At 43.0% G+C, this 57,671-nt stretch carries 42 protein-coding genes and 2 pseudogenes; 27 read left to right on the plus strand and 17 right to left on the minus strand.

The annotated features are described in order from the left end of the window. Positions 1–25 precede the first annotated feature (25 nt). From ACWA2B_RS08600 to aiiA, 5 genes are all read right to left on the minus strand, one after another. A complete protein-coding gene (locus ACWA2B_RS08600) occupies positions 26–637 on the minus strand; it encodes a TetR/AcrR family transcriptional regulator (protein WP_069010905.1) in 612 nt (203 codons plus the stop codon). A gap of 158 nt (positions 638–795) precedes the next feature. Next, complete coding sequence (locus ACWA2B_RS08605; RefSeq protein ID WP_069010906.1) at positions 796–987, minus strand: hypothetical protein; 192 nt, start codon at positions 985–987, stop codon at positions 796–798. A gap of 29 nt (positions 988–1,016) precedes the next feature. Continuing rightward, on the minus strand, positions 1,017–2,405 hold the full coding sequence (locus ACWA2B_RS08610) for an Asp-tRNA(Asn)/Glu-tRNA(Gln) amidotransferase GatCAB subunit A (RefSeq protein ID WP_069010907.1): 1,389 nt from the start codon (positions 2,403–2,405) through the stop codon (positions 1,017–1,019). A gap of 45 nt (positions 2,406–2,450) precedes the next feature. Beyond that, entirely contained in the window at positions 2,451–3,773 is a 1,323-nt protein-coding gene (locus ACWA2B_RS08615) for an MFS transporter (protein ID WP_449291931.1), read from the minus strand. Between the two features lie 14 nt (positions 3,774–3,787). Then, positions 3,788–4,546 carry a quorum-quenching N-acyl homoserine lactonase AiiA gene (aiiA, locus tag ACWA2B_RS08620; RefSeq protein WP_318627612.1) on the minus strand — a complete coding sequence of 253 codons (759 nt, stop codon included), beginning with the start codon at positions 4,544–4,546 and terminating at the stop codon, positions 3,788–3,790. Between the two features lie 1,093 nt (positions 4,547–5,639). Between aiiA and ACWA2B_RS08625 the strand changes: the two genes are divergently transcribed. The 4 genes from ACWA2B_RS08625 (at position 5,640) to ACWA2B_RS08640 (ending at position 8,997) form a co-directional block, all read left to right on the plus strand. Then, positions 5,640–6,797, plus strand: coding sequence for a serine hydrolase domain-containing protein (locus tag ACWA2B_RS08625; protein ID WP_069010911.1), 1,158 nt, complete (start codon positions 5,640–5,642; stop codon positions 6,795–6,797). 81 nt (positions 6,798–6,878) lie between these two features. Continuing rightward, positions 6,879–8,213: an erythromycin esterase family protein gene (locus ACWA2B_RS08630; RefSeq protein ID WP_069010912.1), complete on the plus strand. Its 1,335-nt coding sequence runs from the start codon at positions 6,879–6,881 to the stop codon at positions 8,211–8,213. Positions 8,214–8,538: 325 nt separating this feature from the next. After that, on the plus strand, positions 8,539–8,817 hold the full coding sequence (locus tag ACWA2B_RS08635; RefSeq protein WP_080658578.1) for a 3'-5' exonuclease: 279 nt from the start codon (positions 8,539–8,541) through the stop codon (positions 8,815–8,817). 6 nt (positions 8,818–8,823) lie between these two features. Then, positions 8,824–8,997: a DUF3970 family protein gene (locus ACWA2B_RS08640; protein WP_080658577.1), complete on the plus strand. Its 174-nt coding sequence runs from the start codon at positions 8,824–8,826 to the stop codon at positions 8,995–8,997. A gap of 235 nt (positions 8,998–9,232) precedes the next feature. On the opposite strand, the gene ACWA2B_RS08645 is transcribed toward ACWA2B_RS08640, so the two are convergent. Both ACWA2B_RS08645 and ACWA2B_RS08650 read right to left on the minus strand, forming a co-directional pair. Continuing rightward, a complete protein-coding gene (locus ACWA2B_RS08645) occupies positions 9,233–9,805 on the minus strand; it encodes a DinB family protein (RefSeq protein WP_449291932.1) in 573 nt (190 codons plus the stop codon). Positions 9,806–10,251: 446 nt separating this feature from the next. Then, the gene (locus ACWA2B_RS08650; RefSeq protein WP_161626974.1) at positions 10,252–10,413 is read right to left on the minus strand and encodes a hypothetical protein; all 162 of its coding nucleotides are present in this window, start codon (positions 10,411–10,413) and stop codon (positions 10,252–10,254) included. Positions 10,414–10,542: 129 nt separating this feature from the next. Between ACWA2B_RS08650 and ACWA2B_RS08655 the strand changes: the two genes are divergently transcribed. The 4 genes from ACWA2B_RS08655 to ACWA2B_RS08670 all read left to right on the plus strand — a co-directional run bounded on the left by ACWA2B_RS08655 (position 10,543) and on the right by ACWA2B_RS08670 (position 15,531). Beyond that, entirely contained in the window at positions 10,543–11,526 is a 984-nt protein-coding gene (locus ACWA2B_RS08655) for a LacI family DNA-binding transcriptional regulator (RefSeq protein ID WP_029515909.1), read from the plus strand. Between the two features lie 198 nt (positions 11,527–11,724). Then, positions 11,725–12,960 carry an MFS transporter gene (locus ACWA2B_RS08660; RefSeq protein WP_039270452.1) on the plus strand — a complete coding sequence of 412 codons (1,236 nt, stop codon included), beginning with the start codon at positions 11,725–11,727 and terminating at the stop codon, positions 12,958–12,960. Positions 12,961–12,971: 11 nt separating this feature from the next. Continuing rightward, positions 12,972–14,453, plus strand: coding sequence for a glycoside hydrolase family 32 protein (locus ACWA2B_RS08665; protein WP_029515907.1), 1,482 nt, complete (start codon positions 12,972–12,974; stop codon positions 14,451–14,453). 652 nt (positions 14,454–15,105) lie between these two features. Beyond that, complete coding sequence (locus tag ACWA2B_RS08670) at positions 15,106–15,531, plus strand: MarR family winged helix-turn-helix transcriptional regulator (protein ID WP_025719952.1); 426 nt, start codon at positions 15,106–15,108, stop codon at positions 15,529–15,531. A gap of 271 nt (positions 15,532–15,802) precedes the next feature. Here the strand turns inward: ACWA2B_RS08670 and ACWA2B_RS08675 are convergent, their stop codons facing one another. Both ACWA2B_RS08675 and ACWA2B_RS08680 read right to left on the minus strand, forming a co-directional pair. After that, positions 15,803–16,777, minus strand: coding sequence for a bile acid:sodium symporter family protein (locus tag ACWA2B_RS08675; protein ID WP_449291933.1), 975 nt, complete (start codon positions 16,775–16,777; stop codon positions 15,803–15,805). 115 nt (positions 16,778–16,892) lie between these two features. Next, positions 16,893–17,774 carry an AraC family transcriptional regulator gene (locus tag ACWA2B_RS08680; RefSeq protein WP_165148193.1) on the minus strand — a complete coding sequence of 294 codons (882 nt, stop codon included), beginning with the start codon at positions 17,772–17,774 and terminating at the stop codon, positions 16,893–16,895. A 136-nt stretch (positions 17,775–17,910) separates the two neighbouring features. Between ACWA2B_RS08680 and ACWA2B_RS08685 the strand changes: the two genes are divergently transcribed. From ACWA2B_RS08685 to ACWA2B_RS08695, 3 genes are read left to right on the plus strand one after another with little or no spacing between them, the layout of a single operon-like run. Next, the gene (locus tag ACWA2B_RS08685; RefSeq protein ID WP_449291934.1) at positions 17,911–21,267 is read left to right on the plus strand and encodes a DUF5107 domain-containing protein; all 3,357 of its coding nucleotides are present in this window, start codon (positions 17,911–17,913) and stop codon (positions 21,265–21,267) included. Then, positions 21,260–22,546 carry a cellulase-like family protein gene (locus tag ACWA2B_RS08690; RefSeq protein ID WP_029515902.1) on the plus strand — a complete coding sequence of 429 codons (1,287 nt, stop codon included), beginning with the start codon at positions 21,260–21,262 and terminating at the stop codon, positions 22,544–22,546. Before ACWA2B_RS08685 ends, ACWA2B_RS08690 begins: the two co-directional genes overlap by 8 nt. Positions 22,547–22,567: 21 nt before the next feature. Beyond that, complete coding sequence (locus ACWA2B_RS08695) at positions 22,568–24,925, plus strand: beta-galactosidase (protein ID WP_241113468.1); 2,358 nt, start codon at positions 22,568–22,570, stop codon at positions 24,923–24,925. A 110-nt stretch (positions 24,926–25,035) separates the two neighbouring features. On the opposite strand, the gene ACWA2B_RS08700 is transcribed toward ACWA2B_RS08695, so the two are convergent. Further along, positions 25,036–26,019 (minus strand): glycoside hydrolase family 5 protein, encoded by a 984-nt coding sequence (locus tag ACWA2B_RS08700; RefSeq protein ID WP_029515900.1) that lies wholly within the window; start codon positions 26,017–26,019, stop codon positions 25,036–25,038. Positions 26,020–26,493: 474 nt separating this feature from the next. Here ACWA2B_RS08700 and ACWA2B_RS08705 point away from each other — a divergent pair, with 474 nt between their 5' ends. The 7 genes and pseudogenes from ACWA2B_RS08705 (at position 26,494) to ACWA2B_RS08735 (ending at position 33,639) form a co-directional block, all read left to right on the plus strand. Beyond that, positions 26,494–27,060 carry a 5' nucleotidase, NT5C type gene (locus ACWA2B_RS08705; RefSeq protein ID WP_029515899.1) on the plus strand — a complete coding sequence of 189 codons (567 nt, stop codon included), beginning with the start codon at positions 26,494–26,496 and terminating at the stop codon, positions 27,058–27,060. A gap of 121 nt (positions 27,061–27,181) precedes the next feature. Continuing rightward, positions 27,182–27,976, plus strand: a complete 795-nt coding sequence (locus ACWA2B_RS08710; RefSeq protein WP_029515898.1) for a Nif3-like dinuclear metal center hexameric protein — start codon at positions 27,182–27,184, stop codon at positions 27,974–27,976. A 79-nt stretch (positions 27,977–28,055) separates the two neighbouring features. Continuing rightward, positions 28,056–30,410, plus strand: coding sequence for a glycoside hydrolase family 2 TIM barrel-domain containing protein (locus tag ACWA2B_RS08715; protein ID WP_029515897.1), 2,355 nt, complete (start codon positions 28,056–28,058; stop codon positions 30,408–30,410). A gap of 193 nt (positions 30,411–30,603) precedes the next feature. Beyond that, a complete protein-coding gene (locus ACWA2B_RS08720) occupies positions 30,604–31,260 on the plus strand; it encodes an ArsR/SmtB family transcription factor (RefSeq protein WP_029515896.1) in 657 nt (218 codons plus the stop codon). Between the two features lie 5 nt (positions 31,261–31,265). Next, positions 31,266–32,549 carry an MFS transporter gene (locus tag ACWA2B_RS08725; RefSeq protein WP_069010922.1) on the plus strand — a complete coding sequence of 428 codons (1,284 nt, stop codon included), beginning with the start codon at positions 31,266–31,268 and terminating at the stop codon, positions 32,547–32,549. Positions 32,550–32,733: 184 nt separating this feature from the next. Continuing rightward, a pseudogene (locus ACWA2B_RS08730) lies at positions 32,734–32,886 on the plus strand (MFS transporter); the annotation flags it as partial. Positions 32,887–33,069: 183 nt separating this feature from the next. Further along, entirely contained in the window at positions 33,070–33,639 is a 570-nt protein-coding gene (locus tag ACWA2B_RS08735; RefSeq protein ID WP_029515893.1) for a sugar O-acetyltransferase, read from the plus strand. Positions 33,640–33,755: 116 nt separating this feature from the next. Here ACWA2B_RS08735 and ACWA2B_RS08740 read toward each other — a convergent pair whose 3' ends face one another. Then, complete coding sequence (locus tag ACWA2B_RS08740; RefSeq protein ID WP_449291935.1) at positions 33,756–34,307, minus strand: helix-turn-helix domain-containing protein; 552 nt, start codon at positions 34,305–34,307, stop codon at positions 33,756–33,758. Between the two features lie 114 nt (positions 34,308–34,421). On the opposite strand from ACWA2B_RS08740, the gene ACWA2B_RS08745 reads away from it, so the two are divergent. From ACWA2B_RS08745 to ACWA2B_RS08775, 7 genes are all read left to right on the plus strand, one after another. Beyond that, the gene (locus tag ACWA2B_RS08745) at positions 34,422–35,003 is read left to right on the plus strand and encodes a LysE family transporter (protein ID WP_449291936.1); all 582 of its coding nucleotides are present in this window, start codon (positions 34,422–34,424) and stop codon (positions 35,001–35,003) included. Positions 35,004–35,277: 274 nt separating this feature from the next. After that, positions 35,278–37,017 (plus strand): alpha,alpha-phosphotrehalase, encoded by a 1,740-nt coding sequence (treC, locus tag ACWA2B_RS08750; protein WP_165148214.1) that lies wholly within the window; start codon positions 35,278–35,280, stop codon positions 37,015–37,017. 90 nt (positions 37,018–37,107) lie between these two features. Further along, positions 37,108–39,072 (plus strand): PTS system trehalose-specific EIIBC component, encoded by a 1,965-nt coding sequence (gene treP, locus ACWA2B_RS08755; RefSeq protein WP_449291937.1) that lies wholly within the window; start codon positions 37,108–37,110, stop codon positions 39,070–39,072. Positions 39,073–39,148: 76 nt separating this feature from the next. Then, the gene (gene treR, locus ACWA2B_RS08760; RefSeq protein WP_069010927.1) at positions 39,149–39,898 is read left to right on the plus strand and encodes a trehalose operon repressor; all 750 of its coding nucleotides are present in this window, start codon (positions 39,149–39,151) and stop codon (positions 39,896–39,898) included. 210 nt (positions 39,899–40,108) lie between these two features. After that, on the plus strand, positions 40,109–40,849 hold the full coding sequence (locus ACWA2B_RS08765) for a LytR/AlgR family response regulator transcription factor (protein WP_069291031.1): 741 nt from the start codon (positions 40,109–40,111) through the stop codon (positions 40,847–40,849). 1 nt (position 40,850) lies between these two features. Beyond that, positions 40,851–42,152 carry a GHKL domain-containing protein gene (locus ACWA2B_RS08770; RefSeq protein WP_449291938.1) on the plus strand — a complete coding sequence of 434 codons (1,302 nt, stop codon included), beginning with the start codon at positions 40,851–40,853 and terminating at the stop codon, positions 42,150–42,152. 123 nt (positions 42,153–42,275) lie between these two features. After that, positions 42,276–44,318, plus strand: a complete 2,043-nt coding sequence (locus tag ACWA2B_RS08775; RefSeq protein WP_449291939.1) for a serine hydrolase domain-containing protein — start codon at positions 42,276–42,278, stop codon at positions 44,316–44,318. Between the two features lie 37 nt (positions 44,319–44,355). On the opposite strand, the gene ACWA2B_RS08780 is transcribed toward ACWA2B_RS08775, so the two are convergent. The 3 genes from ACWA2B_RS08780 to ACWA2B_RS08790 are packed head-to-tail and all read right to left on the minus strand — an operon-like array spanning position 44,356 to position 48,355. Then, the gene (locus ACWA2B_RS08780; RefSeq protein ID WP_340931284.1) at positions 44,356–45,555 is read right to left on the minus strand and encodes a Ger(x)C family spore germination protein; all 1,200 of its coding nucleotides are present in this window, start codon (positions 45,553–45,555) and stop codon (positions 44,356–44,358) included. After that, the gene (locus tag ACWA2B_RS08785; RefSeq protein WP_069010932.1) at positions 45,548–46,651 is read right to left on the minus strand and encodes a GerAB/ArcD/ProY family transporter; all 1,104 of its coding nucleotides are present in this window, start codon (positions 46,649–46,651) and stop codon (positions 45,548–45,550) included. Before ACWA2B_RS08785 ends, ACWA2B_RS08780 begins: the two co-directional genes overlap by 8 nt. A gap of 24 nt (positions 46,652–46,675) precedes the next feature. Further along, a complete protein-coding gene (locus tag ACWA2B_RS08790) occupies positions 46,676–48,355 on the minus strand; it encodes a spore germination protein (protein WP_449291940.1) in 1,680 nt (559 codons plus the stop codon). A gap of 406 nt (positions 48,356–48,761) precedes the next feature. On the opposite strand from ACWA2B_RS08790, the gene nirB reads away from it, so the two are divergent. Next, positions 48,762–51,191, plus strand: a complete 2,430-nt coding sequence (gene nirB, locus ACWA2B_RS08795; protein WP_029515881.1) for a nitrite reductase large subunit NirB — start codon at positions 48,762–48,764, stop codon at positions 51,189–51,191. Between the two features lie 39 nt (positions 51,192–51,230). After that, positions 51,231–51,560: a nitrite reductase small subunit NirD gene (gene nirD / locus ACWA2B_RS08800; RefSeq protein ID WP_029515880.1), complete on the plus strand. Its 330-nt coding sequence runs from the start codon at positions 51,231–51,233 to the stop codon at positions 51,558–51,560. A 68-nt stretch (positions 51,561–51,628) separates the two neighbouring features. Here the strand turns inward: nirD and ACWA2B_RS08805 are convergent. The 3 genes and pseudogenes from ACWA2B_RS08805 to ACWA2B_RS08815 all read right to left on the minus strand — a co-directional run bounded on the left by ACWA2B_RS08805 (position 51,629) and on the right by ACWA2B_RS08815 (position 57,486). Then, positions 51,629–52,965: pseudogene (locus ACWA2B_RS08805) on the minus strand (exosporium glycoprotein BclB-related protein). A 234-nt stretch (positions 52,966–53,199) separates the two neighbouring features. Next, complete coding sequence (locus tag ACWA2B_RS08810) at positions 53,200–57,096, minus strand: immunoglobulin-like domain-containing protein (RefSeq protein WP_449291941.1); 3,897 nt, start codon at positions 57,094–57,096, stop codon at positions 53,200–53,202. Positions 57,097–57,144: 48 nt separating this feature from the next. Then, positions 57,145–57,486 carry a phage tail protein gene (locus ACWA2B_RS08815; RefSeq protein ID WP_209949403.1) on the minus strand — a complete coding sequence of 114 codons (342 nt, stop codon included), beginning with the start codon at positions 57,484–57,486 and terminating at the stop codon, positions 57,145–57,147. Positions 57,487–57,671: the final 185 nt, after the last annotated feature.

A 57,671-nucleotide genomic window follows, 5' to 3' on the forward strand; every position in this document is an offset into this window, starting at 1 on the left:
TGTGGCTTTGTGGCCAGCCCCTCAATTAATGTCTATTAGCTCTTAAACCTTCAATAAATATGCGGTGTAATCCATCAAGAACTCGTTGGCTTGTAAAGCCCTCATCTTGGAGATGGTAATCGATATTGTGAAGCACGGCCAGCAGGGCTTCAATAGTATATGAAATGTCCACCCCGGATACGTCTCCCTGTTCAACGGCCTCATTTAGCAGATTTCTGCTTATATTGCGCATCCATTGACATAACGGGGATTGTAACGGACGATGCCCGGTTGAGGCCCGGCTGACCTCACAGAGCCAAGGAACTTTCGCCTCTAAAAAAGAGACATATCTTACGATTACATGGTAAAGCCGGTCCAAGGCAGCGGTTTCTGGGGATTGATCAAGAAATGCTTGAACTTCATCAAACAAAGGTTGGTATTCTTCATACGCGATCTCCTGACATATGTCGCCCTTATCCGAGTAGCGGCGGTATAGGCTTGCTTGTCCTACTCCAGCAGTCTTCGCAATCTGATGCATATTGACATTGTCAACGCCTTTTTTGATGAAAAGTTCTCTAGCCGCCGCCAAAATTCGTCTTCGGTTTAACTCCTCTCTGGGAATTTTCAGAGAGACAGATTGCGATTCTGAATTCACCATAAACATCTCCCTTCATCATTAATTTAACTGTTATTTAACACGAAAAACGGACAATATGTCCGTTTTTCGTGTATAGGACATGTTGTCCGTCTTCATAATTATAATACATTTCGTGAAAAATTAAAAATACATTCATTTGGGTGACCGATGAGCTTTTTTTATCTCTTGGTATAGTGCTTTTTGTAAATTGGAGGCAAATGCGGTTCAATGCCCGATAGGTCCAGTTCCTTTAAACTTGCGATCGTATGAATAAACTGCTCGTATGCTTTTTTCTTGTCGCTCGTCGTATCTGTTCCGGTTTCGGTTGATGCTCTCCTGCTAACTTCAGAGTTAAGTTGCTTTTGATCCATAGATTACCCTCCATCAAATATAGTCAGGCTTACAAATCCGGATGTCTCTTGTGCCAGTCTGTATTCATTTCATAAGTATTGCCGATACCTAGTACTGTCGCTTCTTCGAAGGGGCGGCCAATCAATTGCATATTAATCGGCAGACCGGAAGGTGAGAAGCCGCAAGGCATGCTCAAGCTAGGCAAGCCAGTCAAATTGGTCGGAACCGTAAATGAGTTCAATCTGAATACACTAGCTTCATCATCTGCACGCGGCGCAGTGATCGGTGTTGCCGGCGTCAACAAGATGTCGATTCCGGACAATGCATTCAAAAAATCATTGACAATTAGTTGCCGGGCCCGCTGAGACTGAAGGTAAATGGAAGCCGGAATATCTCTACTGCTTTCAAGAAACATTCGGACGTCCGGTCCATACTGTTCCAATTCTGTCTCAAGCCACTTCTCGTGGTACGAGTACATTTCCGTCATCATAATGGCCATCGTCGCACTTCTAACATGTTTGATCAGGGGCAGGCTAACTTCGATGATTTCTGCTCCCAGTTCTCGGAATTTATTGATAGCGGCCTTCATCGCAGCTTCCACTTCTGGCATCAAATCCTCGTAATAGTAGCTTGTCGGCAATCCGATACGCACACCCCTGAGACCATTCGGATACATCTTGATACCTGGCGCAGGCAGATCGACAGTCGATTCATCCTTTGGATCGAAGCCAGACATCACATCCAAGCACAGGGACGCATCCATGACACAGCGGGTCAACGGACCCGAGTGGTCCAATGACCAGGCCATTGGAATGATACCATACCGACTGACCCGACCGTACGTCGGCTTCATCCCTACGACACCGCACAAAGCAGCGGGTATGCGGATCGAACCTCCGGTATCCGAGCCTGTGCCCAGATAAGTAAGTCCAGCCGCTAAGGCAGAAGCCGAGCCGCCGCTTGAACCTCCCGTTACAAGTTCAGTGTTCCACGGATTGAGACAAGGACCGAAGTGTGGGCTAGTTGTTGTCAATCCCGCAGCGAACTCGTGAGTCTGTACTTTGCCTAGCAGAACTGTTCCAGCCTCATGTAGCTTAGCTGCAACCGTCGAATCGTAATCGGGGACGAAGCTGTTCAATATTTTTGAACCGGCAGTTGTTCGGATCCCTTTAGTGTAATATAGATCCTTATGAACGATGGGAATCCCGTGAAGGGGCCCTTTGTACCGACCATGCATAATATCGCGTTCCGATTGCTTCGCTTGTTCAAACGCCAGTTCGGACGTTTGGGTAACGAAAACGTTCAGTTTCGGATTCAAACGTTCGATGCGGTGAAGCGCATGTTCTGTAATCTCTACCGGGGATATTTTCCTTGTACGGATCCTCTCGGCCAGCTCATGAATAGCAGCAAAGGACAGTTGGAAATTTAATTTACTCATCTATTCATCCTCCGTATCTTTCGGACATGTCGTAAGTCTACTAAACTAATTACCATAGCTTCCGCTAGGATTTGCTTTTCTTGCGAATAAGTATGTCAGGATTGCCAACAGGGAAATGGTAAAATAAACAACAGAAAAAGGCATCTTTAGATCAATCAGTCGGCCGACCAGCGCAGGGCCGAATGCTCCGCCTAGGAGATAGGCCAGTGTGAAAATACCCATCCCCACACCCAGCTCAGCCGAACGGAGTGTCGTCGAAACTAAATTGCTGCTAGAGGTGAGGACACCGTTGAATCCAATCATAAGGATAATGATCAATAAAGCGTCGATCCATGGCGGCAAATGTACGGATACCCCCAGTAGTATAAATCCGCTGATGACGAGACTTTGCGATATGACAAGCACACGGGAGCTTCCGAAACGATCTGTCCAACTTCCGATCCGGGATCCGAGCAAGGCTGCACAGGCGGCACCGGGAAGCATCAGCAGACCGATTTTACTAGTTGGTAAATGAAAGGAATTCTTCATCATGACAGGAAGAGTAAAGGTTAACCCCGTGTTGCATACGAAGGTAAGGAATCCAATCCCTAGAATTCGTCGGTAAGGAGCATTTTTCATGAAAGATGCATCGATAAATGGATGTTCTTTTTTCTGAATATGAGTACCGAACCATAGAAGAACTGCTGCTCCTGCAATGAGCATAAACCAATAGTTCGTAACCCCTAGCAATACCAACGCCAGTCCCGCGGAGAACAAAACAGCTCCGAGAAAATCGAATGAACCGCGGTCGTGTTTCTTGTCAGGAACATACTTGAATATCAAAGGGATAACAAATAGGCTCAGACTGGACACGATGAACAAAGCACGCCAGCCAAAGTATTGCTCTACGAAACCGCCGAACACAGGCCCGAAGCCGGAAGCAAAGGCAATTGTGGCGGATAAGGTTCCCAGCACCCGTCCCTTGACTGTAGGCTTAAAATACAGGGTTACTGCCGCATAAGACAGGGGAGAGATGGATGAGGCCCCTGCTGCCTGCAGTAGTCTTCCAATGATGACTTGCAAGTATGAAGCTGCAAAAAAGCCGATCATAGAGCCGAAAGCTAAAAGGATTAAACCAATGACATACAGCTGGCGAAAGGAAAAGGACTCCGTTAACCTGCCGTAAGTACCGGCGCCGATAGCCATCAAAATGCTGTAACCGACCATAACCCAGCTCACCTGCGAGGAGGTCAGGGCAAAGTCAGCGGAAATCGAAGGTATAGACAAATTAAACATGGTCATATTGATGTTTCCGAAAATAATGAGCAAGCAAAGTGTCCCCATTAATTTTCGCTCATTGCCGGATAAAGCCATTGATTGAGTATCCATAGCCTGTCTCTCCATTACAGGAAGTCAGGAAAGGTGCGGCATTTTTGCGCCTGATCTCTATCGTGTCCCAAGAAAACATAGGACGGCCGAACATCCTGAATTAACTCCTGCATGCGAGTAATCGATTTGGCAGCCATCTCTTGATCGAATGTCAAGAACGGTACGCTATTCTCGAAGTTCTCCCGAGTATAAGCAACATCAATTGTCAGTAGCACTGGACCCGACTTTTCCGTTGTGACAAGGACTGATTGATGGCCAGGGGAATGACCCGGAGTGAATAAAATTTGAACCCCCGGAATCAATTCATGGTCACCCTCAATGATTTGATATTGTAAATCGGGCAGCCTGCACTCTAATGGAGAGTAATCCTCATTGTTTATGGCCGCATCATACTCTGCCCTTTGAATAAGGATCGGCGTATTGCGGAAATGCCCGTTTCCCCCAGAATGATCCAAGTGTAAATGGGAGCTAATGACCATTTGAATATCGTCAGGTCGATAACCGACACGCTTTAACACATTTACGATCGAGTCGTCGTCAGACATGTTGGGGACGACGCGCCCTTCACGTCTAGTCCCCTTGTAGTAATCGGGATTGTTGATAAAAGCGTCGGGCATTCCCGTATCGATGAGTATCGGCCCGCTGGTCGTTTCCAATAGAAAAGACCACACAGGCATTCCGACTAATTTCCCGGGGGCAAGGGTTCGATTAACTGCCGATTGATCTAGGAAACATTCACCTACAGATAAAAAATACAATTTTTTGATATGCATCCCAGTTTCACCCTTCGTATTATAAATTCGGACAGTTTGTCCGTTTTGTTTTGATTATATCGGACAAATTGTCCGATGTCAATTTGTCATCGGCGGTTGGGCATCGGCAAAAGCCTTACACCTGCAACAATACGCCAAGCTAAAGAATGTCGCCTAGGTGGAGTGCAAAGAAACAACGGGGCTGCGTTTGTACCAAATGCTAACGAGAGCACGACAGGAGATTACTGTTGTAATCTATAAAAACAAGGATATGCTGAATGCCTGTTTGAAGATAATGGGCTTAAAATGATTGATTGTAGTCAGGAGATAACAATGTTTCGGTTCAGCCATCAATCCGGCGGTAGAGGAGAACATCCGGTTTGAAGTGTTGAGAAATGAATCGGGATTTGAAATTAAGGTTTTTGATCGATTGGTAAAGTTAGATAAGGAACCTTTTTCGACTGTAGATCAAGGGGACTGACCCCATAACGTGAGACAAATCAAAACACCTTCAAGAGAATCAAGCCATGTCGTAAGATATGGAGATAACCTTGGAGGTGTTTTTACGTTGGCAACGAGAGTGAGTTACCCCCTAGAAAAATGCAAGCGATTGTGAGATTGGCAAGAGTTCCGGTAAGAGAGGTTATGGAGCAACTGGGAATACGAATAAGACACAGCCAAATCACCAGCTTCACTGACAGCGACATCTGGATTGAGATATTCACTCCGAATAATATTAGGATTTTTAATAGTGTGACATTTTGACACTACTGTATGTGACAGAAAAATACTTAGAATCATAGAGGCAGTTTAACACATTAACAATAAACGAGGAGGGGAGATTTTCATTGTGTATGATAAAAAAATAAAGAGGCGTGAAAGGGGAAACAGGTATGACCTATTTATGAAAAACAAACCAGTAACAAGAGTGTTTTAAGGAAAAGAAGTAATTTCTAGGGTTAACATACATGTGAAAAAAAAGGAATTTACCGTTTGTTAGGACACAATAGCGTTTGTGAAAATAATAATGAGTAAAGATAATTGCAAATCCACTCTTGCCCTAAAACAGCAAATAACTGCCGATACAATATGAATAGAGGAGAAGAATATCTTTATGAAAAAGCATTGTCAAATTGCATCTACAGGTTTAGTCCTTTTAATGGCTGGAAGTTCTCTGTTATACACAACACCAACCTCAATTGTAAAAGCGGAGTCCATTCAAAATGTATCTAGTCCGTTACAAACAAGCACTCAAAGTGAACGTAATTCCGTCAAAGAAGCAATGCGGGATACATTGCAACTTGGATATCCTGGGATACTTGCTAAAACTTCTGAGGGTGGAAAAACATGGAGTTATGCCGCTGGGTTAGCGGACCTGAGCACCAAGAAACCAATGAAAACAGATTTTCGCTTTCGCATTGGTAGTGTAACGAAGACATTCATTGCAACAGTTCTACTTCAATTATCTGAAGAGAACCGCTTGAATCTAGACGACTCCATTGAAAAATGGTTGCCTGGTGTCATTCAAGGAAACGGATATGATGGTAACCAAATTACTATCCGGCAGATATTGAATCATACAAGTGGTATCGCTGACTATGTAAATTCAAAAGACTTTGATTATACGGATACAAAAAAATCGTATACGGCTGAAGAATTCGTAAAGATGGGGATTTCTCTTCCCCCAGACTTTGCCCCAGGAAAGGGTTGGTCTTATTCAAACACAGGATACGTAATACTGGGGATCCTTATTGAAAAAGTAACTGGAAACAGCTATGCGGAAGAGGTTGAAAATCGGATTATTGAACCGCTTGATTTGTCAAATACATTCCTACCTGGCAATTCAAGCGTGATTCCAGGCACCAAGCATGCCCGTGGCTATTTCCAACTAGACGGAGCAAGTGAGCTAAAAGACGTTACTTATATTAACCCAGGTAGCTCGGATGGAGATATGATTTCTACTGCTGACGATTTAAACAAATTCTTCTCTTACTTACTCAGTGGTAAATTACTGAAGGAACAGCAACTAAAACAAATGCTTACTACAGTTCCTACAGATAGAGAAGGAACCGGATATGGTCTTGGGATCTTTGAAACTAAGCTTCCAAACGGTGTCTCGATATGGGGACACAAAGGTAGAGTTCTAGGGTTTACCACTTTTGCTGGTGGCACACTTGGAGGCAAGCATACATTGGTCGTCAATTTGAACAGCTTTAAAGCTGATAGTCCTGATCCATTTAAAAATATTTTACTTGCTGAATTTAGCAAGTAGGAAAAAAGGAAAAAAATGGTTTAAAATGGGCTCCTTAGAGCATGTCAAAAAACTAACAAGTAAGTATTTTAGGAGGGTATTATGAAAAAGAAAATGATTATTGCACTTGGTGTTTTTGCTATAATACTGACTAATTTTGTAGGAAGTACTTATGCAGACTCGAAAACAGGAGTTTCTGTTACAGCTCCCTACAATACAAATCAAATAACGGAATGGTTAGAAATGCATGCAAAGCCTTTAAAAACAACTAATCCAACTGCATCTTTTAATGATTTAAAACCACTTAAGAATATGGTAGGTTCAGCTTCAATTGTAGGTTTAGGTGAAGCTACGCATGGGGCTCATGAAGTTTTTACAATGAAACAACGCATTGTTAATTATTTAGTATCTGAAAAGGGATTCATCAACTTAGTTTTAGAAGAGGGATGGGACAGAGCTCTGGAGCTTGATCGATATGTTCTTACTGGTAAGGGAAACCCAAGCCAACATCTATCACCTGTATTTAACACAAAAGAAATGTTAGATCTACTTAGTTGGATTCGACAATATAATGCTAATCCAGAACATAAATCTAAAGTGCGTATCATTGGGATGGACATTCAATCAGTAAACGAGAATGTTTATAATAATATAATAGAATATATAAAAAGAAACAATTCAGATCTTGTGCCTAGAGTAGAAGAGAAGATAAAAGGTCTCATTCCTGTAACAAAGGATATGACTACTTTTGAGGGCCTTACAAAAGAAGAAAAAGAAAAGTATATTTCAGATGCTAAACAAATCAGTGCTTTATTAGAACAAAATAAAAGTTATCTGAACGGAAAATCCAAAGAGTTCGCATGGATAAAACAAAATGCTCGTATTATTGAACAGTTTACTACAATGTTAGGAGGAACATCCCCTGATAAACCATCGGATTTTTATTTGAAACATGATATTGCAATGTATGAAAATGCGAAGTGGACTGAAGAACATTTAGGGAAAACCATAGTTTGGGGACATAATGGACACGTTTCGAAAACAAATATGATTCCATTTATATACCCTAAAGTAGCTGGGCAGCATTTAGCAGAATATTATGGAAAACGGTATGTATCTATTGGAACATCAGTTTATAAAGGACAATATAATGTTTATAATAATGATGGTGAATTTGGCCCATATGGAATATTAAAATCAGATGATCCAAACAGTTATAATTACATTTTTGGACAGGTCAAAAAAGATCAATTTTTTATTGATTTACGTAAGGCGAACGGAGTGACAAAAACTTGGTTAAACGAACAACATCAAATTTTCGCTGGAATAACTAAAGAAGGCCCTGCTATACCAAAAACTGTTGATATATCATTAGGTAAAACGTTTGATATACTTGTTCAAATTCAAAAAGTGAGTCCATCTCAACTACATCAATAAATTTGTAATAATGTGGCTTAACGAAGTGTTGTATTGATGATAGTGTTAAGTGTCAATAGAGGTGTTTAAAAAATGTCAGCTAGGTTATTCCATTAAAAGATCATTAGATGGAATAAATGTTTTCGAATTAGAGACGATGTTGGGTAGAAGCACATTATTATCAAGTTAACAAAATAAATCCGAATTGAAACAGCCTCTATCCTGCAGGTTCAATCTGACTGAGCACAACTTGCACGAGTCTGTTCATTTGTATCGGGTCTGCCCAAGGGCAGACTCTTTTTTGTACAAGAAAAAGTCCATCTTATAATCGTCAGCTTGGTTTTTTGTGAAAATAAGAGAAACAACTAGCAGCAATACAAAAAGCTCGAACCGTTCAGTTAGCCAAAGAAAATCAGAATATATCATTTTAGATGTGAAAACCACCGGTTTAGATGGCGACTCTGAGATCGTAGAGATTGCAATTATTGATCTTGACGAAAATCCTCTTTTTGAAACGTTAATCAAGCCGGTATCCCTCATTCCAGAAGAAGCGACCGCCATCCACGGAATCACAAACGAAATGGTTGAAAATGCTCCAAGCTCATCGCTAAAAGAAGAGTTGTAAAAGAGGATGCTAAAAATACGGGTTGAAGGAATACCTGAAGAGATTGATCAGTTTTTGGAGCACTTCGAGGACTACTACAGAGTGCTGAAGCGTTCAAAGGCCTATCAGAACAGAAACAGTGAATATGTTCGTGTTTATGTTGATGTAAGCAGTCCAAACGATCAGCCTCTAAAAGCTTAGAGGAAACAAATTGCGGTTTGTATCAATTTCTCTGGTATTACCCCATTTTAACGTACATATTTTTATATATTGATAAAAGAATCGAAATTACAAATATTGGATTTTGGTATACAACTTTATTGTCCAAAATAAAGTTTTAGACTGATCCGACAAATGCAACAGCGGCAGATAAGGACGCGAAAATAAATTCCTAGACTGGCCGCTGTTGTGGTCAACATTCAACTATCGTGTCCTGTTAGCCTAATAACTCTGCAGTTTGTAAGAAAGCGTTCAGCCGCTCCTTTTGAAGAAGATGATGACGGTAATGCATCTCCACCATCGTGAACCATTCGACCGCGTTTAACGCGCCGAAGGCTACGGCCGGATGAGTCGCCTTTCGCTGCAGCCGCTCTGGGTCTATGTTCTGTAGCGACGCCCCAATCTCATGCATGCGGCGCCTTGCTTCCTCCAGCTTGGCGACAAGCTGCTCCTTGCTTTCTGGCTGTGGGGGCGTATATTGCAAGTCGGCCGGTACTTGAATGCGAACCGGTGGGAAGCTCCCTTGCTCAAACACGGCATGACCGGCCTCCGTCTTCCCGTCGCCCTCCTCGTTGCCGCCACCGAGCGCCATGCACTGCTCCGCAAGACGGAGCTGCAAGTTCATCGTGGAATGGGGCAGATGCAGGTACATTTGCCCAAGCGACCATTCGTTCTCGCTTGGCTTGCGACACAGTTCCGCCAGACTATACTTGTCCAGCTCCCGAACATAATGCTTCGAAATCTCGTCGAACCTTACCAAAGTATCCTTAATCCCTATGTTCTTGTTCATCAAGACCATCTCCTCGAATACTGAATTACTCTCATCATATGAGAGGGTTCAAGAAAAAAGCATATTCGTAGTTTATACCTTTAATACTTTATTTTCCAGTCTAAGACTATGTTTTCTAATTACACGGGCGCAGTCGCTAGCGCGCCGATCGCAAAGCTGGACTTCATTCCGGAAGAGATGGGGAGCGCAACTGCAGTCGCGCATGCGGGCCGCGCGTCGCCAGTCTATAACTTATCTCAGTCTAGTTCTTTATTGTTTAGTCTAAAACATTATTATTCGCTAACAATTGACAATGAAGAAGTAGTATAACTTCGAGTCAATGAGTTCTCACTAATTATGAAGATGATCGTTGAATTATCATCTGACATGCATCTGGGGAAATGAGACTGCTTAGGCTTTAGTTTTCCATTATCATTAAAATTGAAATGATCTTATGACAGAGCCTATTAAGCAGTGGCACGATTCGACGAAATGGTTACAGCCGCAGGCAATACGGTGTAAGCTTCTTCAGGAGGATTTTTGCTCATTTCTATGATGTAATGATCAACAAATTCGCTATCATATCCTTGTTTTTTAGCGTCTTCTTTGACCAGTTCTTCTGTCGCCAAGGAGATTCTTAGAGGGAGACAAATCTGAAGAATAATCCATAAGAATGCTCAAGCATGTTTTTTAACATTTAACCATGTTAAAATGAAAAAAATTAGAGATATGGCATGGAGAGAAGGCAGGGAGAATCAATGAAACCAAAACTTAACGATGTTGCACAATTAGCAGGAGTTTCACCGACTACGGTTTCTCGCGTACTTAATAATCGTGGCTATATCAGTCAAGAAACGAAGGATCAAGTTCATAAAGCGATGCAAGAGCTAAATTACTTTCCAAATGATGTGGCTCGGTCATTATTTAGTAAACGAACAAATCTGATTGGATTAATCATTCCAACTACAAGCAACCCATTTTTCGGAGAGCTGACTTTTCATATAGAGAATATTTGTGCGTCATTAGGCTATAAGCTGTTGCTTTGTAACAGTTTGAATCAGCTGGATAAAGAGGAATCATATGTGGATATGCTTATGCGAAATCAAGTTGACGGTATTATCGTTGGTACACACAATCGGGGTATCGTAAATTATGAACAGAAGAACATTGCCGTCATTGCGATCGATCGCTTCCTATCCGATTCAATCCCAGTTGTAGGATCGGATAATTATATGGGTGGAAAACTGGCGTCAGAACTACTTATTGAAAAAGGGTGCAAGCATATCTTACACATAAATGGCCCTGTTGAATTGGAAACACCAGCAAGCTTAAGAAGAAAAGCATATGAAGATGTGATGGAGCAGTATGGTCGAAAGGCAATTACCTATGAAGTACATGATCCCTTCCACCAACAGAATCACGACGAACCGATTAAACGCTTGCTCGATGAACATCCTGAAGTAGATGGATTGTTTGCGAGTAATGACTTGGTGGCTGCGTCTTTTATTGCTAAAGCAAGAAGAAGAGGAAAACGTGTTCCTGAAGATATTCGCGTAATTGGATATGACGGAACAGAAACAACCCGCAATCTTCTCCCTGAATTAACGACAATTCAGCAACCAATACAGGAGATTGCCAGATCTTCCATAGAGTTACTTATTAAAGAAATTGAAGGTGGATTCAGTGATGTCCCGCGAGAAACCTATCTACCAGTGAAACTGATTGAAGCTAGTACGGCTTAATACAGTTTCCATAGTTTTCAGCATTGTGATAGAAGGTGGAGCTATCCTTATTAGAGTAATTGAAATCAAGAGGAGAGCTCTTTTTCTTTCGAAAATATGTCAAGCGGTTGACATATGAAAGCGGTTGACATATAATCGATCTGTAAATACGAAAGTGCTTTCATTTACATTAAATGTTCAACTTGAGGAGCGTTCGATATGAGAAAGTCAAAGAGCATGTACTGGAAACTAAGTGCCTATTTTTTCTTTTTCTTCTTTACTTGGTCAGCAAGTTATTCATTGTTCTCCATCTGGCTAGGGCAAGAAATCAGTCTGAATGGTGCTGAAACAGGTGTTATCTTTACTGTAAACGCTATCTTTGCGCTATGTATGCAACCGCTTTATGGCTATATATCTGATAAAATCGGATTAAAGAAGCATATTTTATTTCTAATCAGTTCTTTGCTCTTATTTGTTGGTCCTTTCTATATCTTTATCTATGGGCCGTTACTTCAATACAATGTATTTCTCGGTGCCATTGCAGGTGGATTATACTTGGGTATTTCTTTTTTGGCAGGGATTGGAGCCATCGAATCTTATGTCGAGAAAGTCAGCCGAAAATATGACTTTGAATACGGAAAATCTCGTATGTGGGGCTCGCTAGGTTGGGCAGCAGCAACGTTTTTCGCTGGTCAGCTCTTTAATATCAACCCTAACATTAACTTCTGGATTGCATCAGTATCTGCTGTCGTTCTGTTTATCATTATGATGACAATTAAAGTTGAAATGACAGATTCCGAGATGGAGCGAGCAGAATCCGTTAACTTTAAGCAAATCGGCCATTTGTTTGCAAATAAGCATTTGTGGTTCTTCATTTTATATGTTCTTGGTGTTACCTGTATTTACAATGTGTATGACCAGCAGTTCCCGAATTACTTTTCATCGACGTTCTCAACGGTTGCATTAGGCAATCAAGTTTACGGTTACTTAAATTCCCTACAAGTGTTCTTGGAAGCAGGCATGATGTTCTTAGCGCCTTTCATTGTCAACAAAATTGGAGCAAAAAAGGGTCTAATATTGGCAGGGTTCTTGATGGCGTTCCGGATCATGGGTTCAGGCTTAGTTATTGGACCTTATGGAATCTCAGCTATGAAATTGATTCACGCATTGGAACTGCCAATCATGCTGATCTCCGTATTTAAGTACTTGGCTGCAAATTTCGATACGCGTCTGTCTTCGATCTTGTATCTGGTGGGATTCCAGTTTATGAGTCAGGTAGGAGCTTCGATCTTCTCGCCAATCGCCGGTATGTCTTATGACATTAGAGGTTTTGCAAATACGTACGTGATTATGGGTGTTTTCGTATTTGCCTTTACAACAATCTCAATCTTTACCTTAAAGAAAGAACCGAAAAAGCTGGATCCCAAGCCTAACAAGCATATTGAAACAGCATAGGAGGAAGAAAGATGAACACATATAATAACAATACGAAGCAAGCTGAGGAAGCATTGAAACAGGCAGAAGCGAAAATGAACAAGCGGTACCGATTAGGTTATCATATTATGGCACCAGCAAACTGGATTAACGACCCAAATGGATTAATTCAATTCAAAGGTGAATATCACGCCTTCTATCAGCATCATCCTTATGATGAGAACTGGGGCCCAATGCATTGGGGCCACGTGAAGAGTAAAGACCTTGTACATTGGGAGCATTGTCCGATTGCATTAGCGCCTGGAGATGCGTGTGACCTTGATGGTTGCTTCTCAGGAAGCGCAGTAGATAATAACGGCGAACTGACATTGATCTATACTGGTCATCACTATATTGATCAACCAAACAATATCTTTTTCCAAAATCAAAATGTGGCAGTAAGCACAGATGGCATTCATTTTACAAAACTAAGGCAGAATCCCGTAATCGCTGAACCTCCGACTGATAGCTCACAGCATTTCCGTGATCCGAAGGTATGGAAGCATGAGGATACATGGTACATGATCCTAGGTAACAGCACGAAAGAAGATCTGCCGCGTGTTATTCTATATACATCTCCTGATCTTAGGACTTGGACCTATCATGGTGTGCTTCTGCAGGGAGATAAGAATATGGGCTTCATGTGGGAGTGCCCTGATTTTTTTGAACTGAACGGTAAGCATATATTTATGTTCTCCCCACAAGGTATTGATGCGCAAGGAGATAAGTACAATAACTTGTTCCAGACGGGATATTATGTTGGCGAATATAATTATGATAGTAATGAATATAAGCATGGAGAGTTCATCGAGTTGGATACTGGTCATGACTTCTATGCTGTTCAAACTTTTCTAGATGATCAAGGTCGCCGCATAGCGCTTGGTTGGATGGATATGTGGGAATCGGATATGCCGACGAAAGCAGACGGCTGGTGTGGAGCAATGACGATCCCACGTTTAATTACGTTGGGTGACAATAATAGAGTACTGATGACTCCAGTTGAAGAAATGAAGTTACTTCGCCAAAGTAAACATGTTTTGTATCAATATGGTGCTATTTCTGGAAGTTACTTCAAGGAAGTTGAAGAAGACTTGCTTGAAGTTAAGGTAGTGTTCGATCTCACGAAGTCAAGTGCAGACCTGGTAGGCTTGAAGTTTCGTGGAAGAGGTCGAGAAGAAACGGTTATCACATATTCTATTCCGGAGCAGAAACTAATGCTTAATTGTTCTAAATCAGGTAAAAAGACAGATGGAGTACGTCAAACAGCCTTCAATGCTGAGGGACAGCTGACATTGCATGTATATCTGGATCGTTCATCCATTGAAATGTTTGCGAATGAAGGGCAAGCTACGATGACAAGTCGCATCTATCCGAGTGAGAAATTGCTAGGCATAGAAATCATAACAGAGGGTGGAGAGGCGCTAGTAAATGGGCTGACATATTGGAAATTGAAAGATATATGGCAAGCCGAATAATTCAATGAAAAGATTGCAGTTCATATTATGTATACAGTAAAAGGATATGGAATCTATATATATCTTGATAGAGTGGCTGAAGGGGGGAATTCCCAAGGGACTGGTTCGAGAAGTCTTCAGGGTTCAGGCCAAGAGTTTTATTTGCAAAGTTCACCTTATTAAGTTGCTTCGAAACAAAAACAATTAAAAATAACACTAACAAGTCGACACTGGATATGCAGTGTCGTCTTTTTGAAAGGCTACATGTGAAAATTTGTTGTCTGACTTCCTTTTGCTACGATCTACGTTGTTCTTCCATTTCGTCATGATGTTGTTACCGCTCACTTTGAAAATGCTATTCCTTTACATTCAACAGGTCGATTATGGTTAGATACCACCATGATTGACCTGTTTTTTTGCTATCTTCACTTTCTCACATTATATTAGCTTAATTGCAGCAATGTATGTACATAGGAAGATAGTTAGGGTGGACTACTGTCAATAAAATCGACACTCTGAAACAAGAATCATTATGCTACATTTGCATGCTGGTTCGGTGACGACGGATTGTAATATTCAAAATAGGGTATGGGTTTTGACCATTCCATTTAAGCTTGTTACAATAGGATAAACTTACTGGAAATACTTCAATATAGAATGGTGTGGTCTAAACTTGCAACATGAAAACGAACTTTTGGATGTATGGTTGTCTTTGTCTCACATCCATTCCACTTTAAATGATAAGTTAGAACAAGCCCTGCTACAAAATTATGATTTATCTTTGAAGGAGTTTTATGTTTTAGGTTTTATATCCAATTCCGAGGAAAAAAAATTACGACTGCAGCAACTTCAAGAATTGGTGGGATTAAGTCAAAGTGCGACATCGAGACTCGTAGTGAGAATGGAAGCCAAAAACTGCGGGGCTTTACAAAGGCATACATGCGAGGATGATCGACGAGGTGTGTATACTCGGATCACGGAACTAGGTGAAAATAAATTCCAGCGTGCACTTCAAACCTTTAATCAGGTGTTGCAATCAGAACTTCAGAAAGATGGAGTGAAGTCACAATTTCAAAATCTTACGCAAAAGCTGTTTTAGACTTTGCAACCTGTGTATATCGTTCTTAGTTTCCTTAGGGTAATATATGGCTTGAACGTTGTGCCGCGAAAGGCTCTTTACGGAAGCTAAGTTTATTACCCTACACGATTCAATAGTAATGTTATGAAGTGGAAAATGACCATTTACATGATTGTGCATGCATATTTAAATTAGACTTTCAACCATGTACGTATAGAAACGCCCTTCCGAAACTCCTCCTCATAAGGAGGAGTTTTATCATCTGAAATCACCGACCGCTAGCTCCCTTTGCTTAGGAAACAGAGGCCGTATTGCGCTTTTCCTTGGCGTTGCTGCGGTCGCGACGACTCAGCAGAAACCCGACCAGAGATGCTGTGGATTGTTGGAAAATCATCCCCAGTACAACGGGCAATGCTACCGGGGCCGGGAAATAGGTGATGGCAAGCACGGCTCCCGCGCTAATATTGCGCATGCCGCCGTTAAAGACAAGCGCCGTACGGTCTGCATTATTCCACCGCATCAGTCCTGATATCAGATAACCGATCGCATATCCAGTGGAGGCAAGGACGATTATGGATAGGCATACTCCGACAAGCTTAAGATTAAAATCGACCAGATAAGGCGCAATGACAGATCCGTTAATCATGACGACAAGAGCCATAGCCAGCTTGGAGAACGGTCCTAGCCGTGGTCCCCATACCTGCTTGATCTTCCCTTTGGTCCATTCGTTCAACACCATGCCGATTAGCGAAGGAACGACAATCATCCAGAATAGGCTCTGCATCATCGCCCAGGTATCGAGCTGCACATCCGCTCCGATCAGTAGGGACATGATGCCCGGCACGGCAAATGGGGCCAAAATCGTATCAATTAAAATGATCGCCAATGTCAGCGCTGTATTGCCTTTATAGATGTTGACCCACACGAAGCTGGAAATGCCCGTAGGGATAGCTGCACCAAGAATAAGTCCAGTAATCGTGTAAGGATCATCACTGAAGGCCAGATGTCCCAGCATCATGGCGAGAAGCGGCATGGCCAGGTGAAGAATAAACAGACAGGCGATCATCGGACCAGGATGCTTGATCACATGGACAAAATCCTTAAACCCCATACTGATGCTGCCCGCGAAGGTCATGAATGCAAACAGCCAGGGAGAGAGTTCGGTATATTCTGACAACGGCGTACCGATTAGGACGCCAATTAGAATGCTGATTGGTGTAATTAGCGGCATAGCTGCATTTAGTCTACGATTCAACGTGAGGAGCATACAAAACTTCCTTTTTTAACCTTAAGTATAGACCTTGCACCCGTGATTCGTAAATGATCTGTGACCTTGCGGTAGCCCGATAGAAGCAAATTTGAACGCTCCTGATGAACATAGATTAACCCTTCAAATTATTTCGATATTCCAAAGGAGAGCAGCCCATTATTTTTTTGAATAGTCTGGAGAAGTAGTAAGGGTCCCTAAAACCGAGTTGTATGCTAACTTCTTTAATAGAGGCATTCGTCAAATCCAAAAGCTGACTGGCCCTCTGTATCTTCATTCTTAAATAGTAATCGACAGGAGAGTAGCCGGTGGATTGCTTGAATATCAGGTTCAGATGCTGCTTGGATACCTGAACATGCCGACTAAGCTGCTCAAGCGAAACGGTGGATTCCAATTGTTCACTCATATAGCGTGTTGCCTTATCCACATGACTCTGGTACGTACTGTCTTCCTTGCGAAATGCAACCGATACAACAAAACTCAGCAGATAACGGACAGTTTGCGATACTTGAACTAAATGTATAATGGAGTATGATTTATTCAATAAAAGGTCGTAACACTGATGAAATAGCTCCAGTAGTTTGACTCCATCACTGGCAGATATCGAAATATACGTTTTAAAAGGCTCAAACAATGCTATAAAATCATCCATTTGGTCCCCTTTAAGATGAAACCAGTAAATTGTCCAAGGATCTCTATCGTCAGCCCCATAAGCATGCGGCATGTCTCTGGGAATGTACGCAAAGCCTCGCTCTGTCATGTCAATCGTTAGGCCATCCTTTGTTCGTATCCAACCTTTTCCGCTGGTACAGTAGATGAATATATGAGAGTCACATCCGTGCATTCTTTCACGAAAATGATGGCGGGCATGGCTGAAGCAGCCTATATCCGTAATATATAGATTTTTTGTAAGCGGATTCATATTTAATTTATCCAGTATATAGGGTGGAACGACATATAACTTTTCACCCTCAAATCCATCAGCTTTCTTATTCATAATCTATCCATCTCCTAGCCTTAGGCGGCTCTAATGATGAAATACGTATATAGTCCATCATAAACAGTAGATTGTCAATTGTCTGTAATGTCGCTTACTTGTAAGCTCTGAATATAAGAGCGACTATGAGGGAGTGATGGAATTGAGCATTTTCGACGCTAGGGCACGCGTGTGGGAGCAAACCGTGCAGATCCCCACGTATGGAATTGGCAAACCCGACAAAAATCCAATGTTTCTGGAGAAACGTGTCTATCAGGGAAGTTCCGGTCGAGTGTATCCGCATCCGGTCATTGATAAAATTGAGGATGAGAAGAAACTTGAAAATTATCAAATAGTTTTCCTAGAAAATAAATATTTGCGCATTGAGATCATGCCAGAGCTGGGAGGACGCATTTATCGTGCGGTCGACAAGACCAACGGTTATGATTTTGTTTATTATAACAGGGTCATCAAACCAGCGCTTGTGGGCTTATTGGGACCATGGATATCTGGAGGCATTGAGTTCAACTGGCCGCAGCATCACCGTCCCAACACTTACGGACCCGTTGAATACAAGTTGGAAGAACACGACGACGGAAGCGCAACGGTATGGGTGAGCGAAATTGATCGTATGTTCGGCACGAAAGTAACAGCTGGTTTTACACTTCAACCGGATAAGGCATACCTTAAAGTGGGGGCCCAGCTATATAACCGGACTGCCGAGCCTCAAACATTTTTATGGTGGGCCAATCCAGCCGTAGCAGTACATGAGCATACGCAATCTGTTTTTCCTCCAGACGTATCAGCCGTGTTCGACCATGGAAAGCGAGATGTATCCCGTTTCCCGATTGCTACAGGCACTTATTATAAAATGGATTATTCTGAAGGCGTAGATATCTCCCGATACAAAAATATTCCTGTTCCCACTTCATATATGGCCTATAAATCGGATTACAATTTCATAGGTGGTTACGACCATATGAAACAAGCTGGGCTTTTGCATGTGGCCAACCATCACATCTCTCCCGGGAAAAAGCAGTGGACATGGGGAAATGGCGAATTCGGCCAAGCTTGGGACCGCAATCTAACAGACGAAGACGGCCCCTACATCGAGTTGATGACGGGAGTGTATACCGATAATCAACCAGATTTCACTTGGCTTCAGCCGTATGAAGAAAAGACGTTCTCGCAGTATTTTATGCCTTACAAACATATTGGTATGGTCAAAAACGCTTCAATTGACGCAGCCGTTAGTTTGGAATTAAATCGCAGCGAAGGGACAGTACAGATTGGCGTCTATGTAACTTCGTCATTTTGCGAGGCTGTTGTGGAATTAAGCAGCCAGCGGGAAGTTTATATTCAAGAAACCTTGGATCTGACACCTAATAAGGCCTTGATACAGAAGACAGTTATTTTGGCTGAGGATGAGGATTATGATCTATGCTTAAGCGTCAAAGACGCGACCGGAAGGGAGCTGATTAGCTACCAGCCTAAGCAAAAGGAAGTTGAGCAGATGCCGGCTGCTGCCGACCCCCTGCCACAACCGGAGGAATTAAGAACGAACGAAGAATTGTATTTAGCAGGACAACACTTGGAGCAATACCGTCATGCTACCTTTGAGCCTGAGGCGTATTACCTTGAGGGCCTGAAAAGAGATAAGAATGACAGCCGTATAAATATGGCATATGGTACGTTGCTTCTTCGCAGAGGGTTATATGCAGAAAGTGAAGAGTGCTTTCGTAAAGCCATCTCGCGGATAACCTGGCGTAACTCTAATCCCTATGATGGTGAGGCCTACTACCAGCTTGGTTTGTCGCTAAAACACCAAGAGCGGATGGATGAGGCGTTCGCTGCATTTTATAAATCAGTATGGAGTGCGGCATGGCAAGACAGCGGGTATTTCTCACTGGCACAGATTGCGACAGAACAAGGGAACTATGAAGAAGCATTGGAACTCGTCGAGCGCTCGACAATCCGAAATGCTCGCAATTACAAGGCACGCAACCTGAAGTCGGCTATTCTTCGTAAGCTCGGCAGGAACGAAGCAGCAATAGCCTTTTCCAAGGAAACGATGAAGCTCGATATCGCCGATTTTGGAGCTTACCGTGAGCAAGCATTATCTTTAGAGGCTCTCGGGTTACGAGATGATGCTAAAACGGTCTTTGAAGAGCTGGAAAAATGGATGCGTGGAGATGTGCACAACTATATAGCGGTAGCATCGGACTATGCGGCGGCAGGACTCTATGAGGATGCAGCATGTGTGCTGGAAGAAGCTCCAGAGCAGGCAAAAACATACCCTATGCTGTATTACGTTCAGGCCTTCTGCTATGCTAAAATCGGCAAGCTTGAGCAGGTGAACAATGCTCTCGCTCAGGCCGCAGATGCAGTACCCGATTACTGCTTTCCTAACCGTCTGTTTGAGTTGGATGTGTTACAATTTGCAATTCGAACAAGACCGGAGGATGACAAGGCGCATTATTACTTAGGTAATTTACTCTATGATAAGAAACGGCATCAGGATGCTATTTCCAGCTGGGAAATGTCTCGTTCCATTGACGATACTTACCCCGTTGTTCACCGTAATCTTGCTCTTGGATATTTTAACAAACAAGGCCAAGTAGAGAAGGCTCGCCATTCGTTAGAGCAGGCCTTTGCGTGCAATACTTCAGACGCACGTATTCTTTATGAGCTTGACCAGCTGTATAGGAAGCTGAACATCAAGCCCAACGACAGATTGAATCTAATGGAGAGTTATCCGGGAATCATAAAGCTTCGCGATGATCTGTTTTTAGAATATGTAACCGTTCACAATACGATGAAGCAGCATAAGATAGCGTTGTCCTTGCTGACAGGGAGAATATTTCATCCATGGGAAGGCGGAGAGGGGAAGGTAACGGGACAGTATAGGCTGGCCAAGGTAGAGCTTGCCAAGTCCGACCTGAGGTCTGGGCGGATTGAACAGGCTGTAAAGGGGCTGCGGGAGGCTTTAGTGTATCCAGAGAATCTTGGCGAAGGTAAGCTAGAGGGTTCCCAAGATAACGATATCTATTATTATTTGGGCTGCGCGTATGAGCTATTGAAATTAACAGATGAGGCAAGACAGGCCTTTTCCACGGCCTCTCAAGGACTGGGGGAACCCATTAATGCCATGTATTATAACGATCAACAGCCAGATATGATATTTTACCAAGGATTGGCCTGGCGGAAACTTGGTTATGCGAAGGAAGGCAATCGTCGATTCAACAAGCTCATTGATTACGCCGATAGATACTTATTCGAACCCGTGAAAATGGATTATTTCGCGGTCTCGTTACCCGACTTTCTCATCTTTGAAGATGACCTGAATATTCGTAATCAGGTTCATTGTACTTATATGAAAGCACTTGGTTTGCTTGGATTAGGGCGACAGGACGAAGCCATCTTGCATTTTGAATCGGTGCTTAAGCTAGAAGCTAACCATCAAGGAGCGTTGAACCATATGGACTGGAGCTGGGAGGGGAAATCAATTGAGTAATCTCATGAGAACTGTACCGCGCAAATTGACGATCACCATGTGGGACTTTTCTTGGTATACCATGACACAGGAAGGTGAGCCCTACAGCGATCTGGAAGCCCGTTTTAAAGAAGCGGTCGAAAGAGGCTACAATACGATCCGAATATGTGCAATGCCATTCATGTTGTTTACAGCGGATGGCAAACGCCCCGGACCCTTGGAGTTTGCTAACCTTGGGGAAGTAGGCCAGCGTACGCGTTGGTATAACTGTCGTGGAGGCGCAGTACTGGACGGGCATGCTCATTTGCTCGAACTGTTCAAACAAGCAAAGGCTCATAACTGTTACATTATGTTATCCTCTTGGGAATATCAGCAGAGTCCCAGCTTTCTGGCTCATGCTGAGCTTAGAGATGAACTAGCTGCAATTCCTCCTAAGGAGAGATTCATGGCCATTGCAAAATCAATGGATCAGTTGATCCGTTTCGTCACAGCAGAAGGCTACAGGAGTCAGATCATCTATACAGAGCTGCATAACGAAGTGGAATTTGGGCAGTTAAACGCCGTCGGAACGTCTGAAGGCATAGCCGAAACGAATGTACCGGCGCTTATTGAAGCCATGCAGCCCTACGTAGAAGAAGCGATAGAATATCTTCGCCAATGTCATCCTGATATGATGATGACAGCCAGTTATACGTTAAATGAAGCCTACCCCAAGGCTTACGTCGCGCGCAATATGCAGGTGGCCCATTTTCACCTATATATTAAAGGGGTGCTCAATGAGCTTATGGAAGCGGCAGCGCTTTATGATGAGTTGGCGCCGTTCCCCAATCCATTCGTACAATCCCTATTAAGAGAAGACGCTCCTCCATTTGCAAAATGGACCCTGCCTCCGGGGCAGAATTGGCGGATGGAAGGCAATCCAGTCGGCATGAGACTTATTTATTTGCACGACTGGGTAGATCCCGATCAATGGGATTTATTTTTGTACGATCGGTATGGAGACCATAAAATGGCCATGTTGCAGAAGGCCGACACCCGATTGGAAGAGATTCATGAATGGACTCGTCATTCCGGCATTCCAATTGTCATAGGAGAAGGTTATGTAGGCTACACGCCGCTGCATGCCCAATTTGAAGAAGGCCCAGTCGGCAAATTTATCGCTGAATATGTGTTGCGAAAAGGAATGGCACTTGGGTTCTGGGGAATGACCCTCTGTTCTAACTGCGCTCCCCATCATCCATTCTGGAATGATATCGCTTGGCAGCGCAAGTGGAACCAATTTATCCTGAATTCAGATTAACGAGTGAGGGGAGTGAACTCCATGAGAAACTATCGAGTTGCGGTTAAAGACGATCAGAAGCATATTGTTAAAGGACATATCAAACTTGGCGGCACCAACCCAAAAGGAGAGGAGATCGGATTCACCAACTATTTTATGGAGAAGGACGGAGAGCCCTTTTTCGGTATTTGTGGTGAATTCCATCATGCCCGTTATGATGAACGCTATTGGGAAGACGAAATTATTAAAATAAAAATGGGCGGCGTAAACATCATTGCTACTTATATTTTTTGGAACCTACATGAAGAAGTTGAAGGTGTTTTTAATTGGAGTGGGAACAAGAATCTTCGTCGTTTCATCGAGTTGTGCGGCAAACATCAGGTATACTCCATCATTCGGATCGGTCCCTTTGATCATGGGGAAATTCGAAACGGCGGTATGCCAGATTGGTTATTCGGTCGACCATTTGAGGTTCGTTCTAATGATGAGGGGTATCTGTTCTATACAAGAAGATTGTATAACGAAATCGGTACCCAGGTTAAAGGGCTGTTATATAAGGAGGGGGGGCCGATTATCGGCACCCAAATCGAAAACGAGCATCATCATTCATCTGCCCAGTGGGCATTGACTGTAGGAATTAATGATATGTGGCTAAACAGTGGAAGTGACGGTAACTCGCATATGTTAAAACTTAAAGAAATAGCTCTGGAAGCGGGGATTGATACTCCGATCTATACGTGCACAGGATGGGGAGGAGCAACAACTCCTGTACCCGATATGCTGCCGTTATGGGGCGGGTATGCCTATTGGCCATGGATCTACTACGAAGAGGGACGTTTGGAGGGGATGGAGGAGCATCCTGCGACACCGGAATACATTTTCCGCGACAAGCATAATAACAAGATTCCAGAGAGTTACAATTTTAAGCCTCAATACGCACCTGAAGACTATCCGTACGCTTGCTGTGAAATGGGTGGCGGCATGGTTCAGTTTTATAAATATCGGTTCGCATTTCCCTACCGCAGTGTTCCAGCAATGACTGTCATGAAGGTTGCAGAAGGCTGTAATCTGATCGGATATTACATGTATCATGGGGGTTCCAATCCTCGGGGTAAGGTTAACCCGTTCACCAATGATCTAGCCACCCCCAAAATCTCCTATGATTTCAACGCCATGATCGGCGAATTCGGTCAAGTAAGGGAATCGTACCATAGAACAAAGCTGCAGCATTACTTTTTTTCAACGTTCCAAAAGCAATTCTCACTAACAAAGACTATTCTGCCAGGGGATACGTCCCAGATGGACCCTTATGATGTGGATACGTTACGATATGCAGTGCGATCCAGTGCTGGATCGGGTTATCTGTTTCTAAATAATTTCCAAGACCATGTCGAAAATGACGACCTGTGCGATTTTAATGTGAGCATTGAACTGCCCGAGGAAACGATTGTAATCCCTAGTCAAGGTGAGCTGATGTTAGGACGTGAAAGTTTCGCTATATTGCCATTTAACTTTAATTTAGATGGAATGAAGCTCAAATATGCTACGGTACAGCTGATAACAAGGATAGAAGAAGATGGAGAAGTATACTACTTTTTCTTTGTACCAGAGGGGATGAAGGGAAGATATGAAATTGAGTCAAAAGATATCATCAGTGCCACAATCGACAAAGGCTCGATAGAGCAGTTGGATGGGAACACGATCATTAAGGTTGCTGAAGAGGACGATAGTCTCATCCATCTGGTATCTGAAAGTGGCAAAAAAGTTGCCATCTACACGATGACTGATGAGCAAAGTCTTACATTTTGGAAGGTAAACATGCAAGGCCGGGACAGAGTCATTTTGACCAATGCCAATGTACTTGTATATGAGGGCGATCTAAGGCTGGAATCGACGGATCAAGAAATGGTATCCCTGAGTGTATTCCCTGATTTCGCCGCCTCGATCACATCTATTACTGGTGGAGAGCTGCTAGACATAACAGAAAACAATGTATTTAAAACGTATCGTTTAAAGGCTCCTAAGCGAGAAATTCATTTCAATTTGAAAAAAATAAATGACGATAAACTTACTATTGATTTTGAGATAGATGCCTTTCACGGAATTAAGGAAGCTCTGCTGCGTATCGATTATACTGGAGATATCGGTTATGCTTTTATGGATGGCGAACTGATCAACGATAATTTCTGCAACCATACGACCTGGGAAATAGGCTTGAAAGCATTTGAGCATCGGCTCATCGAGCAAGGGTTGTACGTATATGTTTCCCCAATACAAAAAGGTAAGGTTCTCAACAGCAATACGACTATGGCTGGCTGGAAAGAGACGGCAAAGGAACGTATCGTAGATATCGGCGCAGTCAGCATCGTGCCTGTGTATGAAATTCGACTCACCGTATAACCCAGGAAGTGTAAGTTCGACGCACAGTGGGTACTTTTAGTATAAAGTATAAAAATGTAAAAGCTCATGGTCGTTCAACCATGAGCCTTTTTTACTTTCTGATAGTACGTTTAGTAGATACCAGCCTTTTTCGATGTTTCTTTGATCCCGTTGCTTCCGTTAACTACAGTTTTCCCCCAATCCGTCAGATTGCCATTAGGTCCTGTTACAAGATCAAGGTAGGAAAGATTGGAACTATTACCATACCAGGACCAGGCTAACCAGCCTACTCCTTTGGATTGACCGTATCTCATGATTTCTGTCTCGTCGACGTCTGCTCCCTGGTGGTAACCGCCAAATTCGCCAATAATCAGAGCGAGTCCTTGATTCAGAACGTTATCAATATTGGTTCGAACAGTTTGAACATCTTTACCAGCGAACTCATACATATGGATGGAAAATACCGTATTCTTCAAAGAATCAGCTGCGAATACAGATTTACCAAAGTCATTGATAGATTGAGGATATTGTCCCCATCCGGCACAATCGACGATGAGTGTATTTTTGATACCTGCGTTTCTCAGCTTGGGAATCGCTTGCTTGTATCCATCAGCCCAACCACTTCCATTCCAAGAACCATACCATTCGTTTGCAATGTTTACGATAACCCGGTCTTCCTTGCCGATCAGAGCATCCTTTATACTAATCCAGTAGTTCACAGCTGCATCCAAAGACGCGTAGTCGTCTTTGCCTGTAGCATCATGAACTTCAAGCACAGCAATCATTTTATGGTTGGAGACGAGAGAAATAATATCTTTCACGGAATTAATATCATCCTTGGTGTACTGGTTTCCGTTAGAAAGGACAATTCGGACGGTATTAGCACCTGTCTGGGCAATTGCCGGGATCGCTGTATAAAGATCGTTTTTGTACCATGTGTGAGCATGATTGACGCCTCTCATAACAAATGGCTTGCCTGTAGAATCATACAATTTGGTACCGCTTACATAAAATCCTGAAGCAGCTTCTACCTTGGAGAAAACTCCTCCTAAACCAATCATGATGAGCAAGCCGATCATTCCAGACAATAGTGATTTTCTTAACAATACCTTCATTTTTATTCCTCCCTAAATATATTATTCAACTTCCTGCTATACAGAGATGAAGTTAGGTATGTAAGTGTGTAAATAGCAGTAAGCTAAACACAAAATTAAGCGCTTTCAAATATGAAAAAAGTTATTTTTGTTATTCTATCATTTGTGTTTTTGTTATTCAATCGGTTATTTTGGTTATTTTTTTGTGTTTTTGAAGTATAAACAATGGATGTATTATTTAAGTGCTATTTTCTGTGGTTTCATTGTATTTATTGTTTATGTTTGTTTAAAATTTAGTTTATATTGATAAAAATAACCTAACTATATTTCTGTGATATTCCGAATTTGTGTAGGTTGACCTAACGTTTTTCTTGGTTAATTATTTTGAACAAAGGTGAGATCTATCGGACAGCAATACCTAAGCTTCACCGCGATATTAAATTATAGTATGATATTCTTGTGAAAAATTTTACCAGAGTGAATAGGGGCAAGCTGATGAGAAAACCAATCATTGCAGTCGATATGGACGATACCATCTGTCATCTCGTCAAACGAGCCATATACCATAACAATAGTGAATTTCCCACTCATCCGCTTCGTTATGAAGAAATGTTAGATTGGAACACCGATCATCTACGTCATCCCAAAAGCACGCATGATGTATTTTATGGGCGACCGGGTTTGTTTGAGGAACTTGAACTGTTTGACGATTATGTTGTAGAAGAAATGGAGAAGCTTTGCAATGCTTTTGATGTCATTATTGTGACAGCGGCAGAGCCCAAGACCGTCGTAGAGAAATGGAATTGGCTTCAAAGACATATGCCATTCATTCCGATCGAGAACTTTTTCCCATGTAAACGAAAGAACCTGATTAACTATGATCTCCTGATTGATGATGGCCCTCATAATTTAGTACCTGCGCTAAAGGAGGGGAAAAAGGTGCTTTGTATTCCTCATCCATGGAATCTGAGAGCAAGAGAGCAATATGAGTTCCCCGTCATGACATCCTGGCAAGGAGCAAAAGAACGAATCGACTCCATTTTAGGAGTTCTGTATAAATAATAGAATTATTCGTAAAACAGCTGGCTCCTCTGGAACTGGCTGTTTTGCTAGAAAGAATAGCGCCTATGGCTGAAATAAAATGGTACAATTGCTATGCATTATCCATGAGGAGGGAACGTGTATGACCATGACTATGGGTCTGATTGTGAATCATCTGACCAAGGGAATAAGCCTACCCCACACCACCGTAGATCTGCTGGACCCAGGATCTGTAGATACTGAGGTGCAAGGAATTGTAACCGCTTTCTCCGCTTCACAGTACGTGATAGAACAAGCTATTTCTCTAGGTGCAAATTTTATCATTACACATGAAGGCATTTTTTATAGTCATCAGAGGATGCATGAGTGTCTACTACATGATCCGGTTTTTTCGCAAAAATCTCGCCTCATTGCCGATGCAGGTATAGGCATTTATCGGTTTCATGACACCATACATCGTTATCAACCGGATGGAGTGATGGTTGGGCTTCTTCAGGCGCTTGGCTGGCACAACTACATGGTAAAACAGCAGCCGACGGCCGCCATTTTGACTATTCCCGCTATGAAAGTTAAGGAGATCGCTGAATATATCAAAGCCAAACTACATATTCGTTATGTACGGGTGGCTGGCGAGGTTTCCATGCCATGTGAACGAGTGGGAATTTCAGTAGGATACAGGGGAGGTGGCGATCTAGCCATTCCATTATTTCTAAATGAAAATGTAGATGTAGTCATCGCCGGTGAAGGCCCAGAATGGGAAACACCAGAATATGTTAAAGATGCTGTCTATCAAGGGCACAGTAGAGCACTTATCATGCTGGGACATGCTGAAAGTGAAGCACCTGGGATGAAGTATCTCGCAGATGTGCTTTCCGCCCAATTTCCGATGCTTCCCGTACACTTTATTGAAGATCGCCCGGTGTTTCAAATATTGTAATGAGAACACGTTTTTTGTGATGGTCATCCAGCACTGCTGTTATATCCGTTCATCCACTTTATGAAATGGAGGCGAGATCATGGGAAGCAGAGTGATTATGCCGTTCAAAACAGACTGGAGATTTATAGAAGGAAATTACGCGGGTGCTGAGAAAATGGACTACAACGATGAGCATTGGCGGCTCCTTCATGTCCCTCATGATTGGAGCATTGAAAAGTCCTTTGATCCACATATGCTGTATGGTGGCAATCAGGCTTATTTGCCAAGATGGTCTGTCGGATGGTACAGAAAGCATTTTAATGTGAAGCCCTCCTCTCCAAAACAGCGCGTATACATACAATTTGATGGCATTCACAGTAACAGCGAGGTTTGGATCAATGGGCATTTTGTGGGCAAGCGACCCTATGGATATGTTAGCTTTCAATATGATTTGACTCCATATATTCGGTGGGATGAGGAAAATGTGATTGCCGTCAAAGTGGACAATACGATTCTTTCACCTGACAGATGGTATTCGGGGGCCGGTATTTATCGTAATGTTTGGCTGATTTGTACGGATTATATTCATATAACCGAATGGGGGACTTACATTACCACACCTGAAATTTCGCCAGATGAAGCCAAGGTGACTGTCAGAATCCAGGTCACTAATCAACACGCGCATGCCGTAGAGTGTACGATTATGACTGAAATGCTGGACCCACAGGGACAGATCCAAGGAAAAGTGGAAAACCGAGTTACTCTTTCGAGCTGTGAAACGGGGGAAATAGAGCAAAAAACGCGAGTTTTAGAGCCAGAACTATGGTCACCGGACAACCCAGTGCTCTACGAAGCCCAGACGACGATCTATTGCGACAATACAGAGGTGGATCGTTATTGTACCTCTTTTGGCATAAGAGAAGTGAAGCTGGATACACAAAAAGGTTTATTTTTGAATGGGCACAGCTTAAAGCTAAAGGGAGTGTGCATTCACCATGATTTAGGCTGTCTGGGGGCTGCTTACCATGATACAGCCATGAAAAGAAGGCTGCAAAAGCTGAAGGAAATGGGCTGTAACTCGATCCGTTTTGCTCATAACCCGATGGCGCCCGAATTATTAGATTTATGTGACCAGATGGGGTTCTTGGTGGTTGATGAGGCTTTTGATAAGTGGAAATCTCTTTTCTATGAGCATTTATATGATGAGTGGTGGGAAAAAGATCTGGAGGCAATGTTGCTCAGAGACAGGAACCATCCCAGTGTTTTCATGTGGAGCGTTGGGAATGAAGTGGAAAACCAAGGGCAGCCATCCATGCTAAAAATGTTGGAGCAGCTTGTGGGTTTCTGCCATGAAAAAGACCCAACCCGATCGGTTACATATGCGCTTGAGCCGCATAATACACCGATCAGCTTGCGTGAGGGTTCGATTGAGGCCAAAGTGGAGCATACTAAGCAGCTGGCACAACGAGTGGATGTTCTGGGGTTAAACTATCAGGAGCAGTGGTATGAGCACTATAGGGCGGCCATGCCGGATATGCTTATCCTTGGAACCGAGACGTTTCCATACTATCGGGGCAAGGATAACCGGGTTAAAGGTTATTTGCTTATGAATCCCTGGTTTGATGTCGCTAATCATGATTATGTGATCGGTCAATTTGTTTGGAGTGGAATTGACTATTTGGGAGAAACGAGCTATCCCTCCAAAGGGTGGTCTTCGGGCCTGATTGATACTTGCGGATTCCGCAAACCAGTATCTTATCTCCAACAAAGCTTATGGTCTAATCAGCCTGTTGTGCACATAGCCGCATTTAACGAACATATGAAATCGGAATTTAATCCGACATGGACAATGCACTGGAAATCTCCGGCCATGGAAGATCACTGGACATTTCCTGACTACGGTGGAAAATTGATACGGTTGGTTACCTTCACCAATTGTGAGAGTGTGGAATTGATCGTGAATGATGAATTATACGGTGAGAGGAAGCTAGTGGATTACCCTAATCATTTAATCCTATGGGAGCTTCCCTATACACCGGGCAAAATCCGAGCTGTGGGTCGTAATGGAAACGAGAAGGTTTGTGAGCATGAACTGACTACTGCCGGGACTCCTTATGCTCTAAAGTTGGAGGCCGATCGGACGGTTCTACCTGCTGATGGGCATGAGATATCTCATGTGGAAGTAACCGTCATAGACCCAAACGGGATCACTGTACCTAACCAGGATGTTGAATTAACCTTTAAACTGCATGGTGATGGCCGCATCCTTGGAATAGACAATGGGGACCTCACCAGTGATGAACCCTACAAGGGGAATGAGAGACGAACACACAGAGGAAGGTGTCTTGTGGTTGTACAATCTGGGAATGTGGCTGGTGAGCTGTTGCTTCAAGCATCAGCAGATGGAGGGTTACTGGGAGGAACCAGGCTGAAAGTGGAACAAGAATATAAATGACAATTCAAGGTTGATTCAGTAAAGACATTGTATTTTAGCTTACGTATTATTGTTACTCTTGACCAGCTTCTGGGCTGGTCTTTTTTATTTTTATATATAGGTAGGTTTCAGAATTGACATAAAAATAAGAAAGTTTTATAATTTCGCTATTAAAGAAATTAATTGAATAGTTTAATGGATGGGGTGTTTAATAGTGAACGAACGAGATTTCAAAGATGGGCTTTTCACCGAATACGCACGGATCGGAAAATGCTTGTCCAGCCCGAAAAGGTTGGAAATTCTTGATATTCTCATACAAGGACCCAAATCAGTTGAAGTTCTATCTAAAATGACTTCGATGTCCGTTGCCAATGTTTCTCAGCATCTACAAACTCTATATCAAGCTAAGTTGGTTCAATCCAAAAAGCAGGGAAACTTTGTGTATTATGAACTTTCTGATTCATCTGTTTTGCACTTTTTAAATTCACTGTATGACCTGTCTGAAAAGCAGTTAATTGAAGTTCAGCACATTAAGGAGCAATTTTTGGGTCAATTCTCGGATGTTGAAGGAGTCACAATGGAAGAATTGGCAATGCGGATGGAAAAAGGAGAGGTCACACTTCTTGATGTACGGCCGCGAGATGAATATGAAACTGCTCATATACCGGGGGCTGTTTCCGTTCCAATTGAAGAATTAGCGGAGCAGTTATCTTTGTTGCCAGCCGACTCGAAGATTGTGGCTTATTGCAGAGGCCCGTATTGCTTAATGGCGGTTAGAGCTATTGCATTGTTGCAGGCTCGTGGTTTCGAAGCTAGACACTTGGATAAGAGTGTTCACGATTGGAACGACTTTATCAGGGAAGGAAGTTAGCCTTAATGAATTTGACGAATGCTTCGCAGAAGAGGCAAGCGCTTATCAATTCCTATGCGGAATCTTCAGATAAGCAAAGAAAACTGTATCGTCGTACGCTTATCACCGTTATTTTCTCTCAAATTTTTGGAGGCGCCGGACTTGCTGCCGGAGTAACCGTTGGTGCGTTGTTGGCGCAAGATATGCTGGGTACGGATAAATTTACGGGGATTCCTGCGGCACTATTTACACTTGGTTCAGCGGCTGCAGCGCTCCTCGTTGGTCGGTTTTCCCAAAGATTCGGCCGACGAATGGGGCTGGGACTCGGTTTTATTGCAGGGGGAGTTGGGGCGATCGGTGTCGTTGTTGCAGCCCTTATGAATAGTATTACCCTGCTTCTAGTCTCCCTTCTTGTTTATGGATCGGGAACGGCTACAAATCTGCAGGCTCGTTATGCCGGTACAGATCTCGCAAGTTCAAAGCAGAGGGCAACAGCTGCGAGTATGGCTATGGTCTTTACAACGATCGGAGCGGTAGCCGGTCCCAACTTAGTTAACGTTACCGGAGAGTTTGCGTTATCCATTGGAGTTCCCAGTTTAGCGGGACCTTTTCTTTTAGCGGCGGTAGCCTATACATTAGCAGGCATAATATTATTGCTACTTCTTCATCCTGACCCTTTATTGGTGGCCAAAGCAGTTGCGAATCAGGCGGCACAAGGAAGCCAGTCGTCTTCTGATCTTGAGGCTACTCGTGATGGTAGAAAAGGAATTATTCTTGGCGCTTTAATCATGATAATAACTCAAATTGTCATGGTTGCGATTATGACGATGACTCCCGTACATATGAAGCACCATGGACATGGACTCGGCGAAGTAGGATTAGTCATCGGTTTTCATATTGGTGCTATGTATCTTCCGTCTCTAGTTACGGGTATTCTTGTCGATAAGATTGGTCGTATAGCGATGGCGATGGCTTCAGCTGTAACGCTACTTCTCGCTGGCGTAGTAGCTGCGTTGGCTCCCACTGATTCGATGGTTTTGCTTATTGTGGCGCTTTCTCTTTTAGGGATAGGGTGGAATTTTGGACTGATTAGTGGAACCGCTTTGATTGTAGATTCGACGACAATATCTAATCAAGCTAAGGTACAGGGATCGGTGGACGTACTTATTGCTTTGGCAGGAGCTTCGGGAGGAGCACTGTCCGGGATGATCGTAGCAAATTCAAGCTATTCCATACTTTCTTATGCGGGAGGAATTCTGGCGCTGGCGTTACTTCCTATCATGTTATGGATGCGTTCAAAGAGAGCATAGACTAGCAAAAAACGACCTTATGGTCGTTTTTTTGTGTTTACCTAACTGTCGGGGGGAAGCAGCCATAGTTCTCTTTTTGACAAATAGTTTGGATACGAATAGAATGACTAATTATGATATAACTTATTAAAACATTAATAAAAAGTGGTGATAAGTAGATATGTAAATGCCAGTAGAATCATCCATGAATCCTCGGGTAATTCGTAATATCTTGTTTTTGTTGTTCGCTTTACCGGGTGTAGCTTTTGCTTCCTGGGTATCTCGAACGCCTACTATACGGGGTAATTTACATGTCTCGACTGCCGAAATGGGAATCATTATTTTTGGATTAGCTGCATTTCTTTAGCGGGACTACTTATAGATCCCCCAGGCTTAGGGTTTTTAGGTGAACATGTTGGAACTTCTGCATGCCTTGATTGTAGTGCTTGTTGGCGTTATGGTCGCTGGTTTGATATCGGGTGCAGCCCAACCCATTGGAGTGAAAGAAAAAATCAGATTAAAAAATAAAGGGGATTGTCGCATGACTATGAAAACGGAAAAACAAAAGATGATAGATGGAGAACTGTATGTAGCTGCTGATCCTCAATTAACGAGTGAAAGAGAGTATGCGAGAAGATGTGTCCGTCTCTTTAATCAGACGACAGAGACGGATCGTGAGTACCGTGAAAAGTTACTTAAGGAGCTTTTCGGATCAACTGGTGAAAATATAGGCATGGAACCCAACATACGTTGTGACTACGGATACAACATCCATGTTGGAAATAATTTCTATGCCAACTTTGACTGTACCATTTTGGATGTTTGCGAAGTGCGCATTGGAGATAATTGTTTCCTGGCTCCAGGAGTTCATATTTACACAGCAACTCACCCCATAGATCCGTTTGAACGAATCGCTGGCCCAGAGTATGGAAAGCCTGTTAAGATTGGCAACAATGTATGGATCGGCGGGAGAGCAGTGATCAATCCTGGTGTTACGATAGGTAATAATGTCGTAGTGGCATCAGGAGCAGTAGTAACCAAGGATGTTCCAGATCATGTGGTTGTAGCTGGAAATCCAGCACGAATAATTAAGCAGATTGAAATCTCCTAAACAGCATACAGGCAAAGCATTTAATATTTGTTCCGATGATCCTATTAAAATAGCTCTTTATTTTAATAGGATCATTTAATTTAAAGACTAGTATGCTTATGGTCTTCAAGATTGAACTATACAGAGTAATAAATAATCATATTCATCCGAACTAGTGTTTCTCCTAGATTATAGTAAATGTGTGGACGGTCTGCTTTAAACCGGATTGAATCTCCAGCTTTAACTGTGTACATTTCTTCGCTGACTTTTATCACCATTTCACCCTCAAATACCGTAATAAATTCTTCAGTACCCTCACGGTGTGGGGCTGAACTTAGTTCCCCGCCTGCTTCAATCTCTACGGTGTAAACCTCGAAATTTCTGTTTCCTTCATAGGGGAAAAACGGATACAACCGATAGTGATTATTTTCTTCAAGCACGTGTACTTTGCTTTTAGGAACGACTACCGCATCTGCAGGTGGTTCGTTAATCAGAGCAGTGAAAGAGATTTTCAAGCCGTTCGCAATTTTCCATACGGTTGTAATCGAGGGATTAGATTCTCCCCGCTCAATCTGACCAAGCATCGTTTTACTGATCCCCGTCAGATCAGCTAATTTATCTAAACTCAATTTTCTTTCATTTCTTAGATGTTTTAGATTTTTACTTAAAATTAGATTAATATTCTCCATAATTCTTCGCTCCCTATTGTGCTATATAAAGAACATAATGTACAATCATGAAGTACATTCGTGCGTTTCAACGTACATTTTATTCAATTATAACACACTGGAGTTGATTACTGTATGCCGTTTATTCCGTTCCTTTCTTATGCACTTGTTACCAGCTTTACGCCAGGTCCCAACAATATTATGTCTTTAGACAGTGCCAGGCGGTTAGGTTTGAAAAAAGCATTCCCATTTTTGCTGGGAGTAACAGCTGGCTGTTTCGCTATTATGCTGTTAGCCTGCTATTTTAATCTTGCTTTGTATCATTTTTTGCCACGGGTTAAAATCTGGATGAATGTACTGGGTAGTCTGTACATGCTTTATCTGGCAGTAAAAATAGCGAAGAGCAAACCTTCTGCGAAAAACAATGATCACAATGAAGGATATTCCTTCAAATCAGGATTGCTGCTGCAATTTATCAATTTAAAAGTCATTTTGTATGGTATTACGGTCATTTCAACGTTTGTTATGCCTTATAATGTATCGTATATAGAGCTTATTATGATTTCATTACTTTTGACCTGTATTGGTTTTATAGCTGTAGTGTGCTGGGCGATTTTTGGGGCTATGTTTCAGCGTTTCTTGAACAAGTATGAGCGCTCCTTCAATATCATAATGTCCTTATTGCTCCTTTATAGTGCACTATCGATATGGATGTAAATGAATACCGTTTCCATCATAGAAAAGAAAGGTTCCTGACTATAGGCAGGAGCTTTTTTTTTCGTGTGAATTGAGCTTATTTTACGAGTTATAACATACAATCGGACAGAATGGATGAGTCTCCTGATCATTTAGCTGCAAAACGGGTATTACCTTAATAAATAAAGCTGTTGACAACTTGTATATACATGGCTTAATCTTGTATATACAAGTTGTTGAAAGCGTTATATTATTTTTTACGCTATTTCATTTCGCAAGAAAGGAATGAGCATGAATGGAAGCAACGAATAGGACTTTGATTCCTCAAGATAAGGACTGGTGGCGAAAATCAGTAGTCTATCAGGTTTATCCCAAAAGTTTTAACGATACGACGGGTAAAGGAACCGGTGATATAAGAGGACTGACGCAAAAGCTGGATTATTTGCAAAAACTGGGTGTCGATATTGTCTGGTTGCAGCCTGTATATGTCTCACCACAACGTGATAACGGGTATGATGTAGCCGATTATTGCCGGATTAATCCTGACTATGGAACAATGCAGGATTTTGAAGAATTGAGCCGGGAAATTCGGGCGCGTGGGATGCACTTGATGATCGACATCGTGGTTAACCATTCTTCCACAGAGCATGTCTGGTTTCAGCAGGCGCGGCTTTCTAAGGATAGTGAGTACAGGGACTATTATATCTGGCGTGACCCAGCACCCGATGGAGGACCTCCGAACAACTGGATTTCCAAGTTTGGTGGACCAGCTTGGCAGTATGACGAGGCTACAAACCAATATTTCTTGACACTGTTTGATAAGACGCAGGCGGATTTAAACTGGGAAAATCCCAAAGTTCGTCAGGAAGTTGTTAATGTGCTGGAATTTTGGGCAGAGAAGGGAGTTAGTGGCTTCCGACTTGATGTCATTAATTTGATTTCCAAAGATCAGCAATTCTCGGACGACGATGGAAGCACGGCTCCTGGGGACGGGCGTAAGTATTATACGGACGGCCCAAGTGTGCATGAATACCTTCATGAATTACATGAGAAAGTATTCTCAGCGTATAACAGTGTCACTGTAGGGGAGATGTCCTCCACCTCACTGGATCACTGTATCCGTTATTCCAATCCAGAAAGAAAAGAATTGTCCATGACCTTTAATTTTCATCATTTGAAGGTAGATTATCCAAATGGACATAAGTGGGAATTGATGCCATATGATTTTGAATTGTTGAAGAAGCTATTCTCGGATTGGCAAACGGGCATGCAACAAGGTGGCGGCTGGAGTGCATTGTTTTTTAACAATCATGATCAGCCAAGGGCGATCTCTCGCTTTTTGGATGATGGCGAATACCATGCGGAAAGCGCCAAGCTGCTGGCAACCACGTTACATGGTCTTCAAGGAACACCCTATATATTTCAAGGTGAAGAGATTGGGATGGCCAACCCGCAGTGGGCAGATATTGAAGAGTTTCGGGATGTTGAATCTCTGAATATGTATCGTATCTTACAGGAACAAGGCAAAAGTGCAGAAGAAGCATTGAATATCATTCGAGAGCGGTCTCGTGATAATTCGAGGACACCGATGCAGTGGGATAACACTCGCAATGCGGGCTTCACTACAGGCACGCCTTGGATTAAGGTAGATGAACGATATCCACAGATCAACGTTCAGTCTCAGTTAGAGGACCCGAACTCGATCTACAATCATTACCGTCAGCTGATTCACCTGCGTAAGACGGTGCAGGTCCTTACTGACGGGAGTTATCAACGTTTGGACGAAGCTCATCCTCAGGTCTACGCCTATCAACGCAGCAATGAAGAGGAGACTTTGATCGTCATCTCTAATTTTAGCGGACAGGATGCGCAATTCCGTATACCGGATTCATTTTATTCATCATTAAAAAATCAAGCGTTGGGTGCGGCTGAGCTTTTAATAGGTAATACCCAGCACGTCCCGGAGCTAAAACAAGAGATCACTTTGGCCCCATATGCTTCATATATGTGGATTGTCCGTAGTCTTAGTGAATAGTATGGAGATAACTAGTAGTACCCCGGGAACGTTATTTTTTATAACCGGGGTTGCTGCTAAAAAAGAGCAAACGTTAAGGGAGTGGGCTAGATGGCGATTGAAAGATCACAGGTAGAAGACATTATAAAAGCCGTTGGTGGCAAAGACAACATAGAGGCCTCTACGCATTGCGTAACTCGTCTGCGATTTGCCCTTTATGATGATAAGCTGGTAGATAAAGATGCACTGGAACAAAATGATTTGGTCAAAGGCCAATTTTCTTCACAAGGACAGTATCAGGTCGTGATTGGTCCAGGCCTGGTGGATAAGGTATATAACGAAATGATCTCCATTACAGGAGGTAGTCGGGCTTCTAAAGACGATGTCAAAAATGCAGCAAGCAAAAAACAAAATCCAATTCAGCGTGCCATCAAGACGCTGGCAGATATTTTTATCCCCATCTTGCCCGCAATCGTGACTGCAGGTTTATTACTTGGAATAAATAATATTTTGACAGGCAAGGGGATTTTCTTCGAAGGTATGGCTCTGGTTCAGGTCTATCCTCAATGGACTGACTTTGCTGCTATCATTAACACCATTGCCAGCACCGCTTTTACATTCCTACCTGCCTTAATTGGATGGTCAGCCGTTGTCCGGTTTGGCGGCAGTCCTTTACTCGGGATTGTACTGGGTCTGATTCTGGTTCACCCAGATCTATTAAGTGCATACGGTTATGCGGATGCCGTTACCAAAGGAACCGTTCCGGTTTGGAATTTGTTTGGGTGGGAAGTGAACAAGATTGGTTATCAAGGACAGGTTTTACCTGTTTTAGTATCCGCTTACGTACTTGCACAAATTGAAAAATTTCTAAATAAAAAGATAGCGGATTCATTTAAGCTGTTACTCGTGGCACCGATTACATTATTAATAACGGGATTTCTGGCTTTTACAGTGATCGGTCCGGTTACTTTTATGATTGGTAATGCTATTACGTCTGGTCTTGTATACGTTTTCGATTGGGCTCCTGCGGTGGGAGGCTTGATCTATGGAGGCTTGTACTCCTTGCTCGTGATTACGGGAATGCACCATACTTTCCTGGCGGTGGATGTGCAATTAATTGGTACGCAGGGTGGGACGTTCCTCTGGCCGATGCTGGCGCTGTCCAATATCGCTCAGGGGGCCGGAGCATTGGCCATGATGCTGGTATTGAAGGAGCAAAAGGGAAAAGGGTTGGCTCTTACCTCTTCTGTGTCTGCTTTTCTGGGTGTAACCGAGCCTGCCATATTCGGGGTGAATATCCGATATAAATATCCGTTCGTATTTGGAATGATCGGTTCGGGTATCGCAGGTATACTGCTTACCGTAAATCATGTGATGGCTTCTTCCATTGGTGTGGGAGGGATTCCAGGCTTCTTGTCTATTTTCCCAAACAACTGGGGTGTATTCTTCATTGGGATGGCGATCGTATTGATTGTACCGTTCACTTTAACCTTTATGTATGGAAAACTGCTAAATAAGCGCCGTCAGACTCCAGCTACACCAGCTAACGACTCCGTACGGAAAGATTCGGGCCGTCAAAATTCTGCACTGGATGTGCTTGAAGTAAAGACTCCGGTACTGGGACGTGTTGTGCCATTGGAGCAGGTTCCTGATCCGGCTTTTGCCGAACGGCAGATGGGACACGGTATCGCAGTGGAACCGAAGGATGGCAAGATTCTTGCCCCTTTCAGCGGAAAAGTTATTCATATCATGATGAAAAGCAAGCATGCCTTGATTTTGGAGCATCCGACAGGTGTACAGATTCTGGTACATGTGGGGATCAATACGGTGTCACTGAAGGGTGAGGGATTCACTATACATGTGGAGACAGATCAAACTGTGAAGCAAGGACAACTATTGATGGAATTTGACCGTGATCTGATTCAGAAATCCGGATATCCCATCATTACACCTGTCATTGTCCCGGATGGCCAAAGTATGATTAAATCGGTTGAGGAACTGCCAGGTGAGGCAGACGATTTGCAGTATACCTTAATGAGAATTCATTTGAATTCTTCATCAGGTCATAGGAATTAATTCAGTTTCAATTCGCACAGTCTATTATAGTGAACAGGGAAGTGAAAGAATGCTACAATGAACGTGGTGATGAAAATTGACAAAGAATATATTTTTGCAAATTTATCAGGATTATTCGGGACAGATTCAGACAGGCGAATTGGCTCCAGGTACGAAAATGCCATCTGAAAATGAACTGGCCCGGGAGTATAACACTTCTCGCGAAACCGTACGTAAGGCACTCCATTTGCTTGCACAAAATGGGTATATCCATAAAATAAAAGCTAAAGGATCTTTTGTTCTGGATATGGGACGGATGGATTTTCCTATAGGAGGTCTGGTCAGTTTTAAGGAAATGTCCGAACGGATTGGGCGTACATCACGAACCATTGTACATGAAAATCAACTACTTCCAGTTCCAGATGACATAGCCAATCATCTTGAGATTGACAAAGACAAATATTTGGTCTGGAAAGTCGTTCGTGCACGTGAAATTGAAGGTGAATGCGTCATATTGGACAAAGATTACTTTCGATCAGACATTGTATCTGTGCTTACTGAGGAAATTAGTCGTGGATCCATCTACGAATATTTGGAGGGAGAGCTCCATCTTCAAATCAGTTATGCCAAAAAAGTCGTTTCCGTAGAAAATGCAGACGAAGAAGATCATAGGCTGATGGACCTTCAGAACTACACTCATGTGGTCGTAGTACGTAACTATGTTTATCTGGAGGACACCACGTTGTTCCAGTATACCGAGTCAAGGCATCGGCTGGACAAATTCCAATTTGTCGACTTTGCCAGACGTTCCCACGGTGGAGACAAGAGAGCAGATTTTCTAAAATAACGATCAATAATATAGTTAAGAAACCCCGTCTTTTAAGACGAGGGTTTCTTTTTTACCTTGGATGCAACTGCTGAGCAGCTTCTATACTGGCATTTGAGGGATTTGAATTTGCGTTTTATCCAAAAGCTATTTATAGAATGTTAAAAGGTTATATACTATTTAAAATACAATTCCATGATCAATGCAATGGGAAGGAGGTGTATGTTATTTATGTATAGAGTGGCTATCTGCGATGATGAGCACAAGCAGAGAGAGCTTGTTAAAAATATGCTGATTACTTTGTCGATAAAGACCAGTATAGAATTTAAAGTTGAATTATTCGACTCCGGAGAACAGCTGGTATCTCATTATCAAAACCATGAGTCTCCATTCCATATCTTAATATTGGATGTTGAAATGAATGGCATGAACGGAATTCAAACCGCCCAAAAAATAAGAAGTTTAAATCACCTGGATGAACAGATTGTTTTTTTAACGAGCTACCCTGAATATATGGTGGAAAGTTTTGACGTAGTCACATTTCAGTATTTAATAAAACCGATTGCTCCCCATATCTTTGAGGAAAAAATGATAAAGCTGTGTCAATATTTTCAATCTCTCGATAAAAAATTCGTTATCATCAAGTCAGCTTATGAGGAAGTGCTTTTAAAATATGACGATATCATTAGTATTGAAGTGGTCAAAAGCTTAACCATAAAAAACAAACTGCATTTTGTAACCTCTACTCAAACCTATGATAGCAAAGGGATTCTTTCGGACTATGCTTCAGCATTAAAAGAACATAATTTTCTACAAATTCATCGTTCGATTATTATAAACTTAATTCATGTGAAAAAATTTGCTGGCGGTGATGTTTTGATGTCAAATGATGTGAAGTTACCTATTGGGCGTTCTAAAATAAAAGAAGTTAAAGATCTATATACCAAATTTATGATCATGAAGATGCATTAATATGATGGAATATAACTCCCTGTTTCTTAATCTTTGCGTTGTCCTTGTTATGTGCTTCCAAGTGAATTTTTACTTTAACTCGGTTTTTGATAAGTCCAATCGAAAGCCGAACAGATTCGTGTACTTCATTATTTTTGGGTTGCTGGATTCCCTATATTTAAGTGTTTATTTGGCTCCTACGATATCTTCGATTTTAGCATTACTTGTCATATTTAGTTTAGCGCAATCGTATACAGTGGAAATAAAGACAAAGATCATCTTTTCTATCCTTTATGCTGTATTGATAACCATCGTTAATTTTATATCTCTTTATATTTTATATGCTGTAGGCTCTGTTAAAATTAGCAACTTTATCCATTTGAGTGAACAAGATCACTTGATATTCTCTAAGGTTATGTTACTCAGCTGCATTATCATGTTTGCTGTCATTCAGATTATACGGTTATTTGCCAAACGAAGAACCTTCCCTTTGCAGCATCGTTACTATATTTTATTTTTAATCGTTCCCATCATAAGTTTATACCAGGTCAATGTTTTATCTGTTTATAGTGAAAAGAATATGTATTATTTTGGTTCTATTATTGGCTTTATTTCCTTAAATGTTTTTATCATATATATTTTTGATAATGTCATTGAAAAATTTCAATTAATGCATGAAAATGCTCAATTACAAGATCAGATGGACTACCAAGATGCCAATTATGAAAAAACGGTTCACAGCTTCAAAAATATAAAAAGAATCATTCATGATACACACCAACAGTTTTTGTATATTGAAGAATGTATCAAGAGAAATGAATTGGCTGAGGCGAGTGAACATATTAAGGTTACCTTAAATAAAATCGAAGGAGCATATCAAAGGGTTAATACCGGTAATCTGGTTATAGATGCTCTTGTCACGAATAGTCTTAATATTGGGCAAGCCAATGGCATAAAGATAGATACCCAACTTAACTTATATTCACAGAAAGTAAATATTGAACGTTATGATTTATGTGTAGTTCTAGGGAATATGCTGGATAATGCCATAGAAGCATCTAAAAAGGTCAAGATTGCTGATGACAGGTACATTCTTATTAAAATACATTCCAATGAGTCCGCGCTTTTCATTCACATCCTTAATCATGTGGAGAATGAAGTGGCTCATTTGCATAGTCAAAAATCAAACCCAGATGTTCATGGCATTGGCTTAACCAATATATCTAGAATATGTGACAAATATGGTGGGAATATGACCATTGAAACGAAAAATAAAGTATTCAATAATATGGTTTTATTGCCATTTTATAAGGACATTCCTTAGACATCATGTTGTTTAGGGATTGTTTTTTTCGTTTAAGGGTGTTTTTTTATATAGAATCCTCGTTCATTGTATGATCAGGTCAGTCATAAAATCTGGTGAAGTTATAAGAGGAGGAAATATGGAATGAAGAAAATAATAGCTGTGTTCGTTTCTGCTATGCTTTTTGTACTGCCGATGACGAATACTTTTGCTCAAGGCACTGTTGAACCTATCAAGGAAAAGGCTCGCAGTCTGGCCTCGGAGCTGGTATCCAAATACGGTGTTAGCGGTGTGCAGTATGCCATTATGGATCATGGAAACATCGTATTATCGGATAGCGTGGGTGTAAAGAATAAAGCAACCAAAGAGCCGATCACCAAAGATACGATGTTCGGTATAGGCTCTACAAGCAAAATGTATGTATCTGCTGCAACGATGATGCTGGTGGATGCCCATAAGGTAGATATTGATCAGCCATTAACAACATACATTAAGGACTTTAAAATGTCTGATGAAAGATACAAACAAATTACACCGCGTATGCTGTTAAATCATTCGTCAGGTCTTTATGGTGCTCACTATAAAAATAGTATGTTATTTAATAACAATGATACAGAAAATCATGATGAGCTCTTGCTAAGGTTGCAATCAGAAACTTTAAAATCAAACCCTGGCGAATATTCCGTATATACCAATGATGGATTTCAATTGCTTGAAATATTAGTTGAGCGGGTGAGCGGTCTAAGTTACACCGATTTCCTGGCAAAGCATATGAGTACCCCTTTAGGTTTGAAATCTACCAAAACACCTCTCGATCAATTTGATAGACAAAAGCTGTCCAAAACTTATTTTCCTGCGATTGAGGGGGCCTTACCGGTTGAAAATGCCAATGTCATTGGGACAGGGGGCTTATACTCCACCGCAGAAGAGGTGGCTATGTTTTCAGAAGTGTTAACGGGGAACAGACCCGATATTCTATCTGCCCAATCGGCGAAGTCCATGCAAAGTCATGAATATCGAAAAGGAATATGGGTACCTGAAGAGACAAACAGCTTTAATTATGGACTTGGTTGGGATGCGGTTCAGTTGGCACCGTTTAGTGATTACGGAATAACTGCGTTATCCAAGGGTGGGGATACTGTTTTGTATCACTCTACTTTGATCACCATACCAGAGCATCATATTTCTATGGCTGTGCTTTCATCTGGAGGGTCTTCCATCTTAGATAGTATTTTTGCTTCTAACATTTTATTGGAACTTTTAAAAGATAAGGGCATCATTAAAGACATCATACCTGAGAAAACATTTGAGCCTCCTGTAAAAGTGGAAATGCCATCTGATTTACTTTCTTATTCGGGATTATACGGTTCTGTGGGTACAACCATCAATGTAGAGATTAAAAACGGTGAGTTTGATTTACCTGCTTTCTTGGATGGATTCGTCCCGGCGCAAAAATATGTGTATACAGGCAATGGACAATTCAAAAGCAGTGATGGCAGTGTAGCCATAAGCTTTGACAAACAAAAAAACGGGAAAACGTATATTAAGGCTAACCTATATTTAGACTTTCCGGGATTAGGTCAAATGGTTATGGTGACTTATGAATATCAAAAGCTAGATGCCAATCCTGTAAATCCCACAGTTAAAAAGGCATGGGAAAACAGAAACGGGGAAAATTATTATGCTTTGGATGAAAAGATATCTTCCATATTTTATCTGGCTCCCTCATTTATAACGAAAAAAATATCCGTTGATCATAATGGATACGCAAGTGGAACTAAAATTGTGGATGAGAATAAAGCAGTAAATGCCGTTGAGATTCCTGTTATGAGTGGAAGAGATGCATTTGATCTGAATTTTTATACCAAGGATGGTTCGGAGTATTTAACCATAGATGGACAATCCTATATCAGTGAAGATGCTGTTAAACCTATCTTGGGAGGAAAATCAGTGTATACCATACCATCTAATGGCCAAGCCACATGGTATAAAATAGATAAAAACTCAGCCAATAAAACGATGACCGTTGATTTTCCAACAAGCGGAGGGTTCGCTGTCTATGATGAAAACGGAGCGGTTGTACAATTTTCAACTGCTAGCAATAACAATTCGGTTGTACTGCCCAAAGGTGGCTTGATCGTTTTGGGTGGCAATGCAGGGGATGTATTTAAAATCAATTTGAATTAAGTGTGTAGTCGCTTCTGTAAATTCAGGAGCGACTATTTCATTCAGCAGATGAACCTAAATCCGTAATGGATAATTTTATATCAAAGGTTACGGGTGTTTTGCTGAATTTGTAATCCCAATCATCCTTTACTTTTTTCCACACCTGCGGTTCCTCAATATGCAAATGATCACCAAAACCGGCAACATCGACTTTATATTCTGACTGTAATTTGTGCATAAGAGACTTAATCCTGCTAGTCACTTGTTCTTCAAACTCTTTCTCAGCCTCCTTCATGTTTTGTGTCTCAGTCGGGTCGGCTTTATCATCCCAGTTTTCGATTAAACGTCCTTTGGATTCAATTTTTACGTGAAACGAGATATCGTTACTCTCAGTCACCTTCGTTGTTATTTTGCTTTTTACCGATTTGATTTCGTAAGTTATGGCTTCATTCCGCTTATCATACGTTTTGACAGCTCCGCCCTTAACATCCCCTGTAATCCATCCAATACTCTCCACGTCTTGTTGTCCCAAAGTACCGATCCAGTGACCGGTATCTCCTTTAATAATGCCGGCACCTGAAAATTCTAATTCTCCATCGGATTCAGTGATGTTTTGCAATATATAGCTTTTTTTGGAATGCATCAACCCATCCAATTCAGACAAATTTACTCCCTTCATTACCTTGCTGGTTCTGAAATGGTTACGAAGCATATACAGAATATGAATGGATGGGACTTCTTCTTTATATTTGGTAACTAAAGTACTATCTGCTCGTCCCTTGCTTAAAAAGACCAAACAACTCGGGCGAATATCATTATCACGAAGCACAAAATCCATCAATTGCTGCATCGTCTGTTGTTTTGCCAGTTCGGTGGAAACCACCATGACCTTTAGATGGTGGCCAATAACGGGGCGATCCAAACGGAGAGAGAGTTGGCGGAAGATTTCAAGCAAAGAATCTCCTGTGCCAGTTATGTTGTTATAGTTTGGCTCTTGTCCCCCTCCTCCGCCTTGTTGGTTTGGGCTTCCAGATGATTTTTTGGGGACGATTTGTACGCTGGCCGTAATTTTATTTTTCTTGAAGTAACGGCTGCCTTTCTTCTCCAGATCCTGTTCCAATGGAGTGAGCTCTCCCTTATCCAGAGAAAGTCCTGTATATATGCTAAGTTCCTCTACTTCTTTGCTGCTCCAACAACCGACTTGAGTCACCAGAAGAATAAAGGCAAGCAGTACAGATAGGATAGGTCGTCTACACATTTTGCTTCATTCCCTTCTTCCTGATCATGAACACAATGGAGAGAAATACCGGAATCAAAATAAATAATAGGATTCCCATATATCCGATCGCATCGCCCAGGCTAAACACTTCCATCATACGAACAGGAGTCATTGTGGAGATAAAGATTAGCGGGATTAAACCGAAAACCGCATAACGATATTTAAAACCAAACACCTGTGAAACACCTAAGGATGCATTGAAGAAAAAACTGCAGGAATTACAAAACATTTGCATCATCCAGATCACTAGCAGTGGAAACTCTAGACGTTCAAAAAGAAATCCGGGGATTTCAAAACTGCGCATCAAATTAATGGTAGGCCAAGTACTTGTCACAGTGGAATCTACCGATAGCCCGCCGATGACCATAACTACGGTCAAAAAGTACAAAATTAAAGGGATACTGATCCCCACTACCATGGCCTTAAATGCTTTCTCGGGGTGTTGCATAAAAGCGACCAGTGTCATGACGACTTCACATCCACTGAAAACAAGGATAGTTGATTTCAGTCCCTTGATGACGGGTAAAACCCCTTCACTCAATACGGGACGAAGATGATCAATTTCAAAAATCCTTAAGCTAAAGAGAAAACAGAAAAGCAGAAAGAAGAGACTGATCGGAAGTACAATCTGGTACAGTCGCGCGATAGAATTAATGCCTCCAAAAACTAAATAACTCCCTACCCAGATAAATGGAATCACAATCGCCCAGATGGGTGTGCCTTCGAGTAGAAAAAACATGGTCACTTCAGCTAACACACGTATTTCAAAGCCGGCAATGATTATAAAGTATATAATCAATAGCACGCTTAAGATTCCTCCCGGAACAGTGCCTACAATTCTTCTGGAGTATTGGTATATGGTGTTTCCGGGAAACTGTTGACTTAATTTCACCATGACCCAGACGACGAATATGACAATACCTCCACCGATGAGGACAGAAAGCCATGCATCAGGAGTCTGTACTTGTTCAGTTACACCCCTCGGCAGTGTCAAAATCCCTGCGCCCAATACGGTATTGGTCAGGAATACAGCCGCCTGCTTCGTTGTGATCTTGTCATCAGAGCGTCTAAACACAGTAGCTCCTCCTTCGTCTTGGCATCATGGTCTACGCCTTTTTTGCTGCGTTTTCATCATAACAGGTCTTCGTTTCATTAGAGATATAGGAGCTCGGATGTACATATCTTTCAAGTCGCTTAGACGCATCGGGGAAAAGGGAGTCACATATGGGACGCCGAAGCTTTTCAATTTCGTCAGATGGATACAAATCAACAGAAAGAACAATATGGTTCCGAGCATCCCCAGGATTGCTGCAAAGAGCATGCCGACGAAACGCAGTAGGCGCAAGGTAATGCCCGCACTGTATGTCGGTATCGAAAATGAAGAAATGGCAGTTACCGCAACCACAATCAGCAGGAAGGGGCTGACGATGCCCGCATTTACAGCAGCGTCGCCGATGACCAAGCCTCCCACAATGCCCATTGCAGGACCAATGGGTTTGGGCAATCGGATGCCGGCTTCCCGCAGGATTTCAATCGAAATTTCCAGAATCATGACTTCAATGACGGAAGGAAAAGGGACGCCTTGACGGGTCTGAATGATGCTAATGACCAGCTTGGTCGGAATCAAACCGGGATGAAATGAAATAAAAGAGATATACAAAGCAGGGCCCATCAGCGCTATGAAAGCTCCAAAAAATCTCAGCAAACGTAAAAGTGAACCTGGAATCCAGCGTTCATAATAATCCTCGGGAGATTGAAGCAGCATACTGAAGGTCACCGGGACAATAAGTGCAAAGGGAGTCCCGTCCAGAAGAATGGCTATTCTTCCTTCCAGTAATGCATTAATGACACGGTCGGGTCGCTCTGTGTTGTGAACCTGCTGGAACGGACTTAAGTAATTGTCTTCAATGAGTTGCTCCACATAACCGGATTCAGCCAAAAAATCCATATCTATTTTTGATATTCTGCGGTTTACTTCTTCAAGAAGATCCGGATTCACAATATCCTTGATGTACGCGACAACCAGATCCTTTTTGATTCGGCTTCCCACTTGAAATTTCTTCATTTCCAGACTTTTATTTAAGCCCTGGCGTCGAAGCATCGAAGTATTTTCACTTAATACTTCCGTAAAACCGATTCTGGGACCCCGAAGTAGTGCTTCAGAGGTTGGTTCATTGACGGAGCGAATGGCGCCATTAGGCGAGCCTACCAGTAGTGCTTCCTTCATTCCTTCAATTAATAAGGCAGTATGACCTAAAAGGATGAACTCGTGCAGTTCCTCCATACTGGTAACTTCACTAATTTGCGTAAGTGGCATCAAGCTATCTTTTATAAAAGAGCTACTTATACTTTCCGGCTGTTCCTGTTGGTCCTGCTGGCCCTCAAACATCAAGACCTCCAATACCTGATTGCTCATAAGCTTTTCATCCTGCATGCCTTCTATGAAGACTAATACGGACCGAGCATGAAATTTTTTCAACATAAACTCACGAAAATGCACATCACTATTTCCGCCTATAGACTCTCGGATCGAATTTAAATCGGAATCGTAATTCCCTGTAATTTTAGAGTTTGGTTTATTCTGTTGATCAAGGTGCCCTTCGTTATTTTCATCGGAGAGCGGCCGACCGGAAGAATGTTTGGATTTCGCTCCCTTACTACCGACAAACGAATAAATCGAGGTGTTTATATAATAAATCCCTAAAGGAATAATCAACGCGAGGCCTGCTTGAAAGAGTATACTCCAGCTCGGAATATAAGAAATTATTTTAGACCACAAGATGACCACCTCCAAACGAATCAATTCTAAGATACAAGTTGTCCCTAAAGTATTCCTTATAAAGGTTGTATTTACACATGAACTGGAAAGATTCGTTCGATGACCAGAGCAAATGATCATCAACTACACTATTTTTAAATCTAATCATTACGGCAGATCTCACACGAAACACTTCTGTTGTTGTTATAGAGCTATCTAGCACTGAGAGCCAGTGTAGAGAATGGAGCAAAATCCCTTGAAACGGAATAGGGAAATCCCTAAATATTCTTAATTTTAACTACATTGTGATTCTAGTCACATATAGCTCTATCTGCTGTATTAAAATAGAAGCATAAACAATATTCATTAGAAACGTAGAGATGTCGTCGGATAGGAAGTAGCGTCGAATGAATGGAGGAACCGGTATATGATAAACAGTAAAAAGAAGCTTGTGGTTATAGGGAACGGGATGGCTGGTATCAATACGGTCGAACAAATTTTAAAATTAACAGATAAATATGAAATTACAGTCCTGGGAAGTGAGCCGCATCCGAACTATAACAGGATCATGCTCTCTTATGTGTTGGAAGGTAGTAAAACAATAGATGATATCATACTGAACGATTTGCAATGGTATGCGGATCAAGGGATTACTTTATATACAGGAAAAATGGTTAAAAGTATCGACGGTGAGAACAAGAAGATTCTCACCGAAGACGGACTGGAAATTGATTACGATGTGGCTTTGGTGGCTACTGGTTCACAATCGTTTATTCTGCCTATTCCGGGTAAAGAATTACCGGGAGTTATTGGTTTCCGAGATATCGCCGATTGCTCGGCAATGCTGGAAGCGGCAAAGACCTATAAAAAGGCCGCTGTCATTGGTGGAGGTCTGTTGGGGCTGGAGGCAGCTAAAGGCCTGGTCAATCTGGGGATGGATGTTACGGTCGTTCATTTAATGGAAGATTTGATGGAACGTCAGCTAGACCGGGAAGCCTCTGCGATGCTAAAAGCAGAACTAGAACGCCAAGGAATCAAGTTTGCTATGCAAATGCAAACTTCGGAGGTGTACGGTCAAGATCGCGTACAAGGATTGCGGTTTTCAGACGGAAGCGAGCTGGAAGCGGATTTGGTCGTTATGGCGGTTGGGATCAAGCCTAATATTCAGGTAGCTGTGCAAAGTGGTATGGAAACGAACCGTGGTATTGTAGTCGATGATTTGATGAGAACCTCTGTGCCGGATGTATATGCTGTAGGGGAATGTGTTGAACACCGCGGAATCTGTTATGGTCTGGTAGCTCCGCTGTTTGAGCAGGGAAGTGTCATTGCCAAACATTTGGCAGGCGCGGAAACTGAAGGTTATATGGGATCGGTGGTTTCCACCAAGCTCAAAATTTCAGGGGTGGATGTTTTCTCAGCTGGCGAATTCATAACCCAGCCTGAACATACGGTGATTGTTGCAAAAGATGAGTGGAAGCGGACCTACAAAAAAGTGCTGCTTCGTGAAAATAAGATTGTTGGAACTGTACTGTTTGGCGATGTGAGCGAATCTGCTAGCCTGCAAAAATATGTGCGTCAGCAAACATTGATGACAGATGAAATATATGGACAGCTCATGGGTACTGGATGCAGCAATCACGGGTCGAAAACATCATCCGCTGAAACGATGGCCGATGATGAAATTGTGTGTGGCTGTAACGGTGTTACTAAAAAGGCCATTGTTGATGCAATTAATGACAATGGGCTGACTACAGTCGATGAAATTAAAGCATGTACCGGAGCAACTCGTTCTTGTGGAGGATGTAAGCCGGTCGTGGAGCAGATTCTACAATATGTTCTTGGAGACAGCTTCAAGACGTCAGCCAAGCAAGGAATATGTAGCTGCACAACATTGAGCCGGGACGAGATTGTGGAAGCGATCAAAACCAAAGGGCTGACAACAACGCGTGAAGTTATGAATGTACTGGGTTGGCATAATGATGAAGGTTGCTCCAAATGCCGGCCGGCGCTGAATTACTATCTGGGAATGATTAACCCGGACACCTATGAAAATGAGGGGGATTCCCGTTTTGTAAATGAGCGATTGCACGCGAACATTCAAAAGGATGGAACGTTTACAGTTGTTCCTAGAATGTACGGCGGTGTAACGACCCCAGAAGATTTGAAGAAGATAGCAGATGTTTCTCTTAAATACAACGTTAAGGTCGTTAAAGTAACAGGAGGACAGCGGCTTGATTTGATCGGTGTCCGTAAAGAGGATCTGCCTAAAGTATGGGAAGAACTCGATATGCCGTCGGGGTATGCCTACGCGAAGTCACTTCGTACGGTTAAAACCTGTGTTGGATCGCAATTTTGCCGGTTTGGCACACAGGACTCGATGGGAATGGGAGAAGTGTTGGAACGGAAATTCGAACGACTGGACTTCCCGGCAAAATTCAAATTAGCGGTTAATGGATGTCCACGCAACTGTGCGGAATCATGTACCAAAGATATCGGAATCGTAGGTAATGATGGGGGCTGGGAGATCTTTATCGGTGGTAATGGCGGTATTAAAGCACGGTTGGCTGATTCACTCTGTAAAGTGAAAACCGACGCCGAGTTGATTGATATTGTAGGTAGCGTAATGCAACTCTACCGCGAAACAGGACAATACCTGGAACGTACTTCGGAGTGGGTGGAACGGATCGGTCTGGAAGAGATTCAGAAAGCAGTCGTTCAGGATACAGCTAATCGCCAAGCTTTAGTAGAACGTATCGAATTTGCACTGCAACAGGTCGAAGACCCTTGGAAAAAGATCATCAATGATGAGGATTCACGCAAGAATTTATTCGAGGTTGTCACCCCGTCTATTGTGTAATTGTATCTAAAATGCCTGAGGAAGGGAGCAATCAAGCAAATGATCAAAAATGCCGAATGGCTTGTCGTCGGTCACAGTAAGGATTTTCCGATCAGAATAGGACGTACCATCCACATCAAAGGTGTCGAAATTGCTGTTTTTCGCACTTCGGAGAATGAGCTTTATGCCGTTGAAAATATCAATCCTCATCCCAAAAGAGGTCCTCTTACAGAGGCGATAGTATCTGGTCATTATATCTATGATCCTTTATATGACTGGAAAATTGACCTGCAGACAGGCATCGTTCAAGAGCCTGATCACGGACAAGTTAAAACGTTCGCTGTTTGTGAAGAGGGAGAAGAAGTAAAAATATCGCTCGAAACGGTTTAGTTCATCTGATGGAATACAAATAAAAAGGGCTCAACAGGACAATCCTGTTGGGCCCTTTTCGGCTTGGATCAGGTAATGGTAATGCCTGCACTCGCATAACCCACCACGGTGTTGAGGAGGGAGGCTCCTGTAGCCGTTGCTGAGAAGACCATAAGTAGACGGGTCTGCGCGGTTACGGGTATAGCCAATTCGGTAGTAATACCACTAGAGATCGTTCCCAAAGCAACAATGTCAGTCAGTGGGGGAGTCAATATAACGGTAGCTCCGGGAATCGCTGTGAAGGAATTATTAGGTGTTGGGGAACTAAACAACTGGGCAGTAATGCTAACGGATGATGCTAAGAGGGTCAGAGCAGCTGTTGTACTGAAGTAACCAGCAATAGAGGTAATTACGCCATCCCGTGGTACGGAAAAAGCAAAGTTAATAAGCGGTCCTACAAGCGTACCTGTGAGGTCAATGGTATCGCCTACGAGGCCAATACCTGTAGCTGAGCTTCCGAAGCCGATCAAACTTGTGGTTCCTACCAGCCCACCAAGAACAGTTGTCAGTGTAGCAGGCCCTCCGGAAGCAAACGGGATGATGGCTCCCGAGCCGGTGGCTCCGGTAATCCCTGTAACGCCCGTAACACCCGTGGCCCCAGCGGGTCCGACAGCGCCAACCGCGCCCGGTAGACCATCGGCTCCCGTAGCACCCGTAGCGCCGACTGGTCCGGCAGGGCCTTCCGGTCCAGCGGCGCCGATAGGCCCAGCGGGCCCAGCGGCGCCCACAGGTCCAGTCGCTCCAACAGGTCCCGCAGGTCCGTCAAGGCCCACAGGTCCGGCCGCTCCGATAGGTCCTGGAGGTCCTTGTGGCCCTGGTCCACCTGCTGGTCCAGGCGCACCGCCGGGTCCCACCGGTCCTGGAGGTCCTGGAGGCCCTGGAGGCCCTGGGGCTCCTTGTGCACCGGGCTCCCCTGACAAGTATGTTTCACCTAATACGTTGCTAACCATCGTTCCAGTGATTCTGATCGCGTTGATTAAGCTGTCCTTAAGAGCAGGATCGAGGGATTCTTGTAAAACGATGGACAATAGCGCATCCAGCAATTGTTGCAGTGCAGTACCTACGCGATCGGCGAGAAAGGTGTAGCTTCTAACGCAACAATAGCAAGCTCCAGCGCTGCCAGTATGTCTGCCTTGGCCCCGCCGCGAAGCCTTAAGCTTTTCGCCAGAGACAACAGACGTCTTAAAACCTGTTGCAAGGAAGATACATTAGCCGCAGAAGGGTTTGCGAACACGATGGGGATAATCGCGGTCATTTCATTAATCAGCCTGAGAAGATCTTCGATACTTCTATTTACTCTTGTTGGTTTACAGTCTTCATCTTTTTTTGATGCACCACTGAACCTGAACGGTTTTTTATGTTTCATGCTCAAATATCTCCTCCTGATCGTTCTTCCTACAGTAGAGGTGACAGGTGGTTCATCGCCCCGTTTCGCAGATACTCATAATATATTTTCTGAAGCGAAAAGGGTGAATGACCAAGCAAAAATGATTGTTGAAGGCTCGTTACATAAAATACACATAAAAAATACGGCCCCCCGAAAAGCTTGGAGGCCGCGTTATATGGTTATACTCATCTGATCTATGAAACTTGAAAATTCTTATTTAAGCATACGTACTAACAGTTCAGCCATCTCACCTCTGCTGATAGCCGCTTTTGGCTTGAGCGTTCCATCTGGATAACCGCTGATCCAGCCGGAGGATACTGCATTTTGGAATGCTGCGGAGGCCCATGCTGAAATCTGCTGCTCATCCTTGTAGGATTGCAGTGCAGTAGTGCTGGAAATGGATGTCTGATTCTGCATCGCGTGTGACAGGATCACCATCGCCTGTTCACGGGTAAGGCTCTCATCAGGTCCGAAAGTTTGAGCGGTTAGCCCTTGAATCCATCCCTGACGGTAAGCAGAATCCACAGCTGATCCAGCCCAGTGTCCCTTCATATCTGTAAATGAGGTAGAAGGGCTCTCATCTCCAGCAGTTCCCAATGCTCTGGTCAGTATGGCTACAAATTCTGCACGGCTTACAGCGCGCTCAGGACGTATGTTGCCGTCTTTATAGCCTTGTATCCAGCCTTTGTCTGCAAGAGATTGCAAGGACTTCGCTGCCCAATGGCCTTGTACATCTGGCCATACTTGAGCTAGCTCTTGCGAATCTGACGAATTGATTGGGGCATTTTGCACACGGGTATTATCGGTTTGAGGCTTTGCATCTGTGGCGATGGCAAAGGTACCTAACCCGGTCGTATTCAGACTCACACCCGACAATATCCCGTTTGAATCCATTACAGCAGTACCTTTTAGAATCTCACGCTCGCCATTCTCATGAATAACAAGAATGGAGAACTGGGGCTCTGCATTGTGTAACTCACCTAAGGATTCGTTATCCAGCGGTAGAATGATGGTCGATGTCCCTGTCCCTGTCATATTGGCTTTGATGTCTGTAACCGGACCCATCAGCGTCAGGCTGGATTGTTGCTCAGCCCAATCACGGATCTGCTGTGCACGCTGTACATCTACCTGCTGGAATGACAATGTAACGTCCTGCTGACCTGAGGCCATGCTGGTTAAGGTGTCACTGGATATCCTCAGTGTTCCATATCGGGATATTACCGATGCACCCATCTTATCCCACTTATTCAGTAAAGAATGAGGAAGGAGAACACGACTCAGTTGCTTTTCCTGCTCCAAACGAATGTCTGCGTATGCTTTGCCTTCGCGAAGTGCTTGCTGTATCTGCTCATCCAAAAATGCCGGCGAAGGAACAAAGAGGGAGAACTCTTTCCCTTGTTCGGAAAATCCGATCTGTGGCACGAAAGCAGATAGATCCTCAGTCTTATCTTTGTTAGATTTGCCTGTATTCGCAATTACCTTGGCAGGAACGGTCACTTCTATGGCTTGCGTCAAAGCATGAGAACCATCACTTACCCTCATAACATCCAGCATGATAGTTACAACGGAAGGAGTACCTGCTTGAACAATAGTTCCGTCTGTACGCACGATGTCTGGCTGGCTACTGCTGCTGATGGTCACACGGAAACCATCAGGTACAACAGGCAACCTGAGCAGTGTATCACTTGTTGTAGGAGCTGCTATGCTTGTGATGGAATCGGCAACGCGCTGCGCGGTTAACCCTTGTGGATACACCAGCCCTGACGGAGCACTCTTCATGCCATTTATGTTCTGTAGTACATAGTAGCTGGCTCCTTCAGGAACGGGTATAAATGTATATCTACCCTCTCCGGAAGCAATTCCTTCCGCTATAAGCTCCTGCTGGGCATTGTACAGCTCAAGCCGTGCGTTCGGTAAGGCGCCTGTAACGATCACAGAGGCTATATCCTCATTGCCTGCTGCGGCTGTAACAGCACGAGGCAGTACGTTTATATGGCGTTCTGCAGGCTCTGCCGTCCAACCCCCGTTGTCGCTATAAGCATAGTTCAATACATATACACCAGGTACATTTGTATCAACATTCCCGCTACCTGAAAGCTCAGGGAGCAGGATATTGCCGTAAACACTGTCCAGTACGCTGGCTCCTGGATCAGTGAAGCTGTCGCCGGTTTCCAGAACAATTGGATTACTGCCGTTCAATCGTACGTAAGGTGTATTCGGCAATGCCTTCAGCACTGTGATTGTGAATGTTCTTTGTACAGAAGCTGCACCTTTAGAAATAATGGCAATTAATTGTACATTCGCATCACCGTCTGTATATTTAGGCCGATTCACCTGACCGCTGTTGCTGAGGATATCTGGTTGATCCGAAGACCAGTCCATCTGGGTGTCAAATGCTCCTGTACGAGGCAGAGCAATGGAATCCTTAATCCCTTGCGGATAATCCAAATTTAGTGTATTTGCTGCCAAATTTACGGCTTCATCAGCACTTACGGGCAGTGCGGGCACGAGCAGGCTGAATGTTTTTCGCAGCTCAACCCCGCCTCGTGACACAACTGCTTCCAGCGTGATAGTCTGATCGCCTTGCACATAGCTTGGGAATGTTACATGCCCCGTATGATCCAGGAACTGGGGCTGAGTCGATGACCATGACACCTGAACACCATTCAATGCGTCTTTTGGCAAATATACGTCTCCGGTTACTGTAGTCATTGGCAACTCAAGCGCCCTGTATGCTGCGTCAACGGCTTCTGTATCGCTCATGGGCAGACGGAATACATGCGCAGTAAAATTCTTTGTTTTCGTTAAGCCTGCAAGTTGCAGGGTAGCCGTTAGGATAACGTCAGTATCTCCACTACTATAAGAGGGTCTGGTGAGTGTTCCATCTGCTGCAATGACAAGAGGTTTGGACGAGGACCATTCGATCTGCGTACCACCATAACCGGATAATGGGAGAGATATATTTTCTGTCAGCGCAGACAAATCGCCAAGCGAGAGGGCACCTGCTGCTTGATCTAATGTATCATGTGCAGTTATCTTCGGTACGGTAACTTCGAAAGTTTGAGTATCCGAGGCAGTTCCTTTTGCAATCGTAGCTGTCAGTTTTACTTTTCGGTCACCCAGATCGTACCGCGGGCGTATGACAGCCCCCTCATTCGTAATGACGTCAGGAGTATCCGAACTCCAGCTCACCGTCGTATCATTCAATCCAGTGAGGGGCAGTGTAAGATTTTGAGATACCGAATCAGCTGTATCTCCAGATGCAAAGCCTAAAGCAAGAGCGGCTTTTGCCTGTGCAACTCTCTCGGCATCGGTAAGTATAATCACTTTAACCTCTGAGGGAGTGCTCTCCCCTTTAGCATTCACAGCCTGAACCGTATAAATTGCTTCACCTGGCGGCAATGCTGAAGTGTCTATGAATTGGGTTAAGCTGCCTGTATAGAGCGTTACGCTATCTCGTATGACTTTGTATGATGTTGCATAAGGAACAGCATCCCAGCTTAACTCCACTGTATTTCCATTTTTGGTTCCTGCAAAATGGCCCGGAGCCTGTGGAATAGGCAATTGCTCCCCATAAGCTGCGAATTCCATGATGGAAGTCCATTGATTGTTTCTTGCATTTCCTTGATCAATAGTTAATCGCAAGTATCGTGTAGTTACAGGGGCAATGCTCTTTTCAACATTAGAGCTTTCATTATTCTGGACGGTATCTACAGTCACCCAATTAATTCCGTTGCTGCTTGTCTGCAATCGGAAACTGTATGGATCACGTTGATCGTTCCATCCATAATGGACACCCATACCTGTAACAACATATCGATCTACGGTATACCAATCTCTCAGATCTACCTGGATCCATTTTTCACCATTGCTTGCCTGATACCAGCGGCTTGTTGGCTCGATTGACCCATCTACCGCTCTGGAGGGATCATAGGGTTGCGTGTAACCGCTTGAGCTTACAGGCTTGTGCAACACTACATTTTCCCAACCGGCAGCATGTGCCTCATTCGTCCCTATGAGCAGGAACGCACCGCCGATGAATGGCAGCAATGGAACCAGCAACCGATAGGGTTTCAATTTGTTGCGTGTGAAGTTATTGCCTTCGAGCACGCTATCACCTCTTCTTTATTAAATAGCACACTATTGAGCGTATTCATCTTATGGGCGGGACGGGTATGCCCCTTCGGTTGCGATGTAGTAGTTTACATTTGGCAACGGGGAAGCTCCGCGCAAGTCAGGCAATGCAAATGTGCTCACTCCATCGCCGCCAAAATTAGTGCCCAGCAGGCTAAATAATGCTGAATTCTGAGCAATGCTCAAGATCTGGCCCTCGCATTTTAGCCAACCTTTAGGAGCGAACATGTACGGGTACACCGTAATTTCCCCAATATAAGGCTCATAACCTGCATGTGCCTGTTTGGGACTGATTGCCGTTCCACCTAACAAAATGACCGCTAACAAACTCAACACAGCGGTTTTCTTCCAAAAATGATTCTTCATACCTACAACTCCTTTTTAGATTCGAATAATGGACCACGAATTCAACAAATTTGTGACATTAGTCATAGGATGAATAGATATTATCATGGATTTCTACATTTGACACTACAGTTCATCTATCAAATTCACCTTTTTATTCCTTTTGTGAGCAAAGAAATTTATTCCATCCCACCTATCGTCCATGC

The sequence above is a fragment of the Paenibacillus sp. CMM36 genome, assembly GCF_053570945.1.

What these genes read in the sequence shown, in the direction of transcription:
- ACWA2B_RS08615 (WP_449291931.1), bottom strand. Translation starts at nt 3,773, where the DNA reads ATGGATACTCAATCAATGGCTTTATCCGGCAATGAGCGAAAATTAATG.
- ACWA2B_RS08625 (WP_069010911.1), top strand. Translation starts at nt 5,640, where the DNA reads ATGAAAAAGCATTGTCAAATTGCATCTACAGGTTTAGTCCTTTTAATG.
- ACWA2B_RS08645 (WP_449291932.1), bottom strand. Translation starts at nt 9,805, where the DNA reads ATGAACAAGAACATAGGGATTAAGGATACTTTGGTAAGGTTCGACGAG.
- ACWA2B_RS08740 (WP_449291935.1), bottom strand. Translation starts at nt 34,307, where the DNA reads ATGGAGAATATTAATCTAATTTTAAGTAAAAATCTAAAACATCTAAGA.
- aiiA (WP_318627612.1), bottom strand. Translation starts at nt 4,546, where the DNA reads ATGCATATCAAAAAATTGTATTTTTTATCTGTAGGTGAATGTTTCCTA.
- ACWA2B_RS08715 (WP_029515897.1), top strand. Translation starts at nt 28,056, where the DNA reads ATGGGAAGCAGAGTGATTATGCCGTTCAAAACAGACTGGAGATTTATA.
- ACWA2B_RS08655 (WP_029515909.1), top strand. Translation starts at nt 10,543, where the DNA reads ATGAAACCAAAACTTAACGATGTTGCACAATTAGCAGGAGTTTCACCG.
- nirB (WP_029515881.1), top strand. Translation starts at nt 48,762, where the DNA reads ATGATAAACAGTAAAAAGAAGCTTGTGGTTATAGGGAACGGGATGGCT.
- ACWA2B_RS08745 (WP_449291936.1), top strand. Translation starts at nt 34,422, where the DNA reads ATGCCGTTTATTCCGTTCCTTTCTTATGCACTTGTTACCAGCTTTACG.
- ACWA2B_RS08705 (WP_029515899.1), top strand. Translation starts at nt 26,494, where the DNA reads ATGAGAAAACCAATCATTGCAGTCGATATGGACGATACCATCTGTCAT.
- ACWA2B_RS08710 (WP_029515898.1), top strand. Translation starts at nt 27,182, where the DNA reads ATGACCATGACTATGGGTCTGATTGTGAATCATCTGACCAAGGGAATA.
- ACWA2B_RS08695 (WP_241113468.1), top strand. Translation starts at nt 22,568, where the DNA reads ATGAGAAACTATCGAGTTGCGGTTAAAGACGATCAGAAGCATATTGTT.
- nirD (WP_029515880.1), top strand. Translation starts at nt 51,231, where the DNA reads ATGATCAAAAATGCCGAATGGCTTGTCGTCGGTCACAGTAAGGATTTT.
- ACWA2B_RS08605 (WP_069010906.1), bottom strand. Translation starts at nt 987, where the DNA reads ATGGATCAAAAGCAACTTAACTCTGAAGTTAGCAGGAGAGCATCAACC.
- ACWA2B_RS08665 (WP_029515907.1), top strand. Translation starts at nt 12,972, where the DNA reads ATGAACACATATAATAACAATACGAAGCAAGCTGAGGAAGCATTGAAA.
- ACWA2B_RS08735 (WP_029515893.1), top strand. Translation starts at nt 33,070, where the DNA reads ATGACTATGAAAACGGAAAAACAAAAGATGATAGATGGAGAACTGTAT.
- ACWA2B_RS08660 (WP_039270452.1), top strand. Translation starts at nt 11,725, where the DNA reads ATGAGAAAGTCAAAGAGCATGTACTGGAAACTAAGTGCCTATTTTTTC.
- ACWA2B_RS08700 (WP_029515900.1), bottom strand. Translation starts at nt 26,019, where the DNA reads ATGAAGGTATTGTTAAGAAAATCACTATTGTCTGGAATGATCGGCTTG.
- ACWA2B_RS08610 (WP_069010907.1), bottom strand. Translation starts at nt 2,405, where the DNA reads ATGAGTAAATTAAATTTCCAACTGTCCTTTGCTGCTATTCATGAGCTG.
- ACWA2B_RS08680 (WP_165148193.1), bottom strand. Translation starts at nt 17,774, where the DNA reads ATGAATAAGAAAGCTGATGGATTTGAGGGTGAAAAGTTATATGTCGTT.
- ACWA2B_RS08770 (WP_449291938.1), top strand. Translation starts at nt 40,851, where the DNA reads ATGATGGAATATAACTCCCTGTTTCTTAATCTTTGCGTTGTCCTTGTT.
- ACWA2B_RS08780 (WP_340931284.1), bottom strand. Translation starts at nt 45,555, where the DNA reads ATGTGTAGACGACCTATCCTATCTGTACTGCTTGCCTTTATTCTTCTG.
- ACWA2B_RS08600 (WP_069010905.1), bottom strand. Translation starts at nt 637, where the DNA reads ATGGTGAATTCAGAATCGCAATCTGTCTCTCTGAAAATTCCCAGAGAG.
- ACWA2B_RS08775 (WP_449291939.1), top strand. Translation starts at nt 42,276, where the DNA reads ATGAAGAAAATAATAGCTGTGTTCGTTTCTGCTATGCTTTTTGTACTG.
- ACWA2B_RS08725 (WP_069010922.1), top strand. Translation starts at nt 31,266, where the DNA reads ATGAATTTGACGAATGCTTCGCAGAAGAGGCAAGCGCTTATCAATTCC.
- treP (WP_449291937.1), top strand. Translation starts at nt 37,108, where the DNA reads ATGGCGATTGAAAGATCACAGGTAGAAGACATTATAAAAGCCGTTGGT.
- ACWA2B_RS08765 (WP_069291031.1), top strand. Translation starts at nt 40,109, where the DNA reads ATGTATAGAGTGGCTATCTGCGATGATGAGCACAAGCAGAGAGAGCTT.
- ACWA2B_RS08630 (WP_069010912.1), top strand. Translation starts at nt 6,879, where the DNA reads ATGAAAAAGAAAATGATTATTGCACTTGGTGTTTTTGCTATAATACTG.
- treC (WP_165148214.1), top strand. Translation starts at nt 35,278, where the DNA reads ATGGAAGCAACGAATAGGACTTTGATTCCTCAAGATAAGGACTGGTGG.
- ACWA2B_RS08640 (WP_080658577.1), top strand. Translation starts at nt 8,824, where the DNA reads ATGCTAAAAATACGGGTTGAAGGAATACCTGAAGAGATTGATCAGTTT.
- ACWA2B_RS08675 (WP_449291933.1), bottom strand. Translation starts at nt 16,777, where the DNA reads ATGCTCCTCACGTTGAATCGTAGACTAAATGCAGCTATGCCGCTAATT.
- ACWA2B_RS08685 (WP_449291934.1), top strand. Translation starts at nt 17,911, where the DNA reads ATGGAATTGAGCATTTTCGACGCTAGGGCACGCGTGTGGGAGCAAACC.
- ACWA2B_RS08815 (WP_209949403.1), bottom strand. Translation starts at nt 57,486, where the DNA reads ATGAAGAATCATTTTTGGAAGAAAACCGCTGTGTTGAGTTTGTTAGCG.